The 57671-nt window shown below is 71.6% G+C and carries 47 protein-coding genes, 7 tRNA genes and 1 pseudogene (1 of these 55 running past the window's edge); 39 read left to right on the top strand and 16 right to left on the bottom strand.

The genetic code is table 11. The annotated features are described in order from the left end of the window. From gatA to I3F54_RS22110, 9 genes and pseudogenes are all read left to right on the top strand, one after another. On the top strand, positions 1–104 hold the 3' end of the coding sequence (gene gatA / locus I3F54_RS22145; RefSeq protein ID WP_240120587.1) for an Asp-tRNA(Asn)/Glu-tRNA(Gln) amidotransferase subunit GatA. It extends 1390 nt beyond the left edge of the window; only the last 104 of its 1494 coding nucleotides appear in the window; its start codon lies off the left edge, out of view; the stop codon is at positions 102–104. Then, complete coding sequence (locus tag I3F54_RS22140; protein WP_240120586.1) at positions 101–340, top strand: hypothetical protein; 240 nt, start codon at positions 101–103, stop codon at positions 338–340. The genes gatA and I3F54_RS22140 overlap by 4 nt, the downstream gene beginning before the upstream one ends. 16 nt (positions 341–356) lie before the next feature. Beyond that, complete coding sequence (gatB, locus tag I3F54_RS22135; RefSeq protein WP_240120585.1) at positions 357–1871, top strand: Asp-tRNA(Asn)/Glu-tRNA(Gln) amidotransferase subunit GatB; 1515 nt, start codon at positions 357–359, stop codon at positions 1869–1871. A gap of 249 nt (positions 1872–2120) precedes the next feature. Beyond that, on the top strand, positions 2121–2480 hold the full coding sequence (locus I3F54_RS22130; RefSeq protein ID WP_240120584.1) for a hypothetical protein: 360 nt from the start codon (positions 2121–2123) through the stop codon (positions 2478–2480). Positions 2481–2684: 204 nt separating this feature from the next. Then, entirely contained in the window at positions 2685–4916 is a 2232-nt protein-coding gene (locus I3F54_RS22125) for an MMPL family transporter (protein ID WP_240120583.1), read from the top strand. Next, the gene (locus I3F54_RS22120) at positions 4894–5469 is read left to right on the top strand and encodes a GNAT family N-acetyltransferase (RefSeq protein ID WP_240120582.1); all 576 of its coding nucleotides are present in this window, start codon (positions 4894–4896) and stop codon (positions 5467–5469) included. Before I3F54_RS22125 ends, I3F54_RS22120 begins: the two co-directional genes overlap by 23 nt. Positions 5470–5504: 35 nt before the next feature. Then, complete coding sequence (locus I3F54_RS22115) at positions 5505–6149, top strand: hypothetical protein (protein WP_240120581.1); 645 nt, start codon at positions 5505–5507, stop codon at positions 6147–6149. After that, positions 6095–6421: pseudogene (locus tag I3F54_RS32550) on the top strand (hypothetical protein); the annotation flags it as partial. The gene I3F54_RS22115 and the pseudogene I3F54_RS32550, both read left to right, overlap by 55 nt. 192 nt (positions 6422–6613) lie before the next feature. Beyond that, complete coding sequence (locus tag I3F54_RS22110) at positions 6614–6826, top strand: DUF6191 domain-containing protein (protein ID WP_240120580.1); 213 nt, start codon at positions 6614–6616, stop codon at positions 6824–6826. Positions 6827–6835: 9 nt separating this feature from the next. Here the strand turns inward: I3F54_RS22110 and I3F54_RS22105 are convergent, their stop codons facing one another. Beyond that, positions 6836–8002 carry a sorbosone dehydrogenase family protein gene (locus tag I3F54_RS22105; protein WP_240120579.1) on the bottom strand — a complete coding sequence of 389 codons (1167 nt, stop codon included), beginning with the start codon at positions 8000–8002 and terminating at the stop codon, positions 6836–6838. 22 nt (positions 8003–8024) lie between these two features. Then, on the bottom strand, positions 8025–9023 hold the full coding sequence (locus tag I3F54_RS22100; RefSeq protein ID WP_240120578.1) for an aldo/keto reductase: 999 nt from the start codon (positions 9021–9023) through the stop codon (positions 8025–8027). A gap of 76 nt (positions 9024–9099) precedes the next feature. Between I3F54_RS22100 and I3F54_RS22095 the strand changes: the two genes are divergently transcribed. From I3F54_RS22095 to serA, 6 genes are all read left to right on the top strand, one after another. Further along, entirely contained in the window at positions 9100–10041 is a 942-nt protein-coding gene (locus I3F54_RS22095; RefSeq protein WP_240120577.1) for a 2-hydroxyacid dehydrogenase, read from the top strand. A 435-nt stretch (positions 10042–10476) separates the two neighbouring features. After that, on the top strand, positions 10477–13470 hold the full coding sequence (locus I3F54_RS22090; protein ID WP_240120576.1) for an EAL domain-containing protein: 2994 nt from the start codon (positions 10477–10479) through the stop codon (positions 13468–13470). Positions 13471–13689: 219 nt separating this feature from the next. Next, positions 13690–15543: an acetolactate synthase large subunit gene (locus tag I3F54_RS22085; RefSeq protein ID WP_240120575.1), complete on the top strand. Its 1854-nt coding sequence runs from the start codon at positions 13690–13692 to the stop codon at positions 15541–15543. Between the two features lie 22 nt (positions 15544–15565). After that, positions 15566–16090 (top strand): acetolactate synthase small subunit, encoded by a 525-nt coding sequence (gene ilvN / locus I3F54_RS22080; RefSeq protein ID WP_240120574.1) that lies wholly within the window; start codon positions 15566–15568, stop codon positions 16088–16090. Between the two features lie 133 nt (positions 16091–16223). Then, positions 16224–17222 carry a ketol-acid reductoisomerase gene (gene ilvC, locus I3F54_RS22075; protein ID WP_240120573.1) on the top strand — a complete coding sequence of 333 codons (999 nt, stop codon included), beginning with the start codon at positions 16224–16226 and terminating at the stop codon, positions 17220–17222. Positions 17223–17451: 229 nt separating this feature from the next. Further along, positions 17452–19041 (top strand): phosphoglycerate dehydrogenase, encoded by a 1590-nt coding sequence (gene serA, locus I3F54_RS22070; protein ID WP_240120572.1) that lies wholly within the window; start codon positions 17452–17454, stop codon positions 19039–19041. Between the two features lie 311 nt (positions 19042–19352). Here serA and I3F54_RS22065 read toward each other — a convergent pair whose 3' ends face one another. Next, complete coding sequence (locus I3F54_RS22065; protein WP_240120571.1) at positions 19353–20516, bottom strand: CdaR family transcriptional regulator; 1164 nt, start codon at positions 20514–20516, stop codon at positions 19353–19355. A gap of 181 nt (positions 20517–20697) precedes the next feature. On the opposite strand from I3F54_RS22065, the gene I3F54_RS22060 reads away from it, so the two are divergent. Both I3F54_RS22060 and pruA read left to right on the top strand, forming a co-directional pair. Beyond that, positions 20698–21624, top strand: a complete 927-nt coding sequence (locus I3F54_RS22060; RefSeq protein ID WP_240120570.1) for a proline dehydrogenase family protein — start codon at positions 20698–20700, stop codon at positions 21622–21624. Positions 21625–21673: 49 nt separating this feature from the next. Beyond that, positions 21674–23305 (top strand): L-glutamate gamma-semialdehyde dehydrogenase, encoded by a 1632-nt coding sequence (gene pruA, locus I3F54_RS22055; RefSeq protein WP_240120569.1) that lies wholly within the window; start codon positions 21674–21676, stop codon positions 23303–23305. Between the two features lie 196 nt (positions 23306–23501). Here pruA and I3F54_RS22050 read toward each other — a convergent pair whose 3' ends face one another. Further along, positions 23502–23708, bottom strand: a complete 207-nt coding sequence (locus I3F54_RS22050; RefSeq protein ID WP_240120568.1) for a DUF5988 family protein — start codon at positions 23706–23708, stop codon at positions 23502–23504. A gap of 320 nt (positions 23709–24028) precedes the next feature. Beyond that, positions 24029–24994 carry an NADP-dependent oxidoreductase gene (locus I3F54_RS22045; protein WP_240120567.1) on the bottom strand — a complete coding sequence of 322 codons (966 nt, stop codon included), beginning with the start codon at positions 24992–24994 and terminating at the stop codon, positions 24029–24031. Positions 24995–25556: 562 nt separating this feature from the next. On the opposite strand from I3F54_RS22045, the gene I3F54_RS32150 reads away from it, so the two are divergent. From I3F54_RS32150 to I3F54_RS22035, 3 genes are all read left to right on the top strand, one after another. Beyond that, positions 25557–25688, top strand: a complete 132-nt coding sequence (locus tag I3F54_RS32150; protein ID WP_275676621.1) for a hypothetical protein — start codon at positions 25557–25559, stop codon at positions 25686–25688. Positions 25689–25778: 90 nt separating this feature from the next. Next, positions 25779–26822 (top strand): 3-isopropylmalate dehydrogenase, encoded by a 1044-nt coding sequence (locus I3F54_RS22040; RefSeq protein WP_240120566.1) that lies wholly within the window; start codon positions 25779–25781, stop codon positions 26820–26822. A gap of 252 nt (positions 26823–27074) precedes the next feature. Next, positions 27075–28163 carry a branched-chain amino acid aminotransferase gene (locus tag I3F54_RS22035; RefSeq protein WP_240120565.1) on the top strand — a complete coding sequence of 363 codons (1089 nt, stop codon included), beginning with the start codon at positions 27075–27077 and terminating at the stop codon, positions 28161–28163. Positions 28164–28167: 4 nt separating this feature from the next. On the opposite strand, the gene I3F54_RS22030 is transcribed toward I3F54_RS22035, so the two are convergent. Then, positions 28168–29610 (bottom strand): cytosine permease, encoded by a 1443-nt coding sequence (locus tag I3F54_RS22030; RefSeq protein WP_240120564.1) that lies wholly within the window; start codon positions 29608–29610, stop codon positions 28168–28170. Between the two features lie 154 nt (positions 29611–29764). On the opposite strand from I3F54_RS22030, the gene ureA reads away from it, so the two are divergent. From ureA to cimA, 5 genes are all read left to right on the top strand, one after another. Then, a complete protein-coding gene (gene ureA, locus I3F54_RS22025; protein ID WP_240120563.1) occupies positions 29765–30502 on the top strand; it encodes an urease subunit gamma in 738 nt (245 codons plus the stop codon). Next, on the top strand, positions 30499–32211 hold the full coding sequence (locus I3F54_RS22020; protein WP_240120562.1) for an urease subunit alpha: 1713 nt from the start codon (positions 30499–30501) through the stop codon (positions 32209–32211). The genes ureA and I3F54_RS22020 overlap by 4 nt, the downstream gene beginning before the upstream one ends. A 20-nt stretch (positions 32212–32231) precedes the next feature. Then, positions 32232–33281, top strand: a complete 1050-nt coding sequence (locus I3F54_RS22015) for an agmatine/peptidylarginine deiminase (RefSeq protein WP_240120561.1) — start codon at positions 32232–32234, stop codon at positions 33279–33281. Between the two features lie 167 nt (positions 33282–33448). Further along, the gene (locus tag I3F54_RS22010) at positions 33449–34060 is read left to right on the top strand and encodes a TetR/AcrR family transcriptional regulator (RefSeq protein ID WP_240120560.1); all 612 of its coding nucleotides are present in this window, start codon (positions 33449–33451) and stop codon (positions 34058–34060) included. A 379-nt stretch (positions 34061–34439) separates the two neighbouring features. Further along, on the top strand, positions 34440–36053 hold the full coding sequence (gene cimA / locus I3F54_RS22005) for a citramalate synthase (protein ID WP_240120559.1): 1614 nt from the start codon (positions 34440–34442) through the stop codon (positions 36051–36053). A gap of 96 nt (positions 36054–36149) precedes the next feature. On the opposite strand, the gene I3F54_RS22000 is transcribed toward cimA, so the two are convergent. Further along, entirely contained in the window at positions 36150–36839 is a 690-nt protein-coding gene (locus I3F54_RS22000; RefSeq protein WP_240120558.1) for an SLATT domain-containing protein, read from the bottom strand. 386 nt (positions 36840–37225) lie between these two features. Here I3F54_RS22000 and I3F54_RS21995 point away from each other — a divergent pair, with 386 nt between their 5' ends. Beyond that, positions 37226–38626, top strand: coding sequence for a hypothetical protein (locus tag I3F54_RS21995; protein ID WP_240120557.1), 1401 nt, complete (start codon positions 37226–37228; stop codon positions 38624–38626). Between the two features lie 199 nt (positions 38627–38825). Here the strand turns inward: I3F54_RS21995 and I3F54_RS21990 are convergent, their stop codons facing one another. Continuing rightward, positions 38826–39437 (bottom strand): YceI family protein, encoded by a 612-nt coding sequence (locus I3F54_RS21990; RefSeq protein ID WP_240120556.1) that lies wholly within the window; start codon positions 39435–39437, stop codon positions 38826–38828. Between the two features lie 379 nt (positions 39438–39816). On the opposite strand from I3F54_RS21990, the gene I3F54_RS21985 reads away from it, so the two are divergent. Together I3F54_RS21985 and I3F54_RS21980 are read left to right on the top strand one after the other, a co-directional pair. Beyond that, positions 39817–41412 (top strand): acyl-CoA carboxylase subunit beta, encoded by a 1596-nt coding sequence (locus I3F54_RS21985; protein ID WP_240120555.1) that lies wholly within the window; start codon positions 39817–39819, stop codon positions 41410–41412. A gap of 57 nt (positions 41413–41469) precedes the next feature. Next, a complete protein-coding gene (locus I3F54_RS21980) occupies positions 41470–41664 on the top strand; it encodes an acyl-CoA carboxylase subunit epsilon (protein ID WP_240120554.1) in 195 nt (64 codons plus the stop codon). 238 nt (positions 41665–41902) lie between these two features. On the opposite strand, the gene I3F54_RS21975 is transcribed toward I3F54_RS21980, so the two are convergent. From I3F54_RS21975 to I3F54_RS21940, 8 genes are all read right to left on the bottom strand, one after another. Beyond that, complete coding sequence (locus I3F54_RS21975; protein ID WP_240120553.1) at positions 41903–42484, bottom strand: ATP/GTP-binding protein; 582 nt, start codon at positions 42482–42484, stop codon at positions 41903–41905. Beyond that, positions 42465–43040, bottom strand: a complete 576-nt coding sequence (locus I3F54_RS21970; RefSeq protein WP_240120552.1) for a DUF742 domain-containing protein — start codon at positions 43038–43040, stop codon at positions 42465–42467. Before I3F54_RS21970 ends, I3F54_RS21975 begins: the two co-directional genes overlap by 20 nt. 99 nt (positions 43041–43139) lie before the next feature. Beyond that, a complete protein-coding gene (locus I3F54_RS21965; protein WP_004983065.1) occupies positions 43140–43553 on the bottom strand; it encodes a roadblock/LC7 domain-containing protein in 414 nt (137 codons plus the stop codon). Positions 43554–43563: 10 nt separating this feature from the next. Then, positions 43564–46791: a nitrate- and nitrite sensing domain-containing protein gene (locus I3F54_RS21960; protein ID WP_240120551.1), complete on the bottom strand. Its 3228-nt coding sequence runs from the start codon at positions 46789–46791 to the stop codon at positions 43564–43566. Positions 46792–47198: 407 nt separating this feature from the next. Beyond that, a complete protein-coding gene (locus tag I3F54_RS21955; protein ID WP_240120550.1) occupies positions 47199–47774 on the bottom strand; it encodes an ATP/GTP-binding protein in 576 nt (191 codons plus the stop codon). After that, positions 47755–48150, bottom strand: coding sequence for a DUF742 domain-containing protein (locus tag I3F54_RS21950; RefSeq protein WP_240120549.1), 396 nt, complete (start codon positions 48148–48150; stop codon positions 47755–47757). The genes I3F54_RS21955 and I3F54_RS21950 overlap by 20 nt, the downstream gene beginning before the upstream one ends. 118 nt (positions 48151–48268) lie before the next feature. Continuing rightward, positions 48269–48682 (bottom strand): roadblock/LC7 domain-containing protein, encoded by a 414-nt coding sequence (locus I3F54_RS21945; protein WP_205384419.1) that lies wholly within the window; start codon positions 48680–48682, stop codon positions 48269–48271. A 9-nt stretch (positions 48683–48691) separates the two neighbouring features. After that, positions 48692–52639, bottom strand: a complete 3948-nt coding sequence (locus I3F54_RS21940) for a nitrate- and nitrite sensing domain-containing protein (protein ID WP_240120548.1) — start codon at positions 52637–52639, stop codon at positions 48692–48694. 608 nt (positions 52640–53247) lie between these two features. Here I3F54_RS21940 and I3F54_RS21935 point away from each other — a divergent pair. From I3F54_RS21935 to I3F54_RS21885, 11 genes are all read left to right on the top strand, one after another. Further along, on the top strand, positions 53248–53433 hold the full coding sequence (locus I3F54_RS21935; protein ID WP_240120547.1) for a hypothetical protein: 186 nt from the start codon (positions 53248–53250) through the stop codon (positions 53431–53433). Between the two features lie 255 nt (positions 53434–53688). Beyond that, positions 53689–54465 (top strand): fumarylacetoacetate hydrolase family protein, encoded by a 777-nt coding sequence (locus tag I3F54_RS21930; RefSeq protein WP_240120546.1) that lies wholly within the window; start codon positions 53689–53691, stop codon positions 54463–54465. Next, a complete protein-coding gene (gene gltX, locus I3F54_RS21925; RefSeq protein WP_240120545.1) occupies positions 54458–55942 on the top strand; it encodes a glutamate--tRNA ligase in 1485 nt (494 codons plus the stop codon). Before I3F54_RS21930 ends, gltX begins: the two co-directional genes overlap by 8 nt. Positions 55943–56147: 205 nt before the next feature. Then, on the top strand, positions 56148–56879 hold the full coding sequence (locus I3F54_RS21920; RefSeq protein WP_240120544.1) for an HAD family hydrolase: 732 nt from the start codon (positions 56148–56150) through the stop codon (positions 56877–56879). A 92-nt stretch (positions 56880–56971) separates the two neighbouring features. Then, positions 56972–57043: transfer RNA gene (locus I3F54_RS21915), tRNA-Gln, on the top strand. A 39-nt stretch (positions 57044–57082) separates the two neighbouring features. Continuing rightward, positions 57083–57155 (top strand) — tRNA-Glu (locus tag I3F54_RS21910). Positions 57156–57185: 30 nt separating this feature from the next. Beyond that, a tRNA-Glu gene (locus tag I3F54_RS21905) sits at positions 57186–57258 on the top strand. A 34-nt stretch (positions 57259–57292) separates the two neighbouring features. Then, positions 57293–57364: transfer RNA gene (locus I3F54_RS21900), tRNA-Gln, on the top strand. Between the two features lie 26 nt (positions 57365–57390). Beyond that, positions 57391–57463 (top strand) — tRNA-Glu (locus tag I3F54_RS21895). 34 nt (positions 57464–57497) lie between these two features. Beyond that, positions 57498–57569: transfer RNA gene (locus I3F54_RS21890), tRNA-Gln, on the top strand. Positions 57570–57595: 26 nt separating this feature from the next. Next, a tRNA-Glu gene (locus tag I3F54_RS21885) sits at positions 57596–57668 on the top strand. Positions 57669–57671: the final 3 nt, after the last annotated feature.

Raw genomic sequence — 57671 nt, 5'->3', positions numbered from 1 at the left:
CGGCGATGCAGGACGACCGCCTGTACAAGGTGGGCGCGGCGGTCGAGGCGGCCTTCGTGGAAAGGTGGGGGCACCCGCTCCTGGAGGAGGCTCCGTCGCTGTGAGTGCACTGTCCAAGGCCAAGGGCTTCAAGAAGTCCAAGTCCGGCACGTACCTGACCATGGCCACCACCGCGTTCGGCGCGCTCGGTGTCGCCAAGCAGATCAAGAAGGCCCGCGCCGAGAACGACACGCTGCGCCTGATCGACGCCGCCGTGACCGCCGCCGGGATCGTCACCGGCCTCGCCATCCTCTACCGCGAGCTGAAGCGGCTGGGCGACGACGACGTCCTGCTGGGCTGAGAGGGAAGTTTTCACCGTGACCACCACGACCGACCTGGTGTCGTACGAGGACGCGCTGGCGTCGTACGACCCCGTCATGGGCCTTGAGGTCCATGTCGAACTCGGCACCAAGACCAAGATGTTCTGCGGTTGCCCGACCTCGCTCGGCGCCGACCCGAACGCGCAGACCTGCCCGGTCTGCCTCGGCCTGCCCGGCGCGCTCCCGGTCGTCAACGCGACCGGCGTCGAGTCGGCGATCAAGATCGGTCTCGCGCTGAACTGCGAGATCGCCGAGTGGTGCCGCTTCGCCCGGAAGAACTACTTCTATCCGGACATGCCGAAGAATTTCCAGACCTCCCAGTACGACGAGCCGATCGCCTTCGACGGCCATCTCGACGTGCAGCTGGAGGACGGTGAGATCTTCCGGGTGGACATCGAGCGGGCCCACATGGAGGAGGACACCGGCAAGTCGACGCACGTCGGCGGCGCCACCGGCCGGATCCACGGCGCGTCCCACTCCCTGCTGGACTACAACCGTGCCGGCATCCCGCTGATCGAGATCGTCACCAAGCCCATCGTGGGCGCCGGCGACCGGGCGCCCGAGGTGGCGAAGGCGTACGTCCGCGAGCTGCGCGAGCTCATCCGTGCCCTCGGGGTCTCCGAGGCCCGCATGGAGATGGGCCAGATGCGCTGCGACGTGAACCTGTCGCTCATGCCGCGGGGGTCCGAGAAGTTCGGCACCCGCTCGGAGACGAAGAACGTCAACTCGCTGCGCTCGGTGGAGCGCGCGGCCCGCTACGAGATCCAGCGGCACGCGGCGGTGCTGTCCTCGGGCGGCACGATCGTCCAGGAGACCCGCCACTTCCACGAGGACACGGGGTCGACGACCTCGGGCCGGGTGAAGGAGGAGGCCGAGGACTACCGGTACTTCCCGGAGCCGGACCTCGTCCCGGTGGCACCGTCCCGCGAGTGGGTCGAGAAGATCCGCGCGGCGCTCCCCGAGCTGCCGCTGGCCCGCCGCACCCGGCTGCTCGCCGAATGGGGCATCTCCACCACCGACATGCAGGCGATCCTCAACGCCGGCGCCCTGGACCCGATCGTCGCCACGATCGACGCCGGTGCCGACGCCGCGTCCGCCCGCAAGTGGTGGACGGGCGAGCTGGCGCGCAGCGCCAACGAGTCCGGCAAGGCCCTGGACGAGCTGGCCATCACCCCGGCGCAGGTGGCCCGGGTGGCCGAGCTGGTGGCGAAGGGCGACCTGAACGACAAGCTCGCCCGCCAGGTCATCGAGGGCGTCCTCGCCGGCGAGGGCACCCCGGACGAGGTCGTCGACAAGCGCGGTCTGAAGGTCGTCTCCGACGAGGGCGCGCTGGGTGCCGCCGTCGACGAGGCCATCGCCGGCAACCCGGGCGTCGCCGACAAGATCCGCGGCGGCAAGGTGGCCGCGGCCGGCGCCCTGGTCGGCGCGGTCATGAAGGCCACCCGCGGTCAGGCCGACGCGGCCCGCGTCAAGGAGCTGATCCTGCAGAAGCTGGGCGTCGACGGGGGCTGATCCGCGACGGTGCACGGGCCCCGGGGACACCCGTCCCCGGGGCCTTCGGCGTCCCGCGCCCGCCGGCGTACGCGCCGCGCCGCGGTACCCGGGCCCGTGCCGTCCGGTGACTCCCGCACGTCCATGCCGCCCTCGGGCAGGCGGGTGTCCGTGCTGCCGGGCGTTCCCGCCGCGGTCCCCGTCGGCTTTGCCGGCGGGATCGTGGCCTCCCCGCTGGTGCCGGGGACGGAGGCGCTACGCTCGCGCCACATGGATGGACGTGCCGATTCCGATGCCGCCCCGGGGACGACCGGGGATCCGGAGCCCGAGGAGCCCGAGGAGCCCGGGGGTCCGGGGGGTCCGGGGGATCCGGAGGAACGGGTCGGGGACGCGCGGCGGGCCCGCTGGGCGGCGGCCGGCACCGGTGCCCTGTTGACCTTCGCCGGCGTCGCCGCCGCGCTGATGCGGCTCACCGGCTCCGCGCCCGCCCTGGTGCCCGCCGCCTACGCCCTCGGTGCCGCGGGCTGTGCCGGCGCCGCCGCCCTCGGCTCGCGCGGACGCACCCGGCGCGCCCTGTGGCTGATGGTCGCCGGGGTGATGGTGATGGCACTCGGAGACCAGTTCGACTGATCGTGCGGCCGGGGTGACAGAGTTCACGTGGTTGTCCTGTGATGTGCCTCCCAGTGCTGTGAATAAGCCCACGAACTCGTCAAAGGATCATTTCCTCCTGCAAGAGTGGCTTTGCATTGCTCATGCGTTCTTTGCGGGCCTTTCGTGACATGGACGACTGTTCCCGGTCAAAGATCCACAATCAGCCATTCCGGGAGCATGTTCGTGGCAGCACTCGCCCGCTGGTGTGTCCAGCGCCGCCTCGTCGCCGTACTGCTGTGGCTCCTCGCCTTCGGCGGGGTGACCGCCGGCGCGGCGATCGCCGGTTCCGCGTACAGCAACGACTACGCGGTCCCCGGCACCGAGTCGGGCCGCGCCACCGAGCTGCTCCAGGAGGGCTTCCCGGGTCTGGGCGGCGACAGCGACACCGTCGTCTGGCACACCACGTCCGGCACCGTGCAGGACGCCGACGTCGAACAGACCATGACCGGCACCCTGGACCGGATCGCCGACCTGCCCGAGGTCGCGTCGGTGAGCGGGCCCTACGGCGGTACCGGCGCGGGCCGGGTCAGCGAGGACGGGCACACGGCGTACGCCACCGTCACCTTCGTGGACTCCGCCGAGAACATCTCGCCCGCCGAGGCGCGCTCCGTCGTCGACATAGCCAAGGCGGCCGAGACCGACGGGCTCCAGATCGAGCTGGGCGGCAGCGCCATCTCCGCCACCGAGTCCTCCGGCGGTCACCTCGCCGAGGTCGTCGGCGTGGTGGTCGCCGCGGTCGTGCTCTTCCTCGCCTTCGGCTCGCCCGCCGCCTCACTGCTGCCCATCGCCACCGCCCTCGTCGGCGTCGGCACCGCCTACGCGGGGATCGCGCTGCTCGGGCACGTCATGACCGTCGCCGACTTCGCCCCCATGCTCGGCATGCTGATCGGGCTCGGTGTCGGCATCGACTACGCGCTGTTCATCGTGACGCGGCACCGGCGTGGACTGAAACGGGGGCTCAGCGTCACCGAGGCCGTCACGAACGCCGTCGCCACGACCGGGCGGGCCGTGGTGTTCGCGGGTGCGACGGTGTGCATCGCACTGCTCGGCATGCTGATCCTGCGGCTGAGCTTCCTCAACGGCGTCGCCGTGGCCGCCTCACTGACCGTGGTGCTCACCGTCGCCGCGTCCGTCACCCTGCTGCCCGCCCTGCTGTCCTTCATCGGCATGCGTGCCCTGAGCCGCCGCGAGCGGCGCCGGCTCGCCGAGCACGGACCCGAACCGGAGCTGCCGACCGGGCTCGCCGCCCGCTGGTCGGCGTTCGTCGAGCGCCACCCCAAGCTGCTCGGCTCCCTCGCCCTCGGCGTCGTCACCCTCCTCGCCCTGCCCACGCTCTCCCTGCACCTGGGCACCTCCGACCAGGGCAACGACCCGCGGACCAGCACCACCCGGCAGGCCTACGACCTGCTCGCCGACGGCTTCGGGCCCGGCGTCAACGGTCCCCTGACCCTGGTGACGCCGGTGAACGGGGCCGAGGACCGACTCGCCCTGGACAGCCTCGACACCTCCCTGCGCGGCGCCGAGGGCGTCGCCTCGGTCACCCCGGTGACCTACAACTCCGGCGGCACCACCGCCTACCTCACCGTCGTCCCCGACTCCTCCCCGCAGTCGCGGGCGACCAGCGACCTCGTCGACCGGCTGCGCACCGATCTGCTGCCCCGGGCCGAGGCCGGGACCTCGCTCGACGTGCACGTCGGCGGCGTGACGGCGGCCTACGACGACTTCGCCGACGTGATCGTCGGCAAGCTGCCGGTCTTCGTCGGCGTCGTGATCGGACTCGGCTGCCTCCTGCTCCTGCTCGCCTTCCGGTCCGTCGGCATCCCGCTGAAGGCCGCCGCCATGAACGTCGCCGCCGTCGCCGCCGCCTTCGGCGTCGTCGTCGCGATCTTCCAGTGGGGCTGGGGCAGCGACATGCTCGGCCTGGGCCGTGCCGGTCCCATCGAGCCCTTCCTCCCCGTGATCATGGTCTCGGTCCTCTTCGGACTCTCCATGGACTACCAGGTCTTCCTGGTCAGCCGCATGTACGAGGAGTGGCTGGAGACGGGCGACAACCGGCGCGCGGTCCGCGTCGGCCTCGCCGAGACCAGCCGGGTGATCAACTCCGCCGCGGTCATCATGATCTCCGTCTTCCTCGCCTTCGTGCTCAGCGGCGACCGCGTCATCGCGATGTTCGGCATCGCCCTCGCCTCCGCCGTCGCCCTGGACGCGTTCGTCCTGCGCACCCTGCTCGTCCCCGCCCTGATGCACCTGCTCGGCGGCGCCAACTGGTGGCTGCCGCGCCGGCTGGACCGCATCCTGCCCCGGATCAGCATCGAGCCGCCCGAGTGCCGCGCCGCCGCGCATGAGAGGCTCACGGACGTCGTGGAGGTGCTGGAAAAGGAGCGGCGGCAGGATGTACGCGATATCCCTGGGTGACGACGGAGCAGAGCTGAAGCCGCTGGAGCCCTGGCACGCCGAGGAGTTCCTGGGCAACCTGGAGCGCGGCCGGCCGTTCATCAACCGGTACATCCCCTTCGGCTCCCAGGTCACCGACCTGGACACCGCGCGGGAGACCCTCCAGCGGTACGCCGGGATGCGCGCCGCCGACACGGCCTCCCACCACGGCATCTGGCTGGACGGGAAGCTCGTGGGCGGCGTGCTCGCCCTCGCCTTCGACGCGGAGCAGGGCACCTGCGAGGTCGGCTGCTGGCTGGAACCCGCCGCCACCGGCCGCGGACTGATCACCCGGGCGATGCGCGTACTCATCGACTGGGCGGTCGGGGAACGGGGCATCCACCGCGTCGAGTGGGTCGCCGCCTCCGGCAACACGCCCAGCATCAACGTGGCCCGGCGGCTCGGCATGACCCGCGACGGCGTCCGGCGCGCCGCCCACCTCCACCACGGCGTGCGGCACGACCTGGAGGTGTGGTCCGTACTCGCCCCCGAGTGGCGCGCGGCACATGCGCGTACCGCCCACGACGAGCGTTAAGGGACCTCTCAGACTTGCTCCGTACGGTGCGGGCCATGGGAACGAAGACAGTGGACGAGGCCGCCGGGACCCCGGCCGGCGAGACCCGCGCCGACGAGACGGGGACCGGCGGGGAGACCACCGCCGGCACCCCGGACGGCGGCGCCCCGGCCGACGAGGCGGACCGGACCGGGCAGGCGGCGGACGGGCCGGGTGCGACCGAGGAGGGCACCGGGCGGACCCCGGACAGGGACGAGGACGACGAGGACGACGAGGACGGCCCCGAGGGCACCGACGCCGGTCAGGGACCCTCCGGCGTCGGCCAGGGCGCGGGCGCCGTGGTCTCCGCCGCACTCGGCGTCGTCTCCCTCACCGGCGGCTGGATCGGCACCGTCGCCTCCGCCCGCGAGTCGCTCCTCGGCCAGCTGCAGACCTCGTCGTCCTCGGACATCGCCAAGATGATCAAGGAGGGCTACGGCGACGCCTGGCACGCCACCGCCCTGTGGGGCGGGCTGTTCGCGCTGCTCGCCCTGATCACCGGCGTCGTCGTGCTCGCCCGGCCCGCGTTCGGCGCGCCCGGCCGGCCACAGGCGCCGTGGATCAAGTCCGTCGCCTGGGCGGGTGTCGCGCTCGGCATCATCGGCCTCCTCCTGGCCGTCCTGAAGTACACCGACGTCCTGCTCGGTCTGCCGTCGGCCTGAGCGCTCCGCCGGGAGCATCGCCGCCGAACGGACGGTGGTGGGCCGCCTACTGGTACCAGGCGCACGACCCCGCCAAGGCCCTGCCCGCCGTCCTGGACGCCTCCGCCGAGGCCCGTGCCCGGCACGCCTACAGCGAGCAGCTGCCGAAGACCGCCAGCGTGCACGCCTCCAACATCCTCGCCAAGCTCTGCGTCGCGGGCCGCGGTGAGGCGGCGGCGCACCGGCTGGGACCGTTCCCCGCGAGGGCCGCGCAGGCGCCGGGCGCGCGATAATGGCCGGGAGCCCACCCTCCGGGAGGGCAGGTGACGGAGGCCTGCGCACACCGGGCCCGGCATCCGGTGCCGGGGACGTCCGTGCGGCTCCCACACCGCGCCTGGTCGTCCTCCTCCCGGACCCGGCCCCGGAGCAGTCGCACGTGCCGACCGACACCAGCGGGCTGCCGCGCGGCCCGGAAGGGGACAGCCGTGTTCAACGCCTTCGAGGAACTCTTCGCACCCGGCCGCAAACACACGCGTGACGAGCAGAACCGCCTGGAGCTGAGCCGGGAGGAGGTGGGCGACGCGGACCCCGGACGCGGGCCCGTAGACCTCGCGTCCGGAAAGGTGGTCGTACGGCGGCCCCCGGCCGACGCGCAGGACGGCGCGGCCGCCGGCGACGGGACCGCCGGGCCCGGCTGACCAACCCGGTCAGCTCACCCGGACCTCCAGGATCCGGTCGTCGCCGCCCGCCGGGTCGCCCCGGCCGTCGGTGTTGCTGGTCGTCAGCCACAGCTTGTCCCCGCCCGCCGGGACGACCGTGCGCAGCCGGCCGAACCGGCCCACCAGGAAGGCCTGCGGATCCGCCGACACCTCCGTGCCCTTCAGCGGGACGCGCCACAGCCGACGGCCCCGCAGCGACGCCATCCAGATCGACCCCTCGGCGTAGGCGATGCCGCTGGGGGAAGCCTCGTCGGGGTGCCACTGGGCGATCGGATCGTGCAGGCCGGGCGTGCCGGACCTGCCCTCCGCCCGCGGCCAGCCGTAGTCGTCACCTGGTGTGATCGCGTTCAGCTCGTCCCAGGTGTCCTGGCCGAACTCCGAGGCGAACAGGCGCTGCCTGGTGTCCCAGGCCAGGCCCTGCACATTGCGGTGGCCCAGGGAGTAGACGGGGGAGCCGGGGAAGGGGTTGCCGGGGGCCGGCTCGCCCTCGGGGGTCAGACGGAGGATCTTGCCGCCCAGCGAGTCCCTGTCCTGGGCGAGACCGCGCCGGCCGCTCTCTCCCGTGCCCGCGTAGAGCATCCCGTCGGGGCCGAAGGCGATCCGGCCGCCGTTGTGGATCACACCCTTGGGGATGCCCTTGAAGACGGTGTCCGGTGCGCCGAGTTGCTCACCCGCGGGCTTGTCCTCGTCGTAGAGCACGCGGACGATGCGGTTGTCCGACGCCGAGGTGAGGTACGCGTAGATCATGTGGTCGGAGGCGAAGTCCGGGGAGAGGGCGATACCGAGGAGGCCGCCCTCACCGGCCGCGTCCACACCGGACACCTCGCCCAGCTCGGTCTTCCGCCCGCTCCCGGCGTCGACACGGGTGATCGTGCCCGCGTCCCGCGAGGACACCAGCAGGTCGCCGTCCGGGAGCGGTGCCAGACCCCACGGCGTGTCCAGGCCCGTCGCGACGGTCCGCAGCACCTTCACCGACCCCTGCGCGGGCGGCGTCTGCTCGGCCGCGGCGGGCCCGGGGGCCCGCGTGCTCGCGCTGCCGGTGGAGCTCTGCCCGCCCCCGGCCGGCGGCCCTGGGACATCCGCGGAGCAGCCGGCCGTCAGCACCAGCACGGCGGCGGCCAGCACGGCCGGTACGGCTCGATGTCGCACGATCACGGTCCCTCCGACGCGGCCCGGCTCAGTCCCACGATCCCCGCGCCGCGGGCAGGGCCGCAACCTCCGCCAGGTCCTCGGCCGTCAGCCGCAGGTCCGCGGCGCCCGCGTTCTCCGCCACCCAGCGCTCCTGCTTCGCGCCCGGCACCGGAACCACGTGGCGGCCCTGGGCCAGGACCCAGGCGAGGGCGATCTGGCCCGGGGTGACCGACGCACCGTGCCGGGCGGCGATCCGGCGCAGACCGGCGACGATCGGCTGGTTGGCGGCCATCATCTCGGCGGTGAAGCGGGGATGGCGGGCGCGCATGTCGTCCGGTTCGAAGCCCTCGCCCGGGGTGAGTGTGCCGGTCAGGAAGCCGTTGCCGAGCGGCATCGCCGCCAGGAAGCCGACGCCGCGCGCGGCGCACCACGGCAGCAGCGTCCGGAGCGCCTCCGGCGACCACACCGACAGTTCCGCCTGCACCGCGCCGACCGGGAAGACCTGCTGGACCCGCTGGAGCTGCCGGATCGTGGTGTCGTACAGCCCGGCCCCGGTGCGGCGGCCCCCGCGCACCCCGACCGCGCACAGGCCGAGGGCCCGGACCTTGCCCGCCCCGACCAGCTCCGCCATCGCCCCCCACGTCTCCTCGACCGGGACCTCCGGATCGGCGCGGTGCAGCTGGTACAGGTCGATGACGTCCGTCTGGAGCCGGCGCAGCGAGGCGTCGCAGGCCCGCTTCACATACCCGGGGCGGCCGTTGGCCACGATGTGCTGCTCGCCCGCCAGCAGGCCGACCTTGGTGGACACGAAGGCATCCGCCCGGCGCTCCTTCAACACCCGCCCCAGCAGCAGTTCGTTGGTGAACGGGCCGTACATGTCGGCGGTGTCCAGCAGTGTCGAGCCCAGGTCCAGCGCCCGGCCGACCGCCCGCACGGACTGCTCGCCCCGCTGCCGCGACCCGCTGTACGCCCAGCTCATCGGCATGCACCCGAGTCCGACGGCTCCCACCGGGAGCGCCGTCGCGCCGATCGTCCTGCGCTCCACCTGCTCGTGACCCTCCCTCTGCCGGCGTCCCCAACCTAACCTCTGCGTGTCCGCGGACCTGACATAGCCTCCTGACATGACTGCTGACGTGTGGCTGCCCCTCCGCGCCGACGAGATCGACGGACTCCCCGAGGGCCTGAACTACCGCTTCTGGGACGGCGGGGAGGACTTCCCGGCCGACCCGGCCGACTGCACGTACTACGTCGTGCCCTACATGAAGCCCGGCGGCATCGGCGTACGCCCGCTGCCCGGGATGACGTCCGTCGAGGTGGTGCAGACCCTCTCCGCCGGCATCGACCACGTGGAGCCCGGCCTGAAGCACCTGCGTCCCGGTGTACGGCTGTGCAACGCGCGCGGCGTGCACGAGGCGAGCACCGCGGAACTGACCCTGGCACTGGTCCTGGCCTCCCTGCGCGGCATCCCCGACTACGTCCGCGCGCAGGAACGCGGCGAGTGGCGGGGCGGCTTCCGGCCCGCGCTGGCCGACCGGAACGTCCTCATCGTGGGCTACGGCGCGATCGGCTCTGCGATCGAGGACCGGCTCACGCCCTTCGAGCTCGCGCACGTCGCACGCGTCGCGCGCTCCGCGCGCACCACGGCGCGCGGTCCCGTGCACCCGTTCACCGACCTGCCCGTGCTGCTGCCCGAGGCCGACGTCGTCATCCTGTCCGTGCCGCTGACGGAGACCACCCGGGGTCTGGCCGACGGCGCGTTCCTGTCCCGTATGAAGGAGGGCGCCCTGCTCGTGAACGTCGCCCGCGGGCCCGTGGTCGACACCAAGGCGCTGCTGGCGGAGCTGGAGACCGGACGGATCACCGCGGCGCTCGACGTCACCGATCCCGAGCCGCTGCCCCGGGACCATCCCCTGTGGCGCGCGCCGGGCGTGCTCGTCAGCCCCCATGTCGGCGGGCCCACCTCCGCCTTCCTGCCGCGTGCCAAGCGACTGCTGGTGGACCAGTTGACGCGATTCGTGAACCGGGAGCCTCTGCGCAACGTGATCCTGACGACGGGCGCGTGACCCTGTTCGCACACCCTCCGCAGTCCTTCGAACGCGGCCCGTGCCCACGTTCCCGCTGGTCGTCACGGAGCGTAGAGAAGCTATGTCCCTGAGTGACGATACTGGTGTATCGTCCCGACAGGGGCTGCGCCGCGCGCACCGTTCGGCGCCGGGGATGGACATTGCAGACTGGTGAGGGGGGCGACGGGCGATGCACGGCCTATGGGCGAACGATCCGACGCGGCGGGACCACCGGCAGCGACCCTGGCACACAGTCGCACGCAGACGCGGTCACCACGCCGATCACAACAGCCACCCCACTCTTCCGGCCCCCTGCGGCCGGCGCAGCGGTCGGCACACCCCGCACCCACGCCCGCCGGCCGTCCGCCGAGGGCTCCCGTGCCCGGTGCACCGCAGCCCCAGGGGCCGGGGGACGGCGCGGACCGGGAGGGCCCGGTGAACTCGCCGCCCCCGGTGACCGCCCTCGGCGCGGCACTACGGGCGCAGACGTCCGCACAGGCACCCCCACCCCGTGGGCCGGTCCCCGGGGACGGGGCGAGCACGGTCCACCAGCTGCTGCTTGCCGTGGTGTGCGCGGGGTACGCCGTCGGCTCCGCCCTCGGCTGGGGGTCGGACCGGCTCGCGCTCGTCATGGGCGACTTCGGGCTGGCCGGCGCGGCGGGCACGGCCGCGGTGTCCTGCTTCCTCTACGCGCGCTCCCGGCGCGTCCGCTTTCGACCGGCCTGGCTGCTGTTCGCCCTGTCCTCGGCGATGGCGGCCCTGGGCAACGGCATCTGGGGGTGGTACGAGGTCGTGCTCGACCTGCCCGTGCCCAGCCCCTCCTACGCCGACCTGTTCTTCCTGTGCTTCGCGCCGCCCGCCATCGTGGGGCTGCTGGTCCTCGCCAAGAGGCCGGTGACCAAGGCCGGCTGGGTCTGCCTGGTGCTCGACGCCTGGCTGATCGCGGGCTCCCTGCTCACCCTGTCCTGGAGTCTCGCGCTGGCCCAGGCCGCCGCGTTCGACGGCCCGAGCGTCGCGCACGTGGCGCTGTCGCTGGCGTACCCGCTGCTCGACATCGCCCTGGTGAGCATGGTGCTGGTGCTGCACTTCCGGCGCTCGGCGGTGAACCGCACGGCCGTCAACACCGCGGTCGGCGCGCTCGCCCTGACCGTGATGTGCGACGCGATGTTCACCTCGCCGCTGCTGCACAACAGCTACCGCTCCGGCCAGTTGCTCGACGCGGGCTGGTTCGCCGGCTCGCTGCTCCTCGCCTACGCCCCCTGGGCCGCCCGCCACCGGCCCGACGGCCACGGGCACACGCGCGTGGTCCACGAGCACCTGCCCGGCCGGAGCCCTGCCGGCCGGCCACTGCCGCCGGGGGGCGAACAGGGGCGCTTTCCGGCCACCCGGCCCATCACCGGGTCCCTCGCCGCGCTCACGCCGTACCTCGCCGCCGCGGTCTGCACCCTGGGGATCCTCTACAACGTCCTCAACGGCCGCAGCGTCTCCCGCGTGGTGCTGCTGACCGGCGGCACCGTCGTGCTCGCCCTCGTGGTCCGCCAGGGGATCATGCTGCTCGACAACATCACCCTCACCCAGGAACTCGCGCAGAAGGAGAACCACTTCCGCTCCCTGGTGCAGGGCTCCAGCGACGTCATCATGATCGCCGCGCCCAACGGCATCCTCCGGTACGTCTCCCCGGCCGCGGCCGGGGTCTACGGCCGTCCCGCCGAGGAACTGGTGGGCACCGAGCTGGCCCACCTCATCCACCCGGACGATCTGGGCTGCGTGCTGCACGAGGTGCGCCGCTTCCTCGCCGCCAGTCCGGCCGAGGAGGCGACCACGCGCATCGAGTGCCGCTTCCGCTCGGGCGGCGGGAGAGGCTGGCTGAACGTCGAGTCCACCGTCAACCGCCACCAGGGCGGCCTCATCTTCAACAGCCGGGACGTGACCGAACGCGTCCGCCTCCAGGCGCAGTTGCAGCACAACGCCGAGCACGACCCGCTCACCGACCTGCCCAACCGCGCCCTGTTCACCCGGCGCGTGCAGCAGGCCCTGTCCGGACGCCGCGCCACGGACCGGGGCACCGCCCTGCTCAACACGGCCGTCCTCTTCATCGACCTCGACGGCTTCAAGGCCGTCAACGACACCATCGGGCACCAGGCCGGCGACGCGCTGCTCGTCCAGGCCGCCCGCAGACTCCAGGACGCGGTCCGCCAGGGGGACACCGCGTCCCGGCTGGGCGGCGACGAGTTCGCGGCCCTGATCGCCGGCGACGGCACGCGTGACCGCACGGCACGCGAACGCCACATCCTGGAGCTGGCCGACCGTCTCAGGGGCACGCTCTCCCAGCCCTATCTCATCGACGGCAACGACGTCCGGGTCAACGCCTCCATCGGCGTCGCCTTCGCCGAACCGGGCCTGGGCGCGGCCGAGCTGCTGCGCAACGCCGACCTCGCGATGTACCGGGCCAAGGCGGGCGGCAAGGGCCGCGTGGAGCTGTACCAGCCGCAGATGCAGCACGACGTCGTCCGCAAGGCCGAGCTGGCCACCCGGCTGCGGGCCGCGCTGCACGACGGCGAGTTCACCCTGCTGCACCAGCCCGTGGTCGGGCTGGAGGACGGCCGGATCACGGCGGTCGCCGCCCAGGCCCGCTGGCGCTCCTCGCAGGGCGTGCTGTTCACGCCCGCCGAGTTCCTGCGGGTCGCCGAGGACAGCGACAAGACCGCCGAGCTGGGCCGCTGGATGCTCCAGGAGGCCGTCGAGCAGGCCGCCGAGCGCACCGCGGCCGGTGTCGCGGTGCCCGTGGCCGTCCGCGTCTCCGCCCGGCGCCTGCTGGACCGGTCGATGCCGCTCGGCTCGATCGAAGCGCTGCTGAACCGGCACGGCCTGCCGTCCGGTTCGCTGGTCATGGAACTGGCCGACCTCGACCCCCGGGTGCCGATGGACGAGCTGGAGCGCAGGCTGACAGCGCTCCGGCGGATCGGCGTACGCATCGCGCTCGACGGCTTCGGTACGGGCTGCGCGTCCGTCACGGCGCTGCGGCGGCTCCCCGTGGACCTGCTGAAACTCGACCGCACCCTGGTCGAGGGAGTCGTGGAGTCGACGCGGCTTCGCAAGATCACCGCCGGTCTGCTCAGGATCGCCGGCGACCTCGGACTCCAGTCCGTGGCCGAGGGTGTGGACCTGCCCGAGCAGATCGTCGCCCTGCGTGCGATGGGCTGCACGCACGGACAGGGGATGGCGTTCGCCGGTCCGCTGGACGAGTACCGGCTGCGCAGAGCGCTCGGATCCGGTCATTTCCCGGTGCCGCACACGCCGGCCGAACCGGCCCTCGCGGGCGGCGGTGCAGGGGTGTACACCGGGGGTGTGTCCGTGGTTCTGGGCCGCGGCGCACTCGGTGGAACTGCACTGCGCTCACATGATGAGACTCCCGTCCCACCCACTTGACACCGGGTGCGTGCCGGGGGGAGGGTCTGTGCCATGCGCACCCGAATTCTCGTACTTGGAAAGCGCGTCGGCTGACGCTGAGCCTCTGATCGCTCAGCGAACCCACCCGGCGCGCTCCCCTCGCTTGCCTTACGGCACGAGGGGTTTTTTGTTGCACCAGCAACAGCCGCACTTCGCCCGAACTTCGCAAAAACCCTCAGCATCGAGAAGAGAATGCCGATGACCGAGCAGGCCACCGGGGCCCATCATCCGCAGCCGCGGCCCCGATCCGGAGGACAGCAGCCGACGCCCGTCGAGCACGTCACGGGTGCGCAGTCCCTCATCCGCTCTCTCGAGGAGGTCGGCGCCGACACGGTGTTCGGCATTCCCGGCGGTGCGATCCTGCCGGCGTACGACCCGCTGATGGACTCCTCCCGGGTGCGCCACGTCCTGGTCCGCCACGAACAGGGCGCCGGACACGCGGCCACCGGCTACGCGCAGGCCACCGGCAAGGTCGGGGTGTGCATGGCCACCTCCGGCCCGGGGGCGACCAACCTGGTCACGCCGATCGCGGACGCCCACATGGACTCGGTCCCGATGGTCGCGATCACCGGCCAGGTCGCGTCCACGTCGATCGGTACGGACGCCTTCCAGGAGGCGGACATCGTCGGCATCACCATGCCGATCACCAAGCACAACTTCCTGGTCACCAGGGCCGAGGACATCCCGCGGGTGATCGCGCAGGCATTCCACATCGCCTCCACCGGCCGCCCGGGCCCGGTCCTGGTCGACATCTCCAAGGACGCCCTCCAGGCGAGGACCACCTTCTCCTGGCCGCCCACGATGGACCTGCCCGGCTACCGCCCGGTGACCAAGCCGCACGCCAAGCAGATCCGCGAGGCCGCGAAGCTCATCACCTCCGCCAGGCGGCCCGTCCTCTACGTCGGCGGTGGCGTCCTGAAGGCCAAGGCCACCACCGAGCTGAAGGTCCTCGCCGAACTCACCGGCGCGCCGGTCACCACCACCCTCATGGGGCTCGGCGCGTTCCCCGACAGCCACCCGCTGCACGTGGGGATGCCGGGCATGCACGGTGCGGTCACCGCTGTCACCGCGCTGCAGAAGTCCGACCTGATCGTCGCCCTCGGCGCCCGCTTCGACGACCGCGTCACCGGCAAGCTGGACAGCTTCGCCCCGTACGCCAAGATCGTCCACGCCGACATCGACCCGGCGGAGATCGGCAAGAACCGCGTCGCCGACGTGCCCATCGTCGGCGACGCCCGCGAGGTCATCGCCGACCTGGTCCAGGCCGTGCAGAAGGAGCACAGCGACGGGCACCGCGGCGACTACAGCGCCTGGTGGAAGGACCTCAGCCGCTGGCGCGAGACCTACCCGCTCGGCTACGACCAGCCGGACGACGGTTCGCTCTCCCCCCAGCAGGTCATCGAGCGTATCGGGCAGCTCGCTCCCGAGGGCACCGTGTTCGCGGCGGGCGTGGGCCAGCACCAGATGTGGGCCGCGCACTTCATCCAGTACGACAGGCCCGCCACCTGGCTGAACTCGGGCGGCGCCGGGACCATGGGCTACGCCGTCCCGGCCGCCATGGGCGCCAAGGCCGGTGTGCCGGACCGGGCCGTCTGGGCCATCGACGGCGACGGCTGTTTCCAGATGACCAACCAGGAACTGACCACCTGCGCGCTCAACAACATCCCGATCAAGGTCGCCGTCATCAACAACGGTGCCCTCGGCATGGTTCGCCAGTGGCAGACCCTGTTCTACAACCAGCGCTACTCCAACACGGTCCTGCACTCCGGTCCGGAGCACGACGGCAAGGAACCCGCGCAGGGCACCCGCATCCCCGACTTCGTGAAGCTGTCCGAGGCCATGGGCTGCCACGCCATCCGCTGCGAGGACCCCGCCGACCTCGACAAGGTCATCGAAGAGGCGAACGCGGTCAACGACCGCCCCGTGGTCGTCGACTTCATCGTCCACCAGGACGCCATGGTCTGGCCGATGGTCGCCGCCGGCACCTCCAACGACGAGATCATGGCCGCCCGGGACGTCCGCCCCGACTTCGGCGACAACGAAGACGACTGAGCGAGAAGAGAGCCTCACGACCATGTCCAAGCACACGCTCTCCGTCCTGGTGGAGAACACGCCCGGCATCCTCGCCCGCATCGCAGCACTGTTCTCCCGCCGCGGGTTCAACATCGACTCGCTCGCCGTGGGCGTCACCGAGCACCCCGACATCTCCCGCATCACCATCGTGGTGAACGTCGAGGACCTGCCACTGGAGCAGGTGACCAAGCAGCTCAACAAGCTCGTCAACGTGCTGAAGATCGTCGAGCTGGAGCCGTCGCAGGCCGTTCAGCGCGAACTCGTTCTGGTGAAGGTGCGCGCCGACAACGAGACGCGCTCCCAGGTGGTCGAGATCGTCCAGCTGTTCCGAGCCAAGACCGTCGACGTCTCCCCGGAGGCCGTCACGATCGAGGCCACGGGCAGCAACGACAAGCTGTCGGCGATGCTCAAGATGCTGGAGCCGTACGGCATCAAGGAGCTCGTCCAGTCCGGGACGATCGCGATCGGCCGCGGTGCCCGTTCCATCACCGACCGCTCGCTGCGCGCTCTCGACCGCAGCGCCTGACACGGCGCACGGGCGGCCCGCCGTCACCGGGGCCGCCCCGGACGGCGCCCGTATACCGAGACCCCGAGACGTCCCTTCCCCCCGCCGTCATACGGTGGGACGCAACACCAGCACCCCGAGGAGAGAACCCAAAGTGGCCGAGCTGTTCTACGACGCCGACGCCGACCTGTCCATCATCCAGGGCCGCAAGGTCGCGGTCATCGGCTACGGCAGCCAGGGCCACGCCCACGCCCTGTCGCTGCGCGACTCCGGCGTCGACGTGCGCGTGGGTCTGCACGAGGGCTCCAAGTCCAAGGCGAAGGCCGAGGAGCAGGGCCTGCGCGTGGTGACCCCGGCGGAGGCCGCCGCCGAGGCCGACGTCATCATGATCCTCGTCCCGGACCCCATCCAGGCCCAGGTCTACGAGGAGTCCATCGCCCCGAACCTGAAGGACGGCGACGCGCTGTTCTTCGGCCACGGCTTCAACATCCGCTTCGGCTTCATCAAGCCCCCGGCCGGCGTGGACGTCTGCATGGTCGCGCCGAAGGGCCCGGGCCACCTGGTGCGCCGCCAGTACGAGGAGGGCCGCGGCGTTCCCTGCATCGCCGCCGTAGAGCAGGACGCGAGCGGCAACGCCTTCGCGCTGGCCCTGTCGTACGCCAAGGGCATCGGCGGTACCCGCGCCGGCGTCATCAAGACCACCTTCACGGAGGAGACCGAGACCGACCTGTTCGGTGAGCAGGCCGTGCTGTGCGGTGGTACGGCCGCGCTGGTGAAGGCGGGCTTCGAGACCCTGGTCGAGGCCGGCTACCAGCCGGAGATCGCCTACTTCGAGTGCCTGCACGAGCTCAAGCTGATCGTCGACCTCATGTACGAGGGCGGCCTGGAGAAGATGCGCTGGTCGGTCTCCGAGACCGCCGAGTGGGGCGACTACGTCACGGGCCCGCGGATCATCACCGACGCCACCAAGGCCGAGATGAAGCAGGTCCTCGCGGAGATCCAGGACGGCACCTTCGCCCGCAACTGGATGGACGAGTACCACGGCGGTCTGAAGAAGTACAACGAGTACAAGCAGCAGGACTCCGAGCACCTGCTGGAGACCACCGGCAAGCAGCTGCGCAAGCTGATGAGCTGGGTGAACGAGGAGGCGTAAGCCTCACGACGGGGGCCGGGGCGGTTGCTCCGGCCCCCCGTTGTCCACCCTGTCCAGCCACGGACGGGTGATCCTTCCGCCGAGGCGCAGGACGACCGTCGCCGCGCTACTACACTTCTCCACAACACGCGTCAGGCCCACAGCGTCGTGCGTCTTCCACGCGGCAAGCCCCCCTCCACCGCCTGCGGCCGTCGGGACGGCCGTCCGCATCGCACATGTGAGGACTCACGTGAGCTCGAAACCTGTCGTACTCATCGCTGAAGAGCTGTCGCCCGCCACCGTCGACGCGCTCGGCCCGGACTTCGAGATCCGGCGCTGCAACGGGGCGGACCGCTCCGAGCTGCTGCCGGCCATCGCCGACGTGGACGCGGTCCTGATCCGCTCGGCCACCAAGGTCGACGCGGAGGCCGTCGCCGCCGCGAAGCGTCTCAAGGTCGTCGCGCGAGCCGGCGTCGGCCTGGACAACGTCGACGTCTCCGCCGCCACCAAGGCCGGCGTGATGGTCGTCAACGCCCCCACCTCCAACATCGTGACCGCCGCCGAGCTGGCCTGCGGTCTGATCCTCGCCACCGCCCGCAACATCCCGCAGGCCAACGCCGCGCTGAAGAACGGCGAGTGGAAGCGCAGCAAGTACACCGGTGTGGAACTCGCCGAGAAGACCCTCGGTGTCGTCGGCCTGGGCCGCATCGGTGCTCTCGTCGCCCAGCGCATGTCCGCCTTCGGCATGAAGGTCGTCGCCTACGACCCCTACGTGCAGCCCGCGCGTGCCGCCCAGATGGGTGTGAAGGTGCTGTCGCTGGACGAGCTGCTGGAGGTCTCCGACTTCATCACCGTCCACCTGCCCAAGACCCCCGAGACGATCGGCCTGATCGGCGACGAGGCGCTGCGCAAGGTCAAGCCGGGCGTCCGCGTCGTCAACGCCGCGCGCGGCGGCATCGTCGACGAGGAGGCGCTGTACGCGGCGCTGAAGGAGGGCCGGGTGGCCGGCGCCGGCCTCGACGTGTACGCGAAGGAGCCCTGCACGGACTCCCCGCTGTTCGAGTTCGACCAGGTCGTGGCCACCCCGCACCTGGGCGCCTCCACCGACGAGGCCCAGGAGAAGGCCGGCATCGCCGTGGCCCGCTCGGTGCGCCTGGCGCTCGCCGGCGAACTGGTCCCCGACGCCGTGAACGTCCAGGGCGGTGTCATCGCCGAGGACGTCAAGCCGGGCCTGCCGCTCGCGGAGCGCCTCGGCCGTATCTTCACCGCGCTCGCCGGGGAGGTCGCGGTCCGCCTCGATGTCGAGGTCTACGGCGAGATCACCCAGCACGACGTGAAGGTGCTGGAGCTCTCCGCCCTCAAGGGCGTCTTCGAGGACGTCGTCGACGAGACGGTCTCCTACGTCAACGCCCCGCTGTTCGCGCAGGAGCGCGGTGTCGAGGTCCGCCTCACCACCAGCTCCGAGTCGGCGGACCACCGCAACGTGGTCACCGTGCGCGGCACGCTCTCCGGTGGCGAGGAGGTCTCGGTCTCCGGCACGCTGGCCGGCCCCAAGCACGTCCAGAAGATCGTCGCCGTCGGCGACTACGACGTCGACCTGGCGCTCGCCGACCACATGGTGGTGCTCAAGTACGAGGACCGTCCGGGTGTCGTGGGCACCGTCGGCCGCATCCTCGGCGAGGCCGGCATCAACATCGCCGGGATGCAGGTCGCCCGTGCGGCGGCCGGCGGCGAGGCGCTCGCGGTGCTCACGGTCGACGACACGGTGGGCGCCGCTGTGCTGGCCGAGCTCGCGAGCGAGATCGGTGCCACGTCCTCCCGCTCGGTGAACCTCGTCTGAGGTCCCGCACCGTTCGGTGACCGGCGGCCGAGGCCGCCGGCGCCGGGGGTTCCCGCCCCCGCCTCCCGTTCGTCGCGAACGGGTTCGTCCTGCGCACACGCCGGACGGGCCGCCCGGCCCGTCCGGCTTTCCGCGTCGTGCCGCGCGCCCTCGGGCGACGATCCTCCCTGTGCCGCCTGCCCGTCCCGCCACCCGCACCCCGCGCAGTGCCCGGGCCGCCAGGGCGGCCTCGCCGCATCCCGGAGGACCGGCCCGGGAAACCGTCGGCGCCGAGGGCCGCTGCCGCCAGACCGTTCTCAACGGGCTGGTGGTCACAGTCGCGCCCCCTTCAGGGCCATGTGCAGCAGCAGGCGGTCCTCGCCGTCGTCGAGGTCCAGGCCCGTCAGCTGCTCCACCCGGGAGAGGCGGTAGTACAGGGTCTGGCGGTGGATGCCGAGCGCGGCGGCGGTGCGGCCGGCCTGGCCCGCGTGGTCGAGGTACGTCTCCGCCGTGCGGGCGAGTTCCTGGTGGGCGGGGGCCAGCAGCGGGGCCACGGCGGGGTCCCGGGCGGTCGCCGCGGGCAGCGAGGCCAGCAGCCGGTAGGGGCCGATGCGGGACCACTCGGCGACCGGGCCGAGGCGGGGTTCGGCGAGTGCGGCGCGGGCTGCCGCGGAGGCCTCCTGCCAGGAGTCGCCCACCTCGGCGAGACCGGTGCGTACCTCGCCGACGCCAGCCGCGCCGGTGCCCTCCTTCAGCAGGCGTGAGGCCGCGGTCAGCGCCGGCAGGCGCACGTCCGTCGAGCGCAGTCGCACCAGGACCGCCAGGCACTGTCCCGCAGTGCCCCACGGCACTGTGCACAGCGCGGTCGCGTGCGGCACCGTCCGGGCCGACGGGGCGTCGTCGGGGTCGGCCGACGGCCAGGGCGCGACGCAGACCACGGTGTGCGGGCCCTCCGCACGCGGGCCCAGCGCGGTGCGCAGTGCGGCCACCGCCATGTCCTGCTGCCAGCCCCGTTCGGCGGTCAGAACCGCCCGGAACTCCCGGGTGAGGTCGGCGCCGTGCTGGACCTCGTCGGCGAGCAGCGCGCCGATCCGGGCCGTCACCTCCATGGCCGCGGCCAACCGGGCGTCGGTGGGGCCGGGGTCGTCGTCCAGCAGCCAGACGTAGCCGAGGACGACACCGCGGTGGCGTACGGGCAGGCAGATCCGCCCCCGGTACACCCCGGCCTCCGGCGTCGGCGGGATGCGGACGGGACCGGAGGCGCGGGCGATGCCGAAGCCCTCGAACCAGGTGCGGACCGCGGTGGTGGACCGCCGGGTCAGGATCGAGCGGGTGCGGACGGGGTCCAGGGCCGACGGATCGAGGTCGCCCTCACTGTCGTACACCCCGAAGGCGATCAGCTCGAAGTCGCGGTTCTCCAGCGTCGCGGGCGCGCCCAGCAGCTCCGAGATCTCGTCGACCAGTTCCTGGTAGTCACTCCTGTGCTCCGCGGTCATCCGGGTATTGTCCCGCACGACCCCGCCGCCTTCATACACCTGTCTGAGATCTCGGGCACGGATGCGTGACAGCTGTCGATGGCCGACGATCGGAGGGATCCTTAGGTTTCACGGTGGTTCTCCGTGCCGTCCCCCGGTCGTGGGGTAGCGGCCGTCTTCTGGCAGTTTGTGGAGGTGCCCCGTGCTGGGTCCCGTGATTCTCGCCGCGTCGCGCAGCGACCGGATGCGACGCCTGATCTCGGCGGCCCCGGTGACCAAGCAGGTCGTCGACCGCTTCATCCCCGGTGAGACCGTCGGCGACATCGTGCCGATCATCAAGGAGCTGACGGCCAAGGGGCTGGAGCTGACGATGGACGTCGTCGGCGAGGACATCACCACCCCCGAGCAGGCCGCTGCCGCACGGGACTCCTACCTGCAGCTCATCGGGCGTCTGAAGGAGCTGGAGCTCGGCGAGCGGGTCGAGATGTCGGTGAAGCTGTCGATGTTCGGTCAGGCGCTGGAGGGCGGCCACGAGCTGGCCCTCGGCAACGTCCGTCCGGTCGTCGAGGCCGCCGCCGCCATCGGGACGACGGTCACGCTCGACGCGGAGGACCACACCACCCTCGACTCGATGTTCGCCATCCACGAGGAGCTGCGGAAGGACTACCCGCAGACCGGCTGCGTGATCCAGGCCTACCTCTTCCGCACCGAGGCCGACGCCCGCCGCCTCGCCGCGGAAGGAAGCCGTGTGCGGCTGGTGAAGGGCGCCTACAAGGAGCCCGCGGAGGTCGCCTACCAGCAGAAGCACGAGATCGACAAGGCGTACGTCCGTATCCTGCGGATCCTGATGGAGGGCAGCGGGTACCCGATGATCGGCTCGCACGACCCGCGCCTGATCTCCATCGCCCAGGAACTGGCCCGCGCGGCCGGGCGCAAGCTGGACGAGTACGAGTTCCAGATGCTGTACGGCATCCGCAGCGGCGAGCACCTGCGGCTGGCCGCCGAAGGCCACCGCATGCGTGTCTACACCGCCTACGGCACCGACTGGTACGGCTACTTCATGCGCCGCCTCGCGGAGAAGCCGGCCAACCTGCGCTTCTTCCTGCGCTCGATGGTCAGCAAGGGCTGAGCCCCGCACACGCTCGCAACACCGCTCAAGTCAAGGAGTTACGGAACCCATGGACGCTGTGACCCAGGTCCCCACCCCCGTCAACGAGCCGGTGCACGGCTACGCCCCCGGCTCGCCCGAGCGGGCCCGTCTGGAGGCCAGGCTGAAGGAGCTGGCCGAGAACCCCATCGATCTGCCGTGCACCATCGGCGGTGAGAAGCGGATGGGCGGCGGCGAGGCCTTCCAGGTCGTGCAACCGCACGACCACAAGTCGGTCCTCGGCACCTACCGCAACGCCACGCAGTCGGACGCCCGGGACGCCATCGACGCGGCCCTGGCCGCCGCGCCGGCCTGGCGCGCGATGTCCTTCGACGACCGCGCGGCGATCATCCTGCGCGCCGCCGAGCTGCTGGCCGGTCCGTGGCGCGAGACCCTGGCCGCCTCCACCATGCTCGGCCAGTCCAAGACGGCCCAGCAGGCCGAGATCGACACCCCCTGCGAGCTGGTGGACTTCTGGCGCTTCAACGTCGCCTACGCCCGCCAGATCCTGGCCGAGCAGCCGCCGGCCAACTCCCCGGGCGTGTGGAACCGCCTCGACCACCGCCCGCTGGAGGGCTTCGTCTACGCGATCACGCCGTTCAACTTCACGGCCATCGCGGGCAACCTGCCCACGGCCCCGGCGCTCATGGGCAACGTCGTGGTGTGGAAGCCGTCCCCGACGCAGACCCATGCCGCCGTGCTGCTGATGCGGCTGCTGGAGGAGGCCGGTCTGCCCAAGGGCGTCATCAACCTGGTCACCGGTGACGGCATCGCCGTCTCCGAGGTCGCCCTGAACCACCGCGACCTGGCCGGCATCCACTTCACCGGCTCGACCAGGACCTTCCAGTACCTGTGGAAGACGGTCGGCGCCAACATCGAGAAGTACCGCTCCTACCCGCGCCTGGTCGGCGAGACCGGCGGCAAGGACTTCGTCGTCGCCCACCCGAGCGCGGACCGCGCCGTGCTGAAGACCGCCCTGACCCGCGGCGCCTTCGAGTACCAGGGCCAGAAGTGCTCGGCGACCTCCCGGGCGTACGTCCCGGCGTCGATCTGGAACGACGGCTTCAAGGAGGAGTTCGCGGCCGAGGTCGACCGCATCACCATGGGTAACGTGACGGACCTGTCGAACTTCGTCGGTGCCGTCATCGACGAGCGTGCCTTCGCCAAGAACAAGGCCGCCATCGACCGTGCCCACGAGGACCCGGCCTGCACGGTCGTAGCGGGCGGCTCCTACGACGACTCGGTCGGCTACTTCGTCCGCCCGACCGTCATCGAGTGCACCGACCCGGAGAACGAGGTGTTCACGACCGAGTACTTCGGCCCGATCCTCGCCGTGCACGTGTACGACGACGAGAAGTACGACGAGATGCTGACCCAGATGGAGTCCGTCTCCGACTACGCCCTGACCGGTTCGGTCGTCTCGGGCGACCGCGCGGCCGCCGCGTACACGATGGAGAAGCTGCGCTACGCCGCGGGCAACTTCTACATCAACGACAAGTCGACCGGCGCCGTCGTCGGCCAGCAGCCCTTCGGCGGCGGCCGGGCCTCCGGCACCAACGACAAGGCCGGTGCCCCGCAGAACCTGATGCGCTGGACGCTGACCCGCGCCATCAAGGAGACGCTGGTCGCGCCGACCGACTACACCTACCCGCACATGGGCTGACGCCCGCGCGGCATGCCGCGGTGAACGGCCGGGGGCCGGGCCCGCGGGGCACTCGGGAACGAGCGCGCCCCGCGGTGGCCCGGCCCCCGGCCGTTGCCCGGCCTGTCCGTGCCCGGCGGCGCGGTGCATGCGCACCCCGTCGGCGGGCGGGACCCCGGGCCGCGACCCGTGTCCGAGGGGGGCCGGACCGGGCGGGCTACTCGGCCACCTCGGTCCGCTCCCACCACTCGTACACCGCGAGGCGGCCCTCGGCCGTGTCCTGGTGCCGGGACGTCGCCCGGAAGTGCTCGTAGCCGCCCCTGAAGGGGATCTTCAGTTCCGTTCCCGGAGGGGTGATCGGGACGACCCGCTCGGACAGGTCCTCGGGTCCGCCCTCCAGCAGTGCCTTCGCCGCGTTGGTCATGACCTCACCCGTTCCTGCTGCCGTGCCGTGACGTCCCCCGCCGTTCAGCAGGATCAGCCGTGGGAGCGAGGCGCGCAACCGGGCCGCTCGGGGCCGACAGGTGCCGGCCGGCCCCTTCGTCTCCCGGGGACCGCCGTGCGGGGACGGTCGCGTGGTTCCTGCGGGGCGGGGAACGCCCGCACCGCCGCTGCTGCCCGCCGCCCCCGTTCGCGGCGTGCGCCGCCCGACGGGCGGCGCGACCGGTGCCCGGGCCTCCGCGCCGGGCCCCTGCCGGTGGGCGTGGCGGTTCTGTCCGGCCGGCCTCGGCCGCCGTCCACCGGTCACGTGTCTTCGGGGGGCTGGTCCGGGAGGGTGAGGACGAGCCTGCCCCGCAGGTGGCCCGCCTCTCCCAGGGCGTGTGCCTTCGCCGCCTCGGCGAACGGGAGCACCGCCTCCACATGGATGCGGACACGGCCTGCCGCCAGCAGGGCGGCGATCTTGGCGAGGCGCTCGGCCGACGGCTCCGCCTCGACGACCGCGAAACGCATCCCGCGCGCCTCCACGTCCTCCGGTGCCAGTCCCGGATCACCGGGGAGTGCGCAGATCAGCAGTCCGTTCGGCTTGAGGGTGTTCAGCGTGCGCGGGCCGTAGGCGCCGCCGACGAGGTCGAGGGCGACGTCGATGGCGTGGACGGCGGAGGCGAAGTCGCCCACGGTGTAGTCGATCACCTCGTCGGCGCCCAGGTCCCGCAGGAAACCGTGCCGGTCCGCGCGCGCCGTTCCGGTGACATGGGCCCCCTCCGCCTTGGCGAGCTGCACCGCCGCGTGCCCGACGCCGCCCGCCGCGGCGTGCACCAGTACCCGCGTCCCCGGGCCGATCCGGGCGATCTCGACCAGAGCCTGCCAGGCGGTGAGCATCGCCGTGGGTGCCGCGGCGGCGTGCACATGGTCCAGTGCGGGCGGTTTCACGGCCAGCCGGGCGGCCGGTGCGGCCGTGTACGCGGCGTAGGCGCCGCCGTCCACGGTGCCGAACACCTCGTCGCCGGGCCGGAACACGGTGACACCCGCGCCGGTCTCCTCGACGACGCCGGACACGTCGCGGCCGAGGGTGAACGGTGGCTCCCCGTAGCGCGGGGCGGTCCCCGAACGGGCCAGCCAGTCGACCGGGTTCACCCCGACTGCCCGCACCCGCAGCAGCACCTCCCCGGGGGCGGGTCCGGGACGCGGGCGGTCCTCGATCTGCAGCACCTCCGGTCCGCCGAACCGGCGCTGGGTGATGACCTGGGTGAGTGCGGGTGCCGTGCCCATGGGGTCTCCCTCCCCGCGTGGTCCCGTCCCTCCCATCGTGCGCCCGCGGCGGCACGCCGGCCAGAAGGGCCGCGCGGGCGGGTGGGGTCGGTGTGCGGGCGCCGCGGACCCGTGCCAGGGCCCGCCCGCAGGGTCCCCGGACCTCGCGGGCGCGGCCGGATCCGCCGCCCCGCCCGCCGGCTCCCCGCGGGGTCTGCGGGGCGGGGTCGCTCCCGCCGGCTCCCGAGGTCCGGCGGGCCCGGACGATCCCGTCGTCCCGAGGGGGAGGCGGTGCCGGATCGCGGGGTGTGCGCCCGGTCACCGTGGGCGGTGGAACCGCAGGCCGGCGCGGTGTGGCCCACTCCGCCGTCTCAGATAGTAGGAAGTCCGAGTAATTGTGGAGACAGGTGCGTCCCGCTCCCTTAGCTTTGTAGGAGCCGAACGCCTCGCTCGACCAAGCGAACGGCGGCTGTGAGCCGGGCCCCCAGCAGGCAACCCCTGCGGCATCGCTGCTCCCCGCCCCTTCCGGTGTCTCGTCACCCCCCTGCCCGAGCTACGGGTCTGCCCTAAGGAGTCGATCCCCATGGCCGAGACGACCGTCCGTCGCCGTGTCCGCCACAGCTCCCGCACGAGCGAGAGCGACCGCAAGAACGCCGCCGCCGCGCTCCAGCGAGCCCTCGACCGCCGCGACAACGGTGGCGTGACCGGCCACTGAGCCGATCGGCAGGCATGCCCGGCATCCGCCGCTGCGTCCGTATGGCGGACAGCTTGTGTCATCCCATGGGACGAGGAGTAGGGTGCCGGCATGTCTCGCAGCATCGATCTCGCAGTGATCCCCGGTGACGGCATCGGCCAGGAGGTCGTGGCCGAAGGCCTGAAGGTCCTCTCCGCCGTTCTTCCGCAGGATGTGAAGCTGGAGACCAAGGAGTACGACTTCGGCGCCCGGCGCTACCACGCCACCGGTGAGACCCTCACCGACGCCGACCTCGACGCACTGAAGCAGCACGACGCGATCCTGCTCGGCGCCATCGGCGACCCCAGCGTCCCGTCCGGCGTCCTGGAGCGCGGCTTCCTGCTCAAGCTCCGCTTCGCCTTCGACCACCACGTCAACCTGCGGCCGTCGAAGCTCCTCCCGGGTGTCAGCACGCCGCTCGCCGGCCAGCCCGAGATCGACTTCGTCGTCGTCCGCGAGGGTACCGAGGGCCCCTACACCGGCAACGGCGGCAGCATCCGCACGGGCACCGGGCACGAGGTCGCCACCGAGGTCTCCGTCAACACGGCCTTCGGTGTCGAGCGCGTGGTCCGCGACGCCTTCGCCCGCGCCCAGGCCCGCCCGCGCAAGAAGCTCACGCTGGTCCACAAGAACAACGTGCTGACCTTCGCCGGTCACCTGTGGACGAACATCTTCGACAAGGTGGCCGAGGAGTACCCGGAGGTCACCACCGAGTACATCCACGTCGACGCCGCCACCATCTACCTGGTCACCCAGCCCGAGCGGTTCGACGTCATCGTCACCGACAACCTCTTCGGCGACATCATCACCGACCTCGCCGCGGCCGTCTCCGGCGGCATCGGCGTCGCGGCCTCCGGCAATATCAACCCCGGCCGCGCGTTCCCGTCCATGTTCGAGCCGGTCCACGGCTCGGCCCCGGACATCGCCGGCCAGGGCAAGGCCGACCCCACCGCCACGGTCCTGTCCGTCGCGCTCCTCCTGCGCCACCTCGGCCACGAGAGCGAGGCGGCCCGCGTCGAGGGCGCCGTCGCCGCCGACCTCGCCGAGCGCACCGGCGGGCCCGCCCGCAGCACGTCGGAGATCGGCGACGCGCTGGTCGCACGGGTAGCCGGCTGACCCCGCGCTGCTCGAAACCCTCGAAGCCGTCGGGTCACCCACCGTGCCCGGCGGCTTTCCTCTGCCCGCCGCCGGGTGCCACCATCGAATCCTGGGTCGCTTCACCCCGATTCCTTCGGTCGCCGCCTTCGCGCGATAATCGAACGCGGAGCCGCGGTTTGAGGGAATGCTCGGACGTCCTAGCACCGGTCGCCAGGCCGGTTCCGGGTGTGAGCGCGGCCCGTCACGACAACCGGTGAAGGACAACCACTCATGACGACGCCCACGATCGAGCTCAAGCCCTCCGCCCATCCGCTGCCCGTCGCGGACCGCGAGGCGATCCTCGCCAACCCCGGGTTCGGCCGCCACTTCACCGATCACATGGTGACGATCAAGTGGACGGAGGGCCGGGGCTGGCACGACGGCCAGCTCGTTCCGTACGCGCCGATCCCCCTCGACCCCGCCACCAACGTCCTGCACTACGCCCAGGAGATCTTCGAGGGGCTGAAGGCCTACCGCCAGCCCGACGGCTCGGTCGCCACCTTCCGCCCCGACCAGAACGCCCGGCGCTTCCAGCGCTCGGCCCACCGGCTGGCCATGCCCGAGCTGCCGGTCGAGACGTTCATCGAGGCCTGCGACGCCCTCGTGCGCCAGGACCGCGACTGGGTGCCCGCGCACGGCGGCGAGCAGTCGCTCTACCTGCGCCCGTTCATGATCGGCACCGAGATCGGTCTCGGCGTCAAGCCCGCCAACGAGTACCTGTTCATCGTCATCGCCTCACCGGCCGGCGCCTACTTCCCCGGCGGGGTCAAGCCGGTGTCGATCTGGGCCTCCCAGGACCGCGTCCGTGCCGTCCCCGGTGGCATGGGCGACGCCAAGACCGGCGGCAACTACGCCGCCTCCCTCCTCGCCCAGGCCGAGGCCGCCGCCCAGGGGTGCGACCAGGTGTGCTACCTCGACGCCGTGGAGCACAAGTGGGTCGAGGAACTCGGCGGCATGAACCTGTACTTCGTCTACGGCGACCGCATCGTCACGCCCACCCTCACCGGCTCCATCCTGGAGGGCGTCACCCGCGACTCGCTGCTCGCCGTCGCCCGAGACCTCGGGTACGCGTCCGAGGAGGCCCGCGTCTCCATCGGCCAGTGGCGGGCCGACACCGAGAGCGGCGCCCTCACCGAGGTCTTCGCCTGCGGCACCGCCGCCGTCATCACTCCCGTGGGCACCGTCAAGACCGACGGTGCCCAGTGGACCCAGGGCGACGGCACCCCCGGCCCGGTCACCCTGCGCCTGCGTGAGGCCCTGCTCGGCATCCAGCGCGGTGTCACGGAGGACGAGCACGGCTGGATGCACCGGATCGGCTGAGCCGTCAGCGCTCCCCGCTCATGCTGAGGGCCATCTCGGACTCCGTCCCCGAGGTGGCCCCCAGCCGCGCCGCGGCCGGCGTCAGCAGCAGGTACACGACCCCGCCGACCAGGCCCGACAGCAGGAAGCTGCAGTCCACGCCACCGGTCAGCCCCAGCAGCGGTCCCTCGTACTGGGGCAGCGACACCGCGAGCAGGCCGACGAGGGCGCCGAGCGCCCAGGCGAGGGCGGCCCGCATGTTCCAGCCGGCCCGGTACCAGTAGATCCCGCCCCGTGAGCGGCGGTTGAAGACCTGGAGGGCGTCGGCGTCGTACACGCCGCGGCAGCGGGCGAAGCCGATCAGGGTGATGACCGCCCACGGGGTGCCGATCGCGGTCAGCAGGAGGACGAAGGACGTCATGGCGGACTGCGCGTTCCAGGCGTAGTGGCCGACGAACACGCACGCGGTGGCGACGACGGCGACCGTGCGGGTGGCGCGGGCGCGGGAGGCACGCGGCAGGATCGCGTCCAGGTCCAGGCCCATCGAGTACAGCATCAGGCCGGCGTTGCCGACCGAGCCCGCGGAGGCGGCCAGCAGGAGCGGGACCAGGTACCAGGTGGGCGAGGCGTCCACCAGCGGGCCCGCGTAGTCGAGGACGGCGCGGGAGGCGTAGGCCGTGAAGGTGCCGAACAGCTGCGGGACCAGCAGGCCGAGGACGAGGCCCAGCCAGGTGGCGTGCAGCACGCGGCGCGAGGAGTGGCGGGCGGGGGAGATGTAGCGGGTGTAGTCGCCGAGCAGGGTGATGAAGGCGATCGGCCCGGACAGGCCAGCCGCCACCGTCGACAGCAGCCACGTCGGCCAGTACCCGCCGAGCAGGTAGCCGCCCGCCTCCGGCAGCGCGCCCGTGGTGAAGTGCGGGGCGTAGGCGACCAGCCCCAGCACCAGCAGCGCCGTCATGCCGATCGCCAGGACGCGGGACATGGCGAGCAGCACCTTGTAGCCGTAGACGGCGCCGGCGACGGTGGCCGCGGCGAGCAGGCCGTAGACGATGCCGTACGACCACCCGTCCGCCCGCAGACCGAACAGGCGGCCCAGTACGCCCACCATCACGTCGCCGCCGATCCACACCGTCAGGGCGGTGTAGCCCAGTGCCAGGAGCAGGCCGACCACCGAGCCGACGAGCCGGCCGCGCACGCCGAACTGGGCACCGGAGGACGTGGACAGGTTGGTCGCGGTGCGCAGGGAGATCAGTGCCAGCGGGGCCGTCAGGGCCGTGCCGACGAGGGTGCCGACGACGATCGAGCTGACGCCCGACCAGAAGTCGAGCCCGAACGACGCGGGCAGCCAGCCGAAGACGATGACGCCCAGGCAGAGGTTGGAGCCGAGCAGGATCGAGACGAGGTCGCGGGGGCCGCTGGTGCGTTCCTCGTCGGGAACGGTGTCGACTCCGCGCTGTTCCATGGGCATGGCTGGGCTCCTTCGACGTCGCCAGAAAGTTAGAGCGACGTTCAATCTGCGTGCTCAGCTGTTCCCCGTCAAGCTTCCGGTTGCGTGAATTCCATGTTTAGAGTGATGCTCTAACTCGAAGGAAAGCAAGAGGGAGGCAGGGAGGTGCCGAGTCGTGAGACTGACCCCCACCGAGCGTGACCGGCTGCTGCTCTTCGGAGCGGCGGAGCTGGCCCGGGCACGCCGGGCCCGTGGGCTGAGGCTCAACGTCCCCGAGGCCACGGCGCTGATCGCCGACACGGTCTGCGAGGCCGCCCGGGACGGCGCGCGGCTCGCCGAGGCGATCGAGCGGGCCCGCTCGGTCCTCGGCCCCGACGACGTGCTGCCGGGCGTCGCCGACGTCGTCACCGAGGTGCACGTCGAGGCCGTCTTCGACGACGGTTCCCGGCTCGCCGTGGTCACCTCCCCCCTCGGGGACGGCCTGGGCGGGCGGGCACCGGGCGCACTGCTGCCCGGACCGATGCACGCCGACCCCGACCCGGTACTCACCCTGGCGGTCACCAACACCGCCGCCGTGCCGGTCTCCGTCACCTCGCACTTCCACTTCTTCGAAGCCAATCCGCGCCTCGACTTCGCCCGCGACCGCGCCTACGGCATGCGGCTCGCCGTCCCCGCCGGGTCCTCGGTCCGCTTCGGGCCCGGCGAGACGCACGAGGTCGGGCTCGTGCCGATCGGCGGAGACCGGGTCGCGATCGGCTTCGCCGGTCTCGTCGACGGGCCGCTGGACGCGCCCGGCGCCCGGCAGGAGGCCCTGCGCCGGGCCGCTGCCTGCGGATATCTCGGAGCCGGCACCGGTTCCGCCGGGACCTCCGGCGCCGGGGCGTCCGGCACGACGGAAGGAGGCGGGCGATGAGCCGCTCGAAGGGACGGGAGATCGGCGAGACGGTCCGCATGGACCCCCACGCCTACGCCGCCACCCACGGCCCCCGGGCCGGGGACCGGATCCGCCTGGGCGACAGTGGCCTGACGATCGAGGTCGAGAGCGACGCGCAGCGCCACGGCGACGAGTTCCTCGCCGGATTCGGCAAGACCGCGCGCGACGGACTGCACCTGAAGGCCGCCGCCGTCCGCGACACCTGCGACGTGGTCATCAGCAACGTCGTGGTCATCGACGCCGTGCAGGGCATCCGCAAGGTGTCCATCGGCATCCGCGAGGGCCGGATCCGCGCGATCGGCCGGGCCGGCAACCCCGACACCCTCGACGGAGTGGACGTCGTCGTCGGCACGGGAACCTCCATCGTCTCCGGTGAGGGGCTCATCGCCACCGCCGGGGCCGTCGACACCCATGTGCACCTGCTGTCGCCGCGCATCATGGAGGCCTCCCTCGCCTCCGGCGTCACCACCGTCATCGGGCAGGAGTTCGGCCCGGTCTGGGGCGTCGGCGTCAACTCGCCCTGGGCGCTGAGGCACGCGTTCGGCGCGTTCGACGCCTGGCCCGTCAACATCGGCTTCCTGGGGCGGGGTTCGTCCTCGCACAGCGCCCCCCTGGTCGAGGCGCTCGCCGAGGGCGGCGCCAGTGGCTTCAAGGTCCACGAGGACATGGGCGCGCACACCCGGGCGCTGGACACCGCGCTGCGCGTCGCCGAGGAGCACGACGTCCAGGTCGCCCTGCACAGCGACGGTCTGAACGAGTGCCTGTCGGTCGAGGACACCCTCAGGGTCCTGGACGGCCGCACCATCCACGCCTTCCACATCGAGGGCTGCGGCGGCGGGCACGTGCCCAACGTCCTGAAGATGGCCGGCGTGCCCCACGTCATCGGCTCCTCGACCAACCCCACCCTGCCCTTCGGCCGGGACGCCGTCGCCGAGCACTACGGCATGATCGTCTCCGTCCACGACCTGAAGACCGACCTGCCCGGCGACGCCGCCATGGCCCGCGACCGGATCCGCGCCGGGACCATGGGGGCCGAGGACGTGCTGCACGACCTGGGCGCCATCGGCATCACGTCGTCGGACGCGCAGGGCATGGGCCGGGCCGGCGAGACGGTCCGCCGCACCTTCGCCATGGCCGGCAAGATGAAGGCCGAGCTGGGCGCCACCGGCGACCACGACAACGAGCGCGTCCTGCGCTACCTGGCCAAGCTGACGATCAACCCGGCCATCGCGCACGGCCTGGCCCACGAGGTCGGTTCGATCGAAACCGGCAAACTCGCCGACATCGTGCTGTGGCGCCCGGAGTACCTCGGCGCCAAGCCGCAGCTCGTCCTCAAGGCGGGATTCCCGGCGTACGGCGTCGTCGGCGACCCCAACGCCGCCACCGACACCTGCGAACCCCTCGTCCTCGGCCCGCAGTTCGGGGCGCACGGCGCCACCCCCGCCGACCTCTCCGTCGCCTTCGTGGCCCGGGCCGCGCTCGACCAGGGCCACGACACCATGCCCACCCGGCGCCGCCGCGTCGCCGTCCGGGGCACCCGCGGCATCGGCCCGGCCGACCTGCGCCTGAACTCCCGCACCGGAGCGGTCGACGTCGACCAGCGCACGGGCCTGGTGACGCTGGACGGAGAGCCGCTGCGCTCCGCGCCCGCCGACTCCGTCTCCCTCAACCGCCTGTACTTCCTCTGACCCGCCAAAGGACCAGCTGCATGAGCACCCCTGCCGCCGACGGTTTCCACATGCCCGCCGAATGGACCCCTCACGAGCGCACCTGGATGGCGTGGCCCGGCCCCAACCCGACCTTCGACGACCCCGAGGCCCTGGCCGCGTCCCGGGCCGCCTGGGCGTCCGTCGCCCGCGCCGTCCGCCGCTTCGAACCGGTGACCGTGGTGTGCGGGCAGGGCGGGTCGGCGCAGGCCGCCGAACTCCTCGGGCCCGGCGTCGACCTGGTCGAGCGCGAGCTGGACGACGCCTGGATGCGGGACGTCGGCCCGACCTTCCTCACCAGCGCCCGCGGCGAACTGGCCGCCGTCGACTGGACGTTCAACGGCTGGGGCGCCCAGGACTGGGCCCGCTGGGAGCACGACGCGAAGATCGCCGCGTACGTCGCGGACCTCGCCGGCGCGAAGACGTACGCCTCGAAGCTGGTGAACGAGGGCGGCGCGATCCACGTCGACGGCGAGGGCACCGTCCTGCTGACGGAGACGGTCCAGCTCGGCCCCGAGCGCAACCCGCACTGGACCCGCGCACAGGTCGAGGCCGAGATCCACGCCCACCTCGGCACCCGCAAGGCCGTCTGGCTGCCCCGCGGCCTCACCGGGGACTACCCGCCCCACGGCTTCGGCACCCTCGGGCACGTCGACATCGTCGCCGCCTTCGCCCGGCCCGGCGTGGTCCTCGCCCACCACCAGCCGGACCCGGCCCACCCCGACCACGAGGTGACCCGCGAGGCCATCGGCATCCTGCGCTCCCAGACGGACGCCCGGGGCCGGAGACTGGAGGTCGTCGAGGTCCCCGCGCCCGCCGTCCTGGAGGCCGACGGCCACTGGGCCGACTACTCCTACATCAACCACTACCTCTGCAACGGCGGCGTGGTCCTGTGCGCCTTCGACGACCCGCGCGACGAGATCGCCGCCGGTATCTTCCGCCGCCTGTTCCCGGAGCGGACGGTGACCCTGGTCGACGCCCGGACGGTGTTCGCGGGCGGGGGCGGTATCCACTGCATCACCCAGCAGCAGCCGAAGGCCCCGCTCGGGTAGAACGTACGGGTGAACGTACTGCTGCACCGCCGGGTCCGCGGTCACCGGCCCACCCGACCCCCGCGCCGTCCGCCAGCGCTCCGGGAGCGTCCCGGCGGCGGCGGGCTCCCGGGCGCGGGCCGTGCCCTGCCCGGCCCGGCGTCCGGCGCGGGCCGGGGGGTGCGCGCATGAGCGCCCCCGCACCGCGCCGCCGCACCCCCGCCCCGCCCCGCGAGGAGGTCCTCGCCGCGGCCATGGACATGATCGCGGAGCGGGGGCTGGAGAAACTCACCATGGCCGCGCTCGGCCGTGAGGTCCAGATGAGCAGCGGGCACCTGCTGTACTACTTCCACTCCAAGGACGAGCTGCTGCTGCAGACCCTGGAGTGGAGCGAGGGCAGGCTCGGCGCCGAACGCGGCAGGCTGCTGACCCGGCCCGGAACGGCCCGCGAGCGGCTCGACGCCTTCGTGGACCTGTACGTCCCCGACGGCCACCGCGACCCGCACTGGACGCTGTGGCTGGAGGTCTGGAACCGTTCGCAGAACGCCGACGAGGCCGCCCGCGACCGGCAGGCCGCCATCGAGGGCGCCTGGCACCGCGACCTCGTCGCCCTGCTCGCGGAAGGGGTGTCGCGGGGGGAGTTCCGCCGGGTCGACCCGGATCGTTTCGCCACCCGGCTGCGGGCGCTGCTCGACGGCTTCTCCATCCATGTGGCGATCGGGCTGCGGGGGACGGACCGGGCGCAGATCCTCGGTCATGTGGGGGAGTTCCTGGAGCAGACGCTCCTGTCCGGCACCTGAGCGGCCCGGGCACGCCCACGTCCCGGCCGGCGAGGGGCGGTGGCCCGCCGGATCGCCGAGGGCCGCCGGTGACCAGCACTCTGTTCGCATCCTGAGACGGGCGGTGAGCACGCGGGCGGATTGTGCCAGACTGCCCCCGTGCTCTCGTTCGCCACGATTATTGGCAGCAGGCGCGCCGGTCCGCAGTGACCGTCACGTACGACCAGGTACGGGCGGCCACCGTCGTCCTCGACCCGCGCGCAGACCTCTCGCACCCGCGAGAGGTTTTTCTGTTTCCTGGCCCACCTTCAGCCGGGAGGGACGTGCGAGGGGCCATGAGGGGACGGTGGAGCCGGTTGTTCCGGTATGACCGAAGATTCACAACAGGAGCCTTGAGACCATGACCGAGACGGCACACAACGAGCTCGACGACTCGTTCCACGTCTTCGACACCACGCTGCGCGACGGCGCACAGCGGGAGGGCATCAACCTCACCGTCGCCGACAAGCTCGCGATCGCACGGCACCTGGACGACTTCGGCGTGGGCTTCATCGAGGGTGGCTGGCCCGGCGCCAACCCGCGGGACACCGAGTTCTTCGCCCGCGCCCGGCAGGAGATCGACTTCCGTCACGCGCAGTTGGTCGCCTTCGGGGCCACCCGCCGGGCCGGCGCCACCGCGGAGGAGGATCCACAGGTCAGGGCACTGCTGGAGTCCGGCGCCCCGGTCATCACCCTGGTCGCCAAGTCCCACGACCGGCATGTGGAGCTGGCGCTGCGGACCACCCTGGACGAGAACCTGGCGATGATCAGGGACACGGTCGCCCATCTGCGCTCGCAGGGGCGCCGGGTCTTCGTCGACTGCGAGCACTTCTTCGACGGCTACCGGGCCGATCCCGAGTACGCCAAGGCCGTGGTACGGACCGCCGCGGAGGCGGGCGCGGACGTGGTGATCCTGTGCGACACCAACGGCGGCATGCTGCCCGCCCAGATCCACGCGGTCGTCTCCACGGTGCTGGCCGACACCGGCGCCCGGCTCGGCATCCACGCCCAGGACGACACCGGATGCGCGGTGGCCAACACGCTCGCCGCGGTGGACGCCGGCGCGACGCACGTGCAGTGCACCGCGAACGGGTACGGCGAGCGGGTCGGCAACGCCAACCTGTTCCCGGTCGTCGCCGCACTGGAGCTGAAGTACGGCAAGCAGGTGCTCCCCGAAGGCCGGCTGCGCGAGATGACCCGGATCTCACACGCCATCGCCGAGGTGGTGAACCTGACGCCCTCCACGCACCAGCCGTACGTCGGCGTCTCCGCCTTCGCCCACAAGGCCGGGCTGCACGCCTCCGCCATCAAGGTCGACCCGGACCTGTACCAGCACATCGACCCGGAGCAGGTCGGCAACACCATGCGGATGCTCGTGTCCGACATGGCCGGCCGGGCGTCGGTGGAGCTGAAGGGCAAGGAGCTGGGGGTCGACCTCGGCGGCGACCGCGAGCTGGTGGGCCGGGTCGTGGAGCGGGTGAAGGAGCGCGAGCTCAAGGGGTACACCTACGAGGCGGCCGACGCCTCGTTCGAGCTGCTGCTGCGGGCGGAGGTGCACGGCGGGAAGCCGCTGCGGTACTTCGAGGTCGAGTCCTGGCGGGCCATCGTCGAGGACCGGCCCGACGGCACCCACGCCAACGAGGCCACGGTCAAGCTGTGGGCCAAGGGCGAGCGCATCGTCGCCACCGCGGAGGGCAACGGCCCGGTCCACGCCCTCGACCGCGCCCTGCGGGTGGGTCTGGAGAAGATCTACCCCCCGCTCGCCTCGTTCGAGCTGGTCGACTACAAGGTCCGCATCCTGGAGGGCAAGCACGGTACCCAGTCCACGACCCGGGTCCTGATCTCCACGACGGACGGCTCCGGCGAGTGGTCCACGGTCGGTGTCGCCGACAACGTCATCGCCGCCTCCTGGCAGGCACTGGAGGACGCCTACGCCTACGGCCTGCTGCGGGCGGGCGTGGAGCCCGCGCACTGACCCTTCCGAGGGCGTGCCGCGTCCGGCCGCCGGCCGGACGCGGCACCGCCGCGGCAGCTCGCACCGGTCCGCTCGCCGCTTCGGGGCACCGCCGCGTCACAGGGCCGAGGTGCGCGGCCTCGTTGCCGGGTCGGTGCCCTGGTCGCGTCCCGTCGTGCGGTCCATCCGCAGCACTCCCGCGGGACCCGGCCGCTGGCCGGCGCTGGGCGTGGTGGAGCGGGTCAGCTCCTCGATCCCGTCGGCCAGGTAGCCCATCCACGCCCTGCTCTCCTCCTCCAGGATCCGCTGGCCGTCGGTGCGCAGCCGCTCGATGACGCCCAGCAGCGCCGCCTGCTCCTTGTCACTGGGGGAGTCGGTGATCCTCAGATAGGTCTGGGCCCATTCGGCCTGGGCCCTCTTGAGGATCTGCTGGAGCGCCAGCTCGCTGCGGATGTAGCGGGTCCAGGACGCGGAGAACCCGAAGATACGGTCGAAGAGGACGCAGCCCGCGCCGCCCGCCAGGAAGACGAAGCCCCACTCGGGCTGCACGGCCGCCGGGACGGCGGCGTGCACCAGCGGGGTGATGGTCCCGGCGATGCCGAGCAGCGCGGCGAGGGCTCGCAGCGTCCGCGACCACACAGCCGGTCGCCGGCGCTGCTCCAGGTACCAGCCGATCGCCCCGATCACCTCGTTCTCGGCGTGCCGGAACAGCTCCAGCAGCAGGTCGGCCCGTGTGCGCGACCGGTCCAGCTCGGCCAGCTCGTTCACCGTCATGTCGCCGGCTCTGCGCCTGACGAACGTCCCCATCCCCGCCCCCTTCGCTGCGGCCGGTCGGCCGGTCGGCCCACGGCAGTAAGGGCATCGTAGGGGCCGGGCGCGGGGTGGGTCCGCCGGGGTGACACGGCCGGTGCGACGTCTCGACGGACCTGCGGGACACCGTTTCGCTCACGGTATGAGCCAAGCCATGAGTGAAGAGCGGGAGCCAGGGGAGGGCCCATGCCGGGAACGGCCCTGGACGACACGATGACGGCCGCGGTGGCCGAGCCGTTCGCCGCCGCCGGTCACCTTCTGTCGACCGGTCGCTACGGAGAGGCGGCGGCGGAGCCGGTCGCGGCCCATCGTGCGGCGCGAACCGGCACAATTCCCACCCGCATCACTGACCAGTCCCGGAAGGCTTCGGGTAACGTCGGTATATGAAGTCCGTCACACGGACCCGAAGCCTCCCGGGACTCCTGCTGGCCCTCGCCCTCGTCGGGCTGGCCGTTCTGGCCGGCCTTCCGCACGCCACGGCGGACTCGGGCGCGCAGCGCGGTGCCCCGCGCGCCGTGGCCGCCGACGCGAATCTGTCGACCGTCGCCGCGGCCCTGCGCCAGAGCCCCGTCTACGTCGACCCGGCCGCCTCCGACCAGCTGTCGGCCGCAGACGCCGACGCCCTGGCCCAGAAGATCAAGGACGCGGACAAGCCGCTGTTCGTGGCGGTGCTGCCGGCGGACCAACCCACCGAGAACCTGTTCACCGACCTGCGCACCGCGACCGGCATCACCGGCCTGTACGCCGTCCGCCTCGGCGACCGCTTCGACGCCCGTGCCGACTCCGCGGTCCTGCCGCCCACCGCCGTCCAGAACCTGGTCACGAGCGTCCGGGGCGACAGCGGCGCCGCGACCCAGCTCAACGACTTCACCGACCGCGCCCTGGTCAACATGGGCGGCGCGGCGCCCGCCGGCTGGGGCTCCTCCGGCAGCGGCAGCGGGGCCTCCCCCGCCGCGCTGGTCACCGCCGGCGCCGTGGTCCTCGCGGGTGGCGCGGGCGCGTACGTCCTGGTCCGCCGCAGTCGGCGCCGTCGCGTCGAGGAGCAGCGGGCCGCACTGGAGAAGCTGCGGGTCGTCGTGGACGAGGACATCACCGCCTTCGGCGAGGAGCTCGACCGTCTGGACTTCCACCCCGCGGAGGCGGGCGCCGACGACGCGATGCGCGCGGACTACGAACGTTCCCTGGACGCCTACGAGAAGGCCAAGTCGCTGATGGCCGCCGCCACCCGGCCGGAGGACGTCCGCGGGGTCACCGAGACGCTGGAGGACGGCCGCTTCTCGCTCGCGCAGCTGGCCGCCCGCCGCGAGGGCGGCCCCCTGCCCGAACGCCGCCCGCCCTGCTTCTTCGACCCGCGCCACGGCCCCTCGGTCGCCGACGCCGAGTGGACCCCGCCCGCCGGTTCCCCGCGCGAGGTGCCGGTGTGCGCCGCCGACCAGGTCCGCCTCGCCGAGGGCCACGATCCGATGGTCCGCGAGGTCGACACCGACCAGGGCCGCCGTCCCTACTGGGAGGCGGGCCCCGCCTACGGCCCCTGGGCCGGCGGCTACTTCGGCGGCGGCATCCTTCCGGGCCTGCTCATCGGCACGATGCTCGGCAACATGATGGCCGCCCCCGCCTACGGCGCCGCCTACGGCGGCGGCTACGGCGACTTCGGAGGCGGCTACCAGGGCGGAGACGTCTCGGGAGCCGACTTCGACCCCGGGGACTTCGGCAGCTTCGGCGGCGGCTTCGACGGGGGCGGCGGTTTCGGCGGCGGGGGAGGAGACTTCGGCGGCGGCTTCTGAGACGGCGCGCCCCGGGGTGGGAGCCGTCCCCCGTCCGCCCGCCTGCGTCGCCTCCGGGGTCGGTGCACGACGCCGTCCCTGACCCGACCACCTGCCACGAACCGGCCCCGGTGGGCTGCTTCTTGCCCGAGTGCGTGCGGGAGGAGCGGGCGGGTCCCTCCGTCCCCGCCGGGCCCGCTCGTCCCCCGGGCACCTCGTCTCACGCCGTGCGGATCGCCGAGACGTCGAAGTGGAGCTTGATCTTGTCGGAGATCAGGACGCCACCCGTCTCCAGCGCCGCGTTCCAGGTCAGGCCCCATTCGGAGCGGAGGATCTCCGCCTTGCCCTCGAAGCCGACGCGCTCGTTGCCGTAGGGGTCCTTGGCGGAGCCGTTGAACTCGAGGTCGACGGTGAGCGGCCGGGTGGTGCCGAGGATCGTCAGGTCGCCGGTGATGCGGTACTCGGTGCCGCCCAGGGCCTCCGCGCCGGTGGAGCGGAAGGTCATGGTCGGGAACTCCTCCGCGGTGAAGAAGTCCGCGCTCTTCAGGTGGCCGTCGCGGTCGGTGTTGCCCGTGTCGATGCTGTCCATCACGACGTCGAGGGAGGCGGTGGACCGGGACGGGTCGGTGCCGTCCAGATGCAGGCTCCCGGTGAAGTCGCCGAACTTGCCCTTGACGTTCGTCACCATCGCGTGGCGGGCGACGAAGCCGAGGGTGGAGTGGGACGTGTCGATCGTGTAGTCGCCGGTGAGGGCGGCCAGTTCGGCGCTGACGGCGGCCGGCGCGGTCGCGACGGCGGTGGTCTCGGTGGTCCTGCGGCCGAAGATGCCCATGACGTGCTCCTTGGGGGACGGAGGAAGGTCGTACCGAAGTCGGCGACCTTCTGTTGAATCTTCAATTAGCCAACGCCGTCGACCGTAGCCCTATTCCGTTCAAGGTTCAACTTCTCTGGCTGTGTTTCGGGGGTTGCCACTCTTCCCGCTAGTCTCTTCGGCGGCCCCCCGTGTCACTCGAGTGGTGGCATCCCGCGCGCCGGATGTGCGGCACATCGCACCCCCCTGGTTTGTCGGAGCCCTACAACGCCGAGACCCCCTGAGCAGTCGGAATGCCTGCACTCGGCGAAGGTTCTGTTCAGGGGTACCAGGAAAACGCGCCCGAGACTGTACGGAGTCGACGGCTCGCATTCCCGGGCGGGCTTCGTAAGGTCGCTACATGACCGTTTTGGAAGAGACGACGGGTGAGCCGATCGGCGAGCCGACGGATGCGCGTGGACGGGTCGCGGAGCTTCACGAGATCCGTACCCAGGCGCTGGCCGGCCCGAGCGAGAAGGCGACCCAGGCGCAGCACGCCAAGGGCAAGCTCACCGCCCGGGAGCGGATCGAGCTGCTTCTGGACCCGGAGTCCTTCCGGGAGGTCGAACAGCTGCGTCGGCACCGGGCGTCCGGTTTCGGTCTGGAGGCGAAGAAGCCGTACACCGACGGTGTGATCACCGGCTGGGGGACCGTCGAAGGCCGCACGGTCTTCGTCTACGCCCATGACTTCCGCATCTTCGGCGGCGCCCTCGGTGAGGCCCATGCCACCAAGATCCACAAGATCATGGACATGGCCATCGCGGCCGGTGCGCCGCTGGTGTCGCTCAACGACGGTGCCGGTGCCCGGATCCAGGAGGGCGTCTCCGCGCTCGCCGGATACGGCGGCATCTTCCAGCGCAACACCAAGGCCTCCGGGGTCATCCCGCAGATCAGTGTGATGCTCGGCCCCTGCGCCGGCGGCGCCGCCTACAGCCCGGCCCTGACGGACTTCGTCTTCATGGTCCGCGACACCTCGCAGATGTTCATCACGGGGCCGGACGTCGTCAAGGCCGTGACCGGCGAGGAGATCACCCAGAACGGGCTCGGCGGCGCCGACGTCCACGCGGAGACCTCCGGCGTATGCCACTTCGCCTACGACGACGAGGAGACCTGCATCGCCGAGGTGCGCTACCTCCTCTCCCTCCTCCCGCAGAACAACCGGGAGAACCCACCGCAGGCGGAGACCTCCGACCCCGCCGACCGCCGCTCCGACGTCCTGCTCGACCTGGTCCCGGCGGACGGCAACCGGCCGTACGACATGGCCAAGGTCATCGAGGAGATCGTCGACGACGGCGAGTACCTGGAGGTCCACGAGCGCTGGGCGCGCAACATCATCTGCGCGCTGGCCCGGCTGGACGGCCAGGCCGTCGGCATCGTCGCCAACCAGCCGCAGACGCTGGCCGGCGTGCTCGACATCGAGGCGAGCGAGAAGGCCGCGCGCTTCGTCCAGATGTGCGACGCCTTCAACATCCCCATCGTCACGTTCCTCGACGTCCCGGGCTTCCTCCCGGGCGTCGACCAGGAGCACGGCGGCATCATCCGGCACGGCGCCAAGCTGCTCTACGCCTACTGCAACGCCACCGTGCCGCGGATCTCGCTGATCCTGCGCAAGGCGTACGGCGGTGCCTACATCGTCATGGACAGCCAGTCCATCGGTGCCGACCTCACCTACGCCTGGCCGACCAACGAGATCGCCGTGATGGGCGCCGACGGCGCCGCCAACGTCATCTTCCGCCGCCAGATCGCCGACGCCGAGGACCCCGAGGCCATGCGGCAGAAGATGGTCAAGGAGTACAAGGCGGAACTGATGCACCCCTACTACGCCGCCGAGCGCGGACTGGTCGACGACGTGATCGACCCGGCCGAGACCCGTGAGGTGCTCATCCGCTCGCTGGCGATGCTCCAGACGAAGCACGCCGACCTGCCCTCGCGCAAGCACGGCAACCCCCCGCAGTAACCCAGCGGACTCTTCGCGGTACCCCCGCGGAAACCTCTCTTCCGGAGACTGACACCCATGAACACTCCCGACATCCGCGTCGAGAAGGGCCACGCCGAGCCCGAGGAGGTCGCCGCCATCACGGCGATCCTGCTCGCCCGCGCCGCCGCCCGGCCCGCCGACACGACTCCCTCCCACCGTGGCCGCCCGCGCGCCGGGTGGCGCCGCCTGGAGCGCGAGTCCGGCTTCCGCGCCCCGCACAGCTGGCGCTGAACCGGCCCCGCAGCCGCCGGAGCGGCCGGCACCGGGCGCCGCGGCGGCCGAGCGCCGTACCGCAACGCCGAAGGGCCCCTCTCACAGGAGAGGGGCCCTTCGGCGTTGCGGGGAACGGCCACCGGGACGGGCGGACGGTGTACCGCGGGGAGAGAACCCGGACGGGCCGCGCCGGGGCGGTGGCGGGCACGCATGAGGGGCCCCTCCCGTGTGGAGAGGCCCCTTCGTCCGGACGCGGCTACCGCAGGCGTGCCATCAGGGCGTGCTCGACCAGTGTGATCAGCGCGGACTTGGCGTCGGCGCGGTGGCGTGCGTCGGTGGTGATGATGGGGGTGTCGGGGCCGATCTGGAGTGCCTCGCGTACTTCGTCGGGTTGGTAGGGCTGGTGTCCGTCGAAGCCGTTGAGGGCGATGACGAAGGGCAGTCCGCTGTTCTCGAAGTAGTCGACGGCCGGGAAGCAGTCGGCCAGCCGGCGGGTGTCCACGAGGACGATCGCGCCGATGGCGCCGCGCACGAGGTCGTCCCACATGAACCAGAAGCGGTCCTGTCCGGGGGTGCCGAACAGGTAGAGGATCAGGTCCTGGTCCAGGGTGATGCGGCCGAAGTCCATGGCCACCGTGGTGGTGGTCTTGTCCCCGGTGTGGGTCAGGTCGTCGATGCCCGCACTCGCGGACGTCATGACGGCCTCTGTGCGCAGCGGGTTGATCTCCGAGACGGCGCCGACGAACGTGGTCTTGCCCACGCCGAAGCCGCCCGCCACCACGATCTTCGCGGAGGTGGTGGAGCGGGAAGGACCGCCGCTAGAGCTTGCGAAGTCCACTGAGCACCCTTTCGAGCAGTGTCACGTCTGGCTGGCCGCCGGCGCTCTCGTCGCCGCCGGGCTGATGGATGGCGACCAGGCCCGCCTCCGCCAAGTCGGCGACGAGGATCCTGGCCACGCCGAGAGGGATCGTCAGCAGGGCCGAGATCTCGGCCACCGACTTGATCTCGCGGCACAGGTTGCAGATCCGCTGATGCTCGGGCAGCTGCCCCTGCATCTGGTGCGGAGCCGCGGTGGTGTGCACCAGCGCCTCGATGGCGAGCTGGTACCGCGGTCGGGTCCGTCCGCCGGTCATGGCGTACGGACGCACCAACGGGTTGTTGGACGCCCCGGCGGGCGCCGGCTCGGGGGCGCGGCGGTACGGCTGCCCGGGCTGGATGCGCGGCGCCGGCGGCTGGTCGTACGGCGACGGGCCGGGACCCTGGGGCGCGTACGGCTGCCGGTGGCTGGGTGCGGAGGGAGGGAAGTTGTACCGGTTCGCCGAACCGTCGCCCGGTGCCTGTGCGGGACCGTACGACCAATTGCCCGATTGTGAACCGCCTGGGGGTGTTGCCACTTCTGTTCTCCTCCTCCGACTGTGCCTGGCATCCAACGTTGTGGAAGCCGCGTCCCGAAACCTTACGGCCCCGGGACGCCAAACCGCACCGTCCGACCTTTAGTTGAGAAGGCTCCCCTGGAGTTCCGCCCGGAGATCCGGGGTCAGGACCGTGCCGGCCCGGTCCACCAGAAGGGCCATCTCGTACCCAATGAGACCGATGTCCGCCTCCGGGTGTGCGAGGACCGCGAGCGACGAACCGTCGGAGATGGACATGATGAAGAGGAATCCCCGCTCCATCTCCACAACCGTCTGGTTCACGCTGCCGCCCTCGAAGATCCGAGAGGCACCGGCGGTCAGTGAGGTCAGACCGGATGCGACGGCCGCCAGTTGGTCGGCGCGGTCGCGCGGAAAGCCTTCGGACATCGCCAGAAGGAGTCCGTCGGCGGAGACCACCACCGTGTGGGACACCCCCGGGGTGTTGTCCACGAAGTTGGTGATCAACCAGTTCAGGTTCTGTGCCGCCTGGCTCATCGGGCTCACACTAACGCTCCTGGTCGTAGGTGCTGTCAGGACCGAAGCCCTGGCCGTTCGTTTCACTGCCTGCGCTGCGTCCGCGCTGGACGCCCCGACGCAGGTTGCTCAGCCTGCCCCGGACGTCTTCCGGGGCGCGGGAGACCTGTGGGCCTCCCTGGGGGGTGGATGTGGCGGAACCCTCGACCAGGTTGGCCTTGGGCACCCGCCGCGGCAGGCCCGAGGCGGTTACCCCGCCTGCCTTGGGCTTCCGAAGCTGCGAGGCCTGCTGCCAGCGATCGTCGTTCGCCGACCGCCAGCCGCCGTTGTCGCCGCCGTCGTCCGGAACGGAACCCGGCGTCTCCGCCTGCACGTGCCCGGAGGCGCCGTTCGTACCGCCCGCGAAGGATCCGCGGCGGGGAAGCCCGGCGTCCGTCAGGTCGTGGCCGGCGGAAGCAGCCGCTCCAGGACGGTCGAAGCCTACGCTGTCCCGCTCACCTGCGTCAGCGGCCTGCGCAGATTCCGCTTCCGGAGCGTACTCGTCCGGGTAGCCGTTCCGGTAGCCGTTGTTCTGCGGCCAGTCGTCCTGGTAGGACTGCCTGTCCAGGCCGGGGTAGCCCTCCGCCGCAGCACCGTGCGACGACGCGGACTCCTCCTGGGTCGGCTCCGCATATGACGGCTCCGGGTAGCCACCGGACGAGAAACCGTCGTTCTGCGGCAGACCGCCGTTCTGGCCGAAGTACGGGTCGTCGTACGCCGGCTGCTGCGGCTCGCCGTAGTCCGCCTGGTGCTGCTGTTCCTCGTACGCCGTCTGCCCGTCGTACGACGCGTGTTCCTGCTCGCCGTAGTTGTTCTGCTGCCCCGGGTCGAAGCCGTCGGCGTACGAAGGCGCCTGGGCCTGGGACGCGTGCTGGTCCGGCTGCGGATGGGTCTGGGCCTCCAGCGCCGCCCGGCGCTCCTCGCGCATCAGGGAGCGGCCCACCGGGTCGAGATCCCGGATGTCGTCGGGGACCTCCGCGTAGCGGCTGTCGTCGAAGCCGAGTTCGGCCGCGGTGCGCATGGGCTGGGGCTGGTTGAAGTCCTCGCCCTGGAAGTGCTGCTGCGGGATCATCTGCGAGACCGTGAACTCGTCGCGTTCCAGGGTCGCTTCGCCGCCACCACCGTGCGTGATCGCGTCCGGCAGCATGACCAGCGAGGTCGTTCCGGCCTGCTCGCCGGAGGGGCGCAGCTGGACCCGGATGCCGTGCCGGTCGGACAGCCGGCCGACCACGAACAGGCCCATGCGCTGGGAGATCGCGGCGTCCACGGTCGGCGGGTTGGCCAGCTTGTGGTTGATGTCCGCGAAGTCCTCGGCGGTCAGGCCGATACCCTTGTCGTGGATCTCGACCATGACGCGGCCATCGGGGAGACGGGTCGCGGTGACGCGGACCTTGGTCTGCGGGGACGAGAACGTCGTCGCGTTCTCCAGCAGCTCCGCGAGCAGGTGCACGAGGTCGGTGACCGCGCGGCCGTGGATCTCCGCCTCGGGGATGCCGGACAGCTCGATGCGCTCGTACTGTTCCACCTCGGAGGATGCCGCGCGGAGCACGTCCACCAGCGGGACCGGCTGGTCCCAGCGGCGGCCGGGCTCCTCGCCCGCGAGAATGAGGAGGTTCTCGCCGTTGCGGCGCATGCGGGTGGCCAGGTGGTCCAGCCGGAAGAGGTTCTCCAGCTGGTCCGGGTCGGCCTCGTTGTTCTCCAGGTCGGTGATGAGGGTCAGCTGGCCCTCGATCAGCGACTGGTTGCGGCGCGAGAGGTTGGTGAAGATCGCGTTGATGTTGCCCCGCAGCAGGGCCTGTTCGGCGGCGAGCCGGACGGCCTCGCGGTGGACCTGGTCGAAGGCGCGGGCGACCTCGCCGATCTCGTCGGTGGTGGTGATCGGGATCGGGGCGACCCGGGTGTCGACGCGGCCGGGGTCGGTGCGCGAGAGCTGGTCGACCAGCATCGGCAGGCGCTGCTCGGCGATACCGAAGGCGGCGTTGCGCAGCTGGCGCATCGAGCGGCTCATCTGGCGGGCCACCATGCCGGCCAGGATGAACGCGGCGAGCAGGGCGACCACGACGGCGGCACCGGTGATCAGCGCGTCGCGCTTGGCTCCGTCGGCAACGTCCTGCGCGTCGGACACGGCCTTGTTCACCAGGTCGGTCTCGACCTCGCGGTAGCCGTCGAACTTGGCGGTGGACGCGGCCAGCCAGGACTTCTCGGTCACGCCCTTGGCGGCCAGCTCGTCGGAGGTGAAGCTGCCCGCGGCGATGCCCTGGAGCATGGCGTCCGCGGCCGGCATGGCGGTGTAGGCGCCGCCCTGCGTCGAGGAGCTGTCACCGGCGCCGACGGCGGTGCCGGTGTCACCGACCTTCTTGCGCTGGGCCTCCATGATCTTGTTGAGCCGGTCGACGTCGTCCTGCGTGGCCGCGGAGACGAACTCGTTGACGGCGATGCCCTCCAGGTAGCGGTAGGACACCAGCGAGCTGCTCTGCTGGCGTGTCACCGCCTCCTTCGAGCTGGGCCGCACCAGCATGTGCACGCCGATGGAGCGCTGGAGCGAGACGGCGGCCTTCGCCAGTGAGACGGCGTAGACGGTCCGGCCGTAGGAGGTGACGTTGCCCGTGCCCAGGCCCAGCTCGTTGGCGAACTCCATCAGGGAGTGCTGGACGGTGACGTAGCCCTCTTCGGTCTTCACCGGGTCCATCGTCTTGCCGTAGGCCGCCTGGCGCAGCGCCTCCAGCTTGGACTCGTTGGAGCGGAAGAGCTGCATGCGGCGGTCGAGAGCCGCCGTGTGCGGCACGTTCTGGGCCGCCTGGTCGAACGTGTCCTTGGCCGAGTCGGTGGCCGCCCGCAGCTGCTTGACGGTCTCCGTGGTGCCCTTGCCCTGGAGGAGGTCGGAGGCGGTGAGGTCGCGCTCGTCCAGCAGGGCGTTGCCGTAGTCGTCGGCGGCGCGGACGAGGAGCGCGACGTTCTCGGCGTCCTCGGCCTCCTGCCAGGTGTCGATCGAGCTCTTCACCTGGAAGCCGCCCATGACGAGGCCGACCAGCACGGGTATGAGCAGGATCGCGTTCAGCCGGGTCGGCACCCGCCAGTTGCGTGGGGAGAGATGACCGCCGCTCGGTGCGGGTGCGGCTGCCGGTTCCGAGCCGGACGCAGGGGCGGGCGCCGCTCCGCGCGGCGGCGGGGTGAAGTTGCCCCGCGCCGCCGGCCCGGGACCGTTCTTGCTTCGCCTCACTCGACCAACAACCTCTCGGCGGTCGGCACCAATGTCGTGCCGCAGTGTCTCAGAGCCCGTTCCGTCGCCGACGACCCTGTGGGCGACGACCAGGAGTACGTCGACCGGTAGTACGTCATTGACTATTGGGCAGTTCAGGCATTCCAGCACGTCGACCTGCGCTCTTCCAAACACTGCGCGGAGCGGATCGGGCGTGATGTAAGCCCCAGATAAAACGGTCATAAAGAGCGAGCCCCGCCAAAAGACGGGGCATCCGTGCGCACAGCGGCACCGCACGACCGCGACGCGTGGCGGATCTGCGGGATTCCTCTGCCGAACTGTTATGAACACCGGAGCCGGCCGTGTCAAAAGCCACAGCCGGCTCCGAAAGCTCTACGACAACTACCGTATGAAAACGGCCGATTGCGCTACCGCAGGCGTGCCATCAGGGCGTGCTCGACCAGTGTGATCAGCGCGGACTTGGCGTCGGCGCGGTGGCGTGCGTCGGTGGTGATGATGGGGGTGTCGGGGCCGATCTGGAGTGCCTCGCGTACTTCGTCGGGTTGGTAGGGCTGGTGTCCGTCGAAGCCGTTGAGGGCGATGACGAAGGGCAGTCCGCTGTTCTCGAAGTAGTCGACGGCCGGGAAGCAGTCGGCCAGCCGGCGGGTGTCCACGAGGACGACCGCGCCGATGGCGCCGCGCACGAGGTCGTCCCACATGAACCAGAAGCGGTCCTGTCCGGGGGTGCCGAACAGGTAGAGGATCAGGTCCTGGTCCAGGGTGATGCGGCCGAAGTCCATGGCCACCGTGGTGGTGGTCTTGTCCCCGGTGTGGGTCAGGTCGTCGATGCCCGCACTCGCGGACGTCATGACGGCCTCTGTGCGCAGCGGGTTGATCTCCGAGACGGCGCCGACGAACGTGGTCTTGCCCACGCCGAAGCCGCCCGCCACCACGATCTTCGCGGAGGTGGTGGAGCGCGAAGATTCAGAGCTTGCGAAGTCCACTGAGCACCCTTTCGAGCAGTGTCACGTCCGGAGCGCCGGTCGCCTCGTCGCCACCCGGCTGATGGACCGCGACGAGACCGGCCTCGGCGAGGTCCGCGACCAGGATCCGGGCGACCCCGAGCGGCATGTTCAGCAGGGCCGAGACCTCGGCCACCGACTTGACCTCGCGGCACAGGTGGCAGATCCGCTGGTGCTCGGGCAGCAGCCCCATGAGCGCCGTTGGGTCGGCGGTGGTGCTGATCAGCGCCTCGATGGCGAGCTGGTAGCGCGGCCTGGTCCGGCCGCCGGTCATGGCGTAGGGCCTGACCAGCGGCTGGTCGCCCTCTTCCTCGTACGACTCGGCGTACGGATCATGAGGGACGGTGGGCGGGGTCATGAATCCTCCGGGCGGGACAGCAGGTCGAGCGAGTCGCGGTCGTGCCGTCTGACGAGGCCGGTGGGGGGATCGTGGCGGCCGGACGGTGGTGTGGTGAGACGGGTGGATCCTGAGCCGGTCAGTGAAGCAGACTTCCTTGGAGCTCGGCGCGCAGGTCCGGCGTGAGCACCGCACCCGCACGGTCGACCAGGAGCGCCATCTCGTAGCCGACGAGGCCGATGTCGCACTCCGGATGCGCGAGGACGGCCAGCGAGGAGCCGTCGGAGACGGACATGATGAAGAGGAATCCCCGCTCCATCTCCACGACCGTCTGGTTCACGCTGCCGCCCTCGAAGATCCGAGAGGCACCCGCGGTCAGCGACGTCAGACCGGAGGCGACCGCCGCCAGCTGATCGGCGCGGTCGCGGGGAAAGCCCTCCGACATCGCCAGCAGCAGACCGTCGGCGGACACGACGACGGTGTGGGACACCCCGGGGGTGTTGTCCACGAAATTCGTGATCAACCAGTTGAGATTTTGTGCCGCTTGGCTCATCTGGCTCAACTAACGCTCCTGCTGGTGAGTGGGGCTCGGAAAACTGCCCGTCTGGCCGTTGTTGGCCTGACGGCCCTGTGCGATGCCCCGACGGAGATTGGTCAGCCGGCCGCGTACGTCCTGGGGCGCGCGCGAGACCTGCGGACCGTTCTGCTGCTGTTGCTGCTGGGCCGTGCCGGGAACGAGGTTGGCCCGGGGCACGCGCCGCGGCAGACCGGACGTCGTCACCCCGCCCGAGGCGGGCTGGCGCACCCGCTCCGCCTGCCGGACGAGATCATCGTTGGGCGAGGAGCGCCAACCGGATCCCGCGGGCGGCTGCTGCGGGGCCGCCGGCGTCTGCTGCGAGGCCGGTGCCGGACCGCCCTGCTGCGGCTGGGCGGCTTCGCCGCCGCGGCCACCGCGGAACCAGTTCGTCTCCAGCGTGTCGAACAGCGGGGTACGACCGTCGCCCGGGCCGGCTGCCGGCGGCAGAGCCTCCGGCCCCGGACGCTCGGGCCGCTGCGGCGCGGCCGGCTGCGGGTAGCCGTAGCCGCCGGTCTGCTGGCGGTCGAAGCGGCCGGTGCCCGGCCCGTCCTGGCGGCCGGGCAGGGCGTGCTGACCGGTCGACGACGAGTTCTGGCCCTGGGCGTCGAACTGGCCCGTGCGGCCGTTGCCGTACCCCTGCGGGACGTCGAACTGGCCGGTGGAGCCGTTGCCGTACCCCTGTGAGGCGTCGAACTGGCCGGTGGAGCCGTTGTCGTAGGCCCGGGGCCGCTGGAACTGGCCGGTGGAGCCGTTGTCGTAGGCCTGGGGACGCTGGAACTGGCCGGTGGAGCCGTTGTCGTACCCCTGCGGGGCGTCGAACTGGCCGGTGGAGCTGTTGTCGTAGCCCTGCGGGGCGTCGAACTGGCCGGTGGAGCTGTTGTCGTAGCCCTGGGGGCGCTCGAACTGGCCGGTCGACGCCGGGCCGCTCTGGCCGCCCGCGGAACCGAAGACGTCCGAGCGCACGAACTGGTCGTTGCCGCCGTGGTCGGCGGACGCCGGTGAGTCGAAGTCCGGGCGGCCGTACTCCGAGGCGCCGGCGGCAGTCTGCCGGTCGTCGTTCCGCCCGATCGCCGGGATCTCCGCGGTCGCGCCCGGACCCTGGGGGTTGTCGAGGCGCGGCAGCTGCGAGGTCTGTGCGACGTCCGGCTCCTCGTGGCCGCGGGGGACGTCCAGCGAGGCGCGCGGCACGGACGGCTGCGCGTCGTCGTCACTCCAGCTGGGCGTGCGCTGCTGCGCGTCGCCGCCGGGCAGCTCGGCCCGCGGGCCGCCACGCGGCGGCAGCTGCGGCTGACGGCCGCGGCGGCCCTGGTCGCCCCGGGCAGGGCCCTGGTTGTCGTTGCCGCGCTGCGCGGGTACCGGGCCGCGCACAGCACCGAAGGCGTCCTGCTCCTGGGCCGGAGCACCCCCGCCCTGCATCGGCTGCCCCGCGGCGCCGGTACCGGCACCCTGGAAGCCCTGCGGGGCGCTCGGGGTCTGACCGAAGGCGGCCGGGGCGCCGGACGGAGCCGGACGGCCCTGCTGGGGGTTCTGCGGCGGCTGAGGACCGCGCGTGCCACCCGGCGCGCCGGGACGCCCGCCGTCACGGCCGGGCAGTGCGGCCCGCGGGCCCTGGCCCGCTCCGAGGCCGGCGGCATCGGGTGCACCGGCCCCCAGCGCACCGCCGCTCTGGCTGGCCTGGCGGCGCGCCGCGGCGGCGCCGGCGGCGGCCTGCGCGGCGGCCGGGCCGCCGGAGCCGCCCTGACCGGGCTTGCCCTGCGGCTTCTTGCCGCCCTGGGCGACGTCCACGGGCAGCATGACCAGCGCGGTCGTGCCACCGGAGTCCGACGGACGCAGCTGGATGCGGATGCCGTGGCGCTGCGACAGCCGGCCGACCACGAAGAGACCCATGCGGCGGGAGACGGAGACGTCCACGGTGGGCGGCGAGGCGAGCCGCTCGTTGATCGCCGCGAGGTCCTCGGGGGAGAGGCCGATGCCGGTGTCGTGGATCTCGATCAGCACGCGCCCGTCGGGCAGCGCGTGACCGGTGACCTTGACCTTGGTCTGCGGCGAGGAGAAGGAGGTGGCGTTCTCCAGCAGCTCGGCGAGCAGGTGCACGAGGTCGTTGACGACCCGGCCGGCGACCTCGGTGGCGGGCACGGCGGCCAGCTCGATGCGCTCGTACTGCTCCACCTCGGACGCGGCGGCGCGGAGCACGTCGACCAGCGGGACCGGGCGGGTCCAGCGGCGGCCGGGCTCCTCACCCGCGAGGACGAGGAGGTTCTCACCGTTACGGCGCATGCGTGTCGCGAGGTGGTCGAGCTTGAACAGCGAGGACAGCTGGTCCGGGTCGGCCTCGCGGGACTCCAGCTCGGAGATGAGGGAGAGCTGGCGCTGGATCAGACCCTGGGAGCGGCGCGAGAGGTTGGTGAACATCGCGTTGACGTTGCCCCGCAGCAGGGCCTGCTCGGCGGCGAGGCGGACCGCCTCGCGGTGCACGTCGTCGAAGGCCGCGGCCACCTGGCCGATCTCGTCCCGGGAGTGCACACCGACCGACTCCACGGACGTGTCGACGTCCTGCGGGTCGGACTCGGAGAGCTGCTTGACCAGCTCGGGCAGACGGTCCTGGGCGACCTTGGTCGCGGTCTCCTGCAGGCGGCGCAGCGAGCGGATCATGGAGCGGGCCACGATGAAGGCGCCGACCAGCGAGACACCGAGGACGAGCAGGATGAGCGCACCGGAGATGATCGCCTCGCGCTCGGACGCGGACCGCAGGGCACGCGCCTTCTGCTCCATCTCCTCCAGCAGCGTGTGCTCGATGTTCTTCATCTGCTGGATCTTGGTGGAGCTGTCGTCCACCCAGTCCCGGTAGGAGCGCTTGTCGAGCTTCTTCAGACCGCCGGTGCCGCTGAGCACGCGGGTGGCGTACAGGTCGGTGGCCTCGATGGTCGGGTTGCCCTGGTCGATGGGCTTGAGCAGCTCCTCGGCCTTCTCGGTGCCGTAGATGCTGCGGAAGGTGCTCAGATCCGACTTCTGCCCGTCCAGGGCCGACGAGGCGTAGGCCCGGTCGTTCTCGGAGAGGTCACCGTAGGTGGTGTTGTTCGCGGGCAGTGCGGCGGCGATGACGGCGCGCTGCACGGACGCGTACTCCTTGGCGGAGGAGAACGCCGCCAGGGCGCGGGTGCGCTGGATCATCTCCGGGTTGCTGGTGGCCTCGGCCATGTCCTGCGAGAGGTCCAGCAGGTGGGTGATGAGGCGGTGGTAGGCCTCCACCGTCTGGGTGGAGTTGCCCTGGTCGCCGTAGGCCTCGGAGCGGATCTTGCTCAGGGTGTTCAGGTCGCGGGCGATGCCGATGACGCTGTCGCGGACACCCTGGAGGTTGCCGTCGTTGCTCGCGGTGTCGACCGCCTCGGAGGCGTTGAGGAAGCTCTCCTTGGCCCGGTCCGTGCGGTTGCGGTAGCCGGTGACCGTGTAGTCGGTCGCCTTGCCCTTGTGGGCCAGCGGGCCGGCCGACTGGTCGCGCTCCTCCTGGAGCGCGGCGGCCAGCTCGGTGGCCTGCTTGGTCATCTCCGTCAGCAGCTTCATGTTGTCGAGCTGCTGGATCTCGTCCATGGAGCCGCTGATGCGCAGCGCGCCGAGCGTGGTGGCAGCGACCACGGGCAGCGCGAGCAGCGACACCAGGCGGGTGGAGATGCGCCAGTTGCGCAGGGCTATTCGCGGGCCGGGGCCCGTGGGGGTCTTCGGCGCCTTCGCCGCGGGGGCGGCGGGGGCGGGCGCGGGGGCCGGTGACGGCGCGGGCGCGCCGGGCCTGCCGGAGCGCTCGCCGGCGTCGCCGGACGGGTTCGGGCCCGGGTTCTGGGCGTGCTGGGGCGAGGAGCTGACGGCCATCGGGCCAGTCCCGCCGTGCGGCTCCGGCTCCGCCGAAGCGCTGCCATCCCTCTTGAAACGTCCCTGCACTAGCGTCGCAACCTCTGGACCAGGCGCCCCTCCGGGTGAACGGAGAAGCGGTGTCGGCGTTGTGGGGAGCGTCCTGAACACGCCCCTCGGGTGGTCTGAGTGACCGGCGCTGGCTCCCCCTTCCCGCCGCCACTCGGCGCTGCGTTGCGCCCCAGCGCGCCGGATCCATCCCGCGGCGGTCCGTGGCATTCCAGCACAGTGCAGGATCTCCAACAAGGCTCGTGAGCCAGGCTGTGACCTCCGTGACGACCTGTGACCGATGCGTTACCTGGCGTGGAATATGTTCCTGTGCGAATCGGTTCAATCGGGGCGAGTCGCGGAGGGGTGCCCGGTGTCCCAGTCGCCATGATCAGGAGCGGAATAAGGGCTTCAGGGGAGAAATGTCCGTTTCGCAGAATTCGGCGCGGGGTCTGAATTGACCGGTTTGAGTCTCGACTCGTGAGCAAACTCACACCCGAGTCATGCACGCTCCGCGCCCTGCGTGGGAATCCGCGCGTTTAACCTGACGCTTTACAGAATGCAACGGCCTGGTAACCGCGCGCCTGTGGGATACGTTGATCCGCCTCAGGATTCCTTCCGCGCCCGACACGACGAGGTTCAGTTCCACAGTGAAGACGACGCCGATGTTCCACAAGATCGCCAACCCGCGCCGCACGACGCTGGCCCACCTTGAGGACGCCGGAGAGCTCCAGCGGCCGGAGCGGCCGGAGCACCCCGCCGAACTCCCCGCCCAGACCGCCAACCCCCAGCGCACGGTCCTCGACGAGATCCCCGTCGCCGCCGCCGCGCAGTGACCTCGTACCACGGGATACGCAAGCGGACCGCGATCCACTCAACGCGGCCACCTCGCGCCGTACGAAGGGCGCCCGTCACCGGCGGGCGCCCTTCGGCGTGACCGGATCCCGGACACGGCGCGGGGCGCCGTGTGACGGCGGGCGCACCGGGCCCGCGACGGCGTAGTGCGCGCGATCCACCGCCCACGCCCGCGTTAGCCTGGAGCGTCAGACTCCAGCCAGCTCAGTGACACAGTTAAGGGGCGCCAGGATCCCGTGCGCATCGCCAGGTTCTCCATCGACGGGAACGTCGCCTTCGGCGTGGTCGAAGGCGACAAGCCGGACGAACTCGTCCTCGACATCATCAAGGGCATCCCGTTCGCGGACTTCGAGCTCTCCGGCACGAAGGTGCCGCTGAGCAAGGTCAGGCTCCTGCCGCCGGTGCTGCCCAACAAGGTCGTCGCCTTCGGCCGCAACTACGCCGACCACGCGAGGGAGCTGGGCAACGAGGTGCCCGACGCCCCGTTCGCCTTCTTCAAGCCGTCCACCTCCGTGATCGGCCCCGGCGACGAGATCCGCTACCCCTCGTTCACCGAGGACCTCCAGCACGAGGCCGAGCTGGCCGTCGTCATCGGCCGCATGTGCCGCGAGGTGCCCCGCGACCGCGTCCGCGACGTCGTCCTCGGCTACACCTGCGCCATCGACGTCACCGCCCGCGACGTGCAGCGCCGCGAGAAGCAGTGGGCGCGGGCCAAGGGGTTCGACACCGCCTGCCCGCTGGGTCCCTGGGTGGAGACGGACCTGGACCCCTCGGACCTGACCATCCAGCTCACCGTCAACGGCCTCCAGCGCCAGCTGGGCCGCACGAGCGACATGATCCACTCCGTCGAGGACCTGATCGTCAACATCACCGAGGCCATGACGCTGCTCCCGGGCGATGTCGTCCTCACCGGTACCCCGGCCGGGGTGGGACCCCTCGACGTCGGCGACGAGGTCGCCGTCACCATCCAAGGCATCGGCACTCTCACCAACAAGGTCGTACAGCGTGGCTAGCGCACCCGGCTCCTCCGTCCGCGTCCGTTTCTGTCCGTCGCCCACCGGCAACCCCCACGTGGGACTGGTCCGCACCGCCCTGTTCAACTGGGCGTTCGCGCGGCACCACGGGGGCACCCTGGTCTTCCGCATCGAGGACACCGACGCGGCCCGCGACTCCGAGGAGTCGTACCACCAGCTGCTCGACGCGATGCGCTGGCTGGGCTTCGACTGGGACGAGGGCCCCGAGGTCGGCGGCCCGCACGCGCCGTACCGCCAGTCGCAGCGCATGGACCTCTACAAGGACGTCGCCGCCAAGCTCCTCGACAGCGGTCACGCCTACCACTGCTACTGCTCCCAGGAGGAGCTGGACAGCCGTCGCGAGGCCGCCCGCGCCGCCGGCCGTCCCTCCGGCTACGACGGCCACTGCCGCGGGCTGACCGAGGCGCAGGTCGGGCAGTACCGGGCCGAGGGCCGCGCGCCCATCGTCCGCTTCCGCATGCCCGACGAGACGATCGCCTTCACCGACCTGGTCCGCGGCGAGCTGACGTTCACCCCGGAGAACGTGCCGGACTTCGGCATCGTCCGTGCCAACGGCGCCCCGCTCTACACGCTGGTGAACCCCGTCGACGACGCGCTGATGGAGATCACCCACGTCCTGCGCGGCGAGGACCTGCTCTCCTCCACCCCCCGCCAGATCGCGCTCTACAAGGCGCTGATCGAGCTGGGCGTCGCGAAGGAGACCCCGCGCTTCGGCCACCTGCCCTACGTCATGGGCGAGGGCAACAAGAAGCTGTCCAAGCGCGACCCCCAGGCGTCCCTGAACCTCTATCGGGAGCAGGGCTTCCTGCCCGAGGGCCTGCTGAACTACCTCTCCCTGCTCGGCTGGTCGCTCTCCGCCGACCAGGACATCTTCTCCGTGGAGGAGATGGTCGCCGCCTTCGACATCGCGGACGTGAACCCGAACCCGGCCCGCTTCGACCTGAAGAAGTGCGAGGCGATCAACGGCGACCACATCCGCATGCTGGAGGTGAAGGACTTCGCCGAGCGCTGCCGCCCGTGGCTGAAGGCCCCGTTCGCCCCCTGGGCGCCGGAGGACTTCGACGAGGCCAGGTGGCAGGCCATCGCCCCGCAGGCGCAGACCCGCCTGAAGGTCCTGTCGGAGATCACCAGCAACGTCGACTTCCTGTTCCTGCCAGAACCGGTGTTCGACGAGGCGAGCTGGGCCAAGGCCATGAAGGAGGGCAGCGACGCGCTCCTGCGCACGGCGCGGGAGAGGCTCGACGCCGCCGACTGGACCTCTCCCGACTCCCTCAAGGAGGCCGTCCTGGCCGCCGGCGAAGCCCACGGCCTCAAGCTCGGCAAGGCCCAGGCCCCGGTCCGCGTGGCCGTCACCGGCCGTACGGTCGGCCTGCCGCTGTTCGAGTCCCTGGAGATCCTGGGCAGGGAGAAGTCGCTGGCCCGCATCGACGCGGCGCTGGCCAGGCTGACGGCGTGACGCGCCCGCGTGGCGTGAGAGCGGGCGCCTGAACGGGCGCGTGCCCGAGGGCGGCATCCGGTTCCGGATGCCGCCCTCGGGCTCTTTGCACCCGGCAGCCGGCCGGCCCGCCGCCGGGCCGGAGCGGGCTGCGCCGCCCGCCCCCTGCCCCGGCCGGCGGACCGATCCCGGGACATGTGCACGGACCGCGGGATACCGTCCCGTCATGAGCATCAGCGCCGTGGTCTGGGACGTCGACGACACCCTCTTCGACTACACGAACGCGGATCGCACCGGCATGCGCGCGCATCTGCTCGCGGAAGGGCTGCTCGACCGGTACGGCAGCGCGGAGGACGCTCTCGAACGCTGGCGGGAGGCCACCCACCTGCACTGGGGTCGCTTCTCCGCGGGCGAGGCGACCTTCGAGGAGCAGCGCCGGGACCGCGTGCGGACGTTCCTGGACACCGCGCTGAGCGACACCGAGGCGGACGCGTGGTTCGGGCGGTACGTCGGTCACTACGAGGCGGCCTGGTCCCTCTTCCCGGACGTGCTGCCCGCCCTGGACGCCCTCGCCGCCAGCCACCGGCACGCCGTGCTCTCCAACTCCAGCCTCACCGTACAGGACCGCAAGCTGCGCACGCTGGGTCTGCACGACCGCTTCGAGATCATCCTGTGTGCCGCCGAGCTCGGTGTCTCCAAGCCGGAGGCGGCTGCCTTCCACGCCGCTTGCGACGCCCTGACCCTCGCCCCGCACCAGGTCGCCTACGTCGGTGACCACCCCGAGATCGACGGGCGGGGCGCGGCCGAGGCGGGGTTGCTGTCGGTGTGGATCGACCGTGACGGCCTCCGCACGCTCGGTGAGGGCCCCGGTGCTCCGCGCCGGATCGCCTCCCTCGCCGAACTCCCCGCCCTTCTCGGGGCGGGAACTCGTTTTGGAGCCCCGTCCACCTTCGGGTAATGTTCTTCCTGCGCCGAGGGGAGCAGGCCGAAAGGCCGGAACCCCAGGCGCAAGAGACTAGAACACAAACCCCTCACAGGGTTGTGTTCCAGTGGCCTATGGTGTAATTGGCAGCACGACTGATTCTGGTTCAGTTAGTCTTGGTTCGAGTCCAGGTAGGCCAGCTCGCAGAGCTCATCTGCACCCGCGGATCCCATCCGCGAGCCCCCGTTGTGTAGCGGCCTAGCACGCCGCCCTCTCAAGGCGGTAGCGCCGGTTCGAATCCGGTCGGGGGTACTGATCCCAGGGAGACCCGGGATCGCCAGGGCCCCCGTTGTGTAGCGGCCTAGCACGCCGCCCTCTCAAGGCGGTAGCGCCGGTTCGAATCCGGTCGGGGGTACTGCAGGTGAAGACCTCAGTGGTCTGAACCACCTTGGTCTATGGTGTAATTGGCAGCACGACTGATTCTGGTTCAGTTAGTCTTGGTTCGAGTCCAGGTAGACCAGCTGATCTGCGGAAACGCATGATCTGCGCCCCCGTTGTGTAGCGGCCTAGCACGCCGCCCTCTCAAGGCGGTAGCGCCGGTTCGAATCCGGTCGGGGGTACTGCAGGTGAAGACCTCAGTGGTCTGAACCACCTTGGTCTATGGTGTAATTGGCAGCACGACTGATTCTGGTTCAGTTAGTCTTGGTTCGAGTCCAGGTAGACCAGCTGATCTGCGGAAACGCATGATCTGCGCCCCCGTTGTGTAGCGGCCTAGCACGCCGCCCTCTCAAGGCGGTAGCGCCGGTTCGAATCCGGTCGGGGGTACTG

Source organism: Streptomyces sp. MUM 2J, from assembly GCF_022414535.1.
GTDB lineage: Bacteria > Actinomycetota > Actinomycetes > Streptomycetales > Streptomycetaceae > Streptomyces.
This window is presented reverse-complemented; position numbering and strand designations above follow the sequence as displayed.

What these genes read in the sequence shown, in the direction of transcription:
- I3F54_RS22130 (WP_240120584.1), top strand. Translation starts at nt 2,121, where the DNA reads ATGGATGGACGTGCCGATTCCGATGCCGCCCCGGGGACGACCGGGGAT.
- I3F54_RS32150 (WP_275676621.1), top strand. Translation starts at nt 25,557, where the DNA reads ATGGCCGAGACGACCGTCCGTCGCCGTGTCCGCCACAGCTCCCGCACG.
- I3F54_RS22030 (WP_240120564.1), bottom strand. Translation starts at nt 29,610, where the DNA reads ATGCCCATGGAACAGCGCGGAGTCGACACCGTTCCCGACGAGGAACGC.
- I3F54_RS22095 (WP_240120577.1), top strand. Translation starts at nt 9,100, where the DNA reads ATGACTGCTGACGTGTGGCTGCCCCTCCGCGCCGACGAGATCGACGGA.
- pruA (WP_240120569.1), top strand. Translation starts at nt 21,674, where the DNA reads ATGGACGCTGTGACCCAGGTCCCCACCCCCGTCAACGAGCCGGTGCAC.
- I3F54_RS22050 (WP_240120568.1), bottom strand. Translation starts at nt 23,708, where the DNA reads ATGACCAACGCGGCGAAGGCACTGCTGGAGGGCGGACCCGAGGACCTG.
- I3F54_RS21920 (WP_240120544.1), top strand. Translation starts at nt 56,148, where the DNA reads ATGAGCATCAGCGCCGTGGTCTGGGACGTCGACGACACCCTCTTCGAC.
- I3F54_RS21980 (WP_240120554.1), top strand. Translation starts at nt 41,470, where the DNA reads ATGAACACTCCCGACATCCGCGTCGAGAAGGGCCACGCCGAGCCCGAG.
- I3F54_RS22015 (WP_240120561.1), top strand. Translation starts at nt 32,232, where the DNA reads ATGAGCACCCCTGCCGCCGACGGTTTCCACATGCCCGCCGAATGGACC.
- I3F54_RS22045 (WP_240120567.1), bottom strand. Translation starts at nt 24,994, where the DNA reads ATGGGCACGGCACCCGCACTCACCCAGGTCATCACCCAGCGCCGGTTC.
- I3F54_RS21995 (WP_240120557.1), top strand. Translation starts at nt 37,226, where the DNA reads ATGAAGTCCGTCACACGGACCCGAAGCCTCCCGGGACTCCTGCTGGCC.
- I3F54_RS21985 (WP_240120555.1), top strand. Translation starts at nt 39,817, where the DNA reads ATGACCGTTTTGGAAGAGACGACGGGTGAGCCGATCGGCGAGCCGACG.
- I3F54_RS22010 (WP_240120560.1), top strand. Translation starts at nt 33,449, where the DNA reads ATGAGCGCCCCCGCACCGCGCCGCCGCACCCCCGCCCCGCCCCGCGAG.
- I3F54_RS22120 (WP_240120582.1), top strand. Translation starts at nt 4,894, where the DNA reads ATGTACGCGATATCCCTGGGTGACGACGGAGCAGAGCTGAAGCCGCTG.
- I3F54_RS22040 (WP_240120566.1), top strand. Translation starts at nt 25,779, where the DNA reads ATGTCTCGCAGCATCGATCTCGCAGTGATCCCCGGTGACGGCATCGGC.
- I3F54_RS21950 (WP_240120549.1), bottom strand. Translation starts at nt 48,150, where the DNA reads ATGACCCCGCCCACCGTCCCTCATGATCCGTACGCCGAGTCGTACGAG.
- I3F54_RS22115 (WP_240120581.1), top strand. Translation starts at nt 5,505, where the DNA reads ATGGGAACGAAGACAGTGGACGAGGCCGCCGGGACCCCGGCCGGCGAG.
- ilvN (WP_240120574.1), top strand. Translation starts at nt 15,566, where the DNA reads ATGTCCAAGCACACGCTCTCCGTCCTGGTGGAGAACACGCCCGGCATC.
- I3F54_RS22065 (WP_240120571.1), bottom strand. Translation starts at nt 20,516, where the DNA reads ATGACCGCGGAGCACAGGAGTGACTACCAGGAACTGGTCGACGAGATC.
- I3F54_RS21990 (WP_240120556.1), bottom strand. Translation starts at nt 39,437, where the DNA reads ATGGGCATCTTCGGCCGCAGGACCACCGAGACCACCGCCGTCGCGACC.
- I3F54_RS22000 (WP_240120558.1), bottom strand. Translation starts at nt 36,839, where the DNA reads ATGGGGACGTTCGTCAGGCGCAGAGCCGGCGACATGACGGTGAACGAG.
- I3F54_RS22020 (WP_240120562.1), top strand. Translation starts at nt 30,499, where the DNA reads ATGAGCCGCTCGAAGGGACGGGAGATCGGCGAGACGGTCCGCATGGAC.
- I3F54_RS21945 (WP_205384419.1), bottom strand. Translation starts at nt 48,682, where the DNA reads ATGAGCCAAGCGGCACAAAATCTCAACTGGTTGATCACGAATTTCGTG.
- cimA (WP_240120559.1), top strand. Translation starts at nt 34,440, where the DNA reads ATGACCGAGACGGCACACAACGAGCTCGACGACTCGTTCCACGTCTTC.
- I3F54_RS22085 (WP_240120575.1), top strand. Translation starts at nt 13,690, where the DNA reads ATGACCGAGCAGGCCACCGGGGCCCATCATCCGCAGCCGCGGCCCCGA.
- I3F54_RS22035 (WP_240120565.1), top strand. Translation starts at nt 27,075, where the DNA reads ATGACGACGCCCACGATCGAGCTCAAGCCCTCCGCCCATCCGCTGCCC.
- I3F54_RS21965 (WP_004983065.1), bottom strand. Translation starts at nt 43,553, where the DNA reads ATGAGCCAGGCGGCACAGAACCTGAACTGGTTGATCACCAACTTCGTG.